This is a genomic window from Novosphingobium aeonii (genome assembly GCF_052279045.1).
Lineage (GTDB): Bacteria > Pseudomonadota > Alphaproteobacteria > Sphingomonadales > Sphingomonadaceae > Novosphingobium.
The window spans coordinates 7,501-65,171 of the sequence record NZ_CP176833.1; the positions used below are offsets into that span (position 1 = coordinate 7,501).

46 protein-coding genes (2 of these 46 only partly in view) are annotated in these 57,671 nt (G+C 64.7%); 10 read left to right on the forward strand and 36 right to left on the reverse strand.

The features are described 5' to 3' along the window. The 3 genes in view from ACLIMP_RS16005 to ACLIMP_RS16015 are tightly spaced (at most 2 nt apart) and all read left to right on the forward strand, a layout consistent with a single transcriptional unit that may run on beyond the window. Positions 1-1,559 carry the 3' portion of a TonB-dependent siderophore receptor gene (locus tag ACLIMP_RS16005; protein WP_054436428.1) on the forward strand. Its footprint begins 571 nt before the window's first position, so 1,559 of the gene's 2,130 nt are visible here — the last part of the coding sequence; its start codon lies beyond the left edge, outside the window; the stop codon is at positions 1,557-1,559. Between the two features lie 2 nt (positions 1,560-1,561). Further along, positions 1,562-2,122: a hypothetical protein gene (locus ACLIMP_RS16010; RefSeq protein ID WP_443478540.1), complete on the forward strand. Its 561-nt coding sequence runs from the start codon at positions 1,562-1,564 to the stop codon at positions 2,120-2,122. Next, positions 2,107-3,612, forward strand: coding sequence for a PepSY-associated TM helix domain-containing protein (locus tag ACLIMP_RS16015; RefSeq protein WP_221937258.1), 1,506 nt, complete (start codon positions 2,107-2,109; stop codon positions 3,610-3,612). The genes ACLIMP_RS16010 and ACLIMP_RS16015 overlap by 16 nt, the downstream gene beginning before the upstream one ends. Here the strand turns inward: ACLIMP_RS16015 and ACLIMP_RS16020 are convergent. Beyond that, a complete protein-coding gene (locus ACLIMP_RS16020; protein WP_054436426.1) occupies positions 3,584-4,045 on the reverse strand; it encodes an Lrp/AsnC family transcriptional regulator in 462 nt (153 codons plus the stop codon). The genes ACLIMP_RS16015 and ACLIMP_RS16020 overlap by 29 nt on opposite strands. Before the next feature lie 137 nt (positions 4,046-4,182). On the opposite strand from ACLIMP_RS16020, the gene ACLIMP_RS16025 reads away from it, so the two are divergent. Beyond that, positions 4,183-5,238: a Leu/Phe/Val dehydrogenase gene (locus ACLIMP_RS16025; protein ID WP_443478896.1), complete on the forward strand. Its 1,056-nt coding sequence runs from the start codon at positions 4,183-4,185 to the stop codon at positions 5,236-5,238. 8 nt (positions 5,239-5,246) lie between these two features. Here the strand turns inward: ACLIMP_RS16025 and ACLIMP_RS16030 are convergent, their stop codons facing one another. The 16 genes from ACLIMP_RS16030 to cpaB form a co-directional block, all read right to left on the reverse strand. Then, positions 5,247-6,167 carry a GGDEF domain-containing response regulator gene (locus ACLIMP_RS16030; protein WP_185999221.1) on the reverse strand — a complete coding sequence of 307 codons (921 nt, stop codon included), beginning with the start codon at positions 6,165-6,167 and terminating at the stop codon, positions 5,247-5,249. After that, on the reverse strand, positions 6,164-9,016 hold the full coding sequence (locus ACLIMP_RS16035) for a hybrid sensor histidine kinase/response regulator (protein ID WP_324699170.1): 2,853 nt from the start codon (positions 9,014-9,016) through the stop codon (positions 6,164-6,166). Before ACLIMP_RS16035 ends, ACLIMP_RS16030 begins: the two co-directional genes overlap by 4 nt. After that, positions 9,013-9,351 (reverse strand): hypothetical protein, encoded by a 339-nt coding sequence (locus ACLIMP_RS16040; protein ID WP_054436423.1) that lies wholly within the window; start codon positions 9,349-9,351, stop codon positions 9,013-9,015. Before ACLIMP_RS16040 ends, ACLIMP_RS16035 begins: the two co-directional genes overlap by 4 nt. 207 nt (positions 9,352-9,558) lie before the next feature. After that, positions 9,559-10,764: a GGDEF domain-containing protein gene (locus tag ACLIMP_RS16045; RefSeq protein ID WP_231635776.1), complete on the reverse strand. Its 1,206-nt coding sequence runs from the start codon at positions 10,762-10,764 to the stop codon at positions 9,559-9,561. 127 nt (positions 10,765-10,891) lie between these two features. Next, positions 10,892-11,902 carry a response regulator gene (locus tag ACLIMP_RS16050; protein WP_292636583.1) on the reverse strand — a complete coding sequence of 337 codons (1,011 nt, stop codon included), beginning with the start codon at positions 11,900-11,902 and terminating at the stop codon, positions 10,892-10,894. Positions 11,903-11,931: 29 nt separating this feature from the next. Then, positions 11,932-12,354 (reverse strand): hypothetical protein, encoded by a 423-nt coding sequence (locus ACLIMP_RS16055; RefSeq protein WP_231635774.1) that lies wholly within the window; start codon positions 12,352-12,354, stop codon positions 11,932-11,934. Between the two features lie 39 nt (positions 12,355-12,393). Continuing rightward, positions 12,394-12,831, reverse strand: a complete 438-nt coding sequence (locus ACLIMP_RS16060) for a TadE/TadG family type IV pilus assembly protein (protein WP_054436441.1) — start codon at positions 12,829-12,831, stop codon at positions 12,394-12,396. Positions 12,832-12,839: 8 nt separating this feature from the next. After that, positions 12,840-13,013 carry a Flp family type IVb pilin gene (locus ACLIMP_RS16065; RefSeq protein WP_054436420.1) on the reverse strand — a complete coding sequence of 58 codons (174 nt, stop codon included), beginning with the start codon at positions 13,011-13,013 and terminating at the stop codon, positions 12,840-12,842. Between the two features lie 74 nt (positions 13,014-13,087). Further along, on the reverse strand, positions 13,088-14,905 hold the full coding sequence (locus ACLIMP_RS16070; protein ID WP_054436419.1) for a TadG family pilus assembly protein: 1,818 nt from the start codon (positions 14,903-14,905) through the stop codon (positions 13,088-13,090). A gap of 2 nt (positions 14,906-14,907) precedes the next feature. After that, entirely contained in the window at positions 14,908-15,630 is a 723-nt protein-coding gene (locus tag ACLIMP_RS16075) for a tetratricopeptide repeat protein (protein WP_132469605.1), read from the reverse strand. After that, entirely contained in the window at positions 15,627-16,523 is an 897-nt protein-coding gene (locus tag ACLIMP_RS16080) for a type II secretion system F family protein (protein WP_185999219.1), read from the reverse strand. The genes ACLIMP_RS16075 and ACLIMP_RS16080 overlap by 4 nt, the downstream gene beginning before the upstream one ends. Next, a complete protein-coding gene (locus ACLIMP_RS16085; protein WP_443478541.1) occupies positions 16,523-17,425 on the reverse strand; it encodes a type II secretion system F family protein in 903 nt (300 codons plus the stop codon). Before ACLIMP_RS16085 ends, ACLIMP_RS16080 begins: the two co-directional genes overlap by 1 nt. Then, positions 17,419-18,786, reverse strand: a complete 1,368-nt coding sequence (locus ACLIMP_RS16090; protein ID WP_185999217.1) for a TadA family conjugal transfer-associated ATPase — start codon at positions 18,784-18,786, stop codon at positions 17,419-17,421. Before ACLIMP_RS16090 ends, ACLIMP_RS16085 begins: the two co-directional genes overlap by 7 nt. Further along, the gene (locus tag ACLIMP_RS16095; RefSeq protein ID WP_054436414.1) at positions 18,783-19,949 is read right to left on the reverse strand and encodes a CpaE/TadZ family protein; all 1,167 of its coding nucleotides are present in this window, start codon (positions 19,947-19,949) and stop codon (positions 18,783-18,785) included. The genes ACLIMP_RS16090 and ACLIMP_RS16095 overlap by 4 nt, the downstream gene beginning before the upstream one ends. Position 19,950: 1 nt before the next feature. After that, entirely contained in the window at positions 19,951-21,129 is a 1,179-nt protein-coding gene (locus ACLIMP_RS16100; protein WP_082370258.1) for a type II and III secretion system protein family protein, read from the reverse strand. Between the two features lie 5 nt (positions 21,130-21,134). Further along, positions 21,135-22,079, reverse strand: a complete 945-nt coding sequence (gene cpaB, locus ACLIMP_RS16105) for a Flp pilus assembly protein CpaB (protein WP_054436413.1) — start codon at positions 22,077-22,079, stop codon at positions 21,135-21,137. Between the two features lie 652 nt (positions 22,080-22,731). Between cpaB and ACLIMP_RS16110 the strand changes: the two genes are divergently transcribed. After that, entirely contained in the window at positions 22,732-24,036 is a 1,305-nt protein-coding gene (locus ACLIMP_RS16110; protein WP_292636586.1) for a sensor histidine kinase, read from the forward strand. On the opposite strand, the gene ACLIMP_RS16115 is transcribed toward ACLIMP_RS16110, so the two are convergent. The 15 genes from ACLIMP_RS16115 to ACLIMP_RS16185 form a co-directional block, all read right to left on the reverse strand. Next, on the reverse strand, positions 24,016-25,161 hold the full coding sequence (locus ACLIMP_RS16115) for a sensor histidine kinase (protein ID WP_185999216.1): 1,146 nt from the start codon (positions 25,159-25,161) through the stop codon (positions 24,016-24,018). The two genes, ACLIMP_RS16110 and ACLIMP_RS16115, sit on opposite strands and share 21 nt — an antisense overlap. After that, positions 25,158-25,550 (reverse strand): response regulator, encoded by a 393-nt coding sequence (locus tag ACLIMP_RS16120; protein WP_054436411.1) that lies wholly within the window; start codon positions 25,548-25,550, stop codon positions 25,158-25,160. The genes ACLIMP_RS16115 and ACLIMP_RS16120 overlap by 4 nt, the downstream gene beginning before the upstream one ends. Before the next feature lie 162 nt (positions 25,551-25,712). Further along, positions 25,713-26,408 carry a helix-turn-helix domain-containing protein gene (locus ACLIMP_RS16125; RefSeq protein ID WP_132469604.1) on the reverse strand — a complete coding sequence of 232 codons (696 nt, stop codon included), beginning with the start codon at positions 26,406-26,408 and terminating at the stop codon, positions 25,713-25,715. After that, entirely contained in the window at positions 26,405-26,617 is a 213-nt protein-coding gene (locus ACLIMP_RS16130; RefSeq protein WP_132469603.1) for a hypothetical protein, read from the reverse strand. The genes ACLIMP_RS16125 and ACLIMP_RS16130 overlap by 4 nt, the downstream gene beginning before the upstream one ends. A gap of 65 nt (positions 26,618-26,682) precedes the next feature. Then, positions 26,683-28,032: an EAL domain-containing protein gene (locus tag ACLIMP_RS16135; protein ID WP_132469602.1), complete on the reverse strand. Its 1,350-nt coding sequence runs from the start codon at positions 28,030-28,032 to the stop codon at positions 26,683-26,685. A gap of 68 nt (positions 28,033-28,100) precedes the next feature. Further along, on the reverse strand, positions 28,101-29,582 hold the full coding sequence (locus tag ACLIMP_RS16140) for a hypothetical protein (RefSeq protein WP_443478542.1): 1,482 nt from the start codon (positions 29,580-29,582) through the stop codon (positions 28,101-28,103). A 481-nt stretch (positions 29,583-30,063) separates the two neighbouring features. Then, positions 30,064-31,653 (reverse strand): hypothetical protein, encoded by a 1,590-nt coding sequence (locus tag ACLIMP_RS16145; RefSeq protein ID WP_443478543.1) that lies wholly within the window; start codon positions 31,651-31,653, stop codon positions 30,064-30,066. A gap of 1,433 nt (positions 31,654-33,086) precedes the next feature. Then, a complete protein-coding gene (locus tag ACLIMP_RS16150) occupies positions 33,087-34,115 on the reverse strand; it encodes a ParB/RepB/Spo0J family partition protein (RefSeq protein ID WP_054436438.1) in 1,029 nt (342 codons plus the stop codon). A gap of 138 nt (positions 34,116-34,253) precedes the next feature. Continuing rightward, on the reverse strand, positions 34,254-35,495 hold the full coding sequence (locus tag ACLIMP_RS16155; protein WP_443478544.1) for an autotransporter outer membrane beta-barrel domain-containing protein: 1,242 nt from the start codon (positions 35,493-35,495) through the stop codon (positions 34,254-34,256). Between the two features lie 307 nt (positions 35,496-35,802). After that, positions 35,803-36,330 (reverse strand): prepilin peptidase, encoded by a 528-nt coding sequence (locus tag ACLIMP_RS16160; RefSeq protein WP_132469599.1) that lies wholly within the window; start codon positions 36,328-36,330, stop codon positions 35,803-35,805. 24 nt (positions 36,331-36,354) lie between these two features. After that, on the reverse strand, positions 36,355-36,972 hold the full coding sequence (locus tag ACLIMP_RS16165) for a 2OG-Fe(II) oxygenase (protein WP_231635770.1): 618 nt from the start codon (positions 36,970-36,972) through the stop codon (positions 36,355-36,357). 37 nt (positions 36,973-37,009) lie between these two features. Further along, a complete protein-coding gene (locus tag ACLIMP_RS16170) occupies positions 37,010-38,743 on the reverse strand; it encodes a ShlB/FhaC/HecB family hemolysin secretion/activation protein (protein WP_443478545.1) in 1,734 nt (577 codons plus the stop codon). Positions 38,744-39,239: 496 nt separating this feature from the next. Continuing rightward, the gene (locus ACLIMP_RS16175; protein ID WP_443478546.1) at positions 39,240-40,241 is read right to left on the reverse strand and encodes a dipeptide epimerase; all 1,002 of its coding nucleotides are present in this window, start codon (positions 40,239-40,241) and stop codon (positions 39,240-39,242) included. Then, positions 40,241-41,251 (reverse strand): N-acetyltransferase DgcN family protein, encoded by a 1,011-nt coding sequence (locus tag ACLIMP_RS16180; protein WP_185999211.1) that lies wholly within the window; start codon positions 41,249-41,251, stop codon positions 40,241-40,243. Before ACLIMP_RS16180 ends, ACLIMP_RS16175 begins: the two co-directional genes overlap by 1 nt. 122 nt (positions 41,252-41,373) lie before the next feature. Then, entirely contained in the window at positions 41,374-42,261 is an 888-nt protein-coding gene (locus tag ACLIMP_RS16185; RefSeq protein ID WP_054436405.1) for a LysR family transcriptional regulator, read from the reverse strand. A 134-nt stretch (positions 42,262-42,395) separates the two neighbouring features. On the opposite strand from ACLIMP_RS16185, the gene ACLIMP_RS16190 reads away from it, so the two are divergent. The 5 genes from ACLIMP_RS16190 (at position 42,396) to ACLIMP_RS16210 (ending at position 48,894) form a co-directional block, all read left to right on the forward strand. Next, positions 42,396-43,541 (forward strand): GGDEF domain-containing protein, encoded by a 1,146-nt coding sequence (locus ACLIMP_RS16190; protein ID WP_082370256.1) that lies wholly within the window; start codon positions 42,396-42,398, stop codon positions 43,539-43,541. 62 nt (positions 43,542-43,603) lie between these two features. Next, positions 43,604-44,605: a GSU2403 family nucleotidyltransferase fold protein gene (locus ACLIMP_RS16195; RefSeq protein WP_054436404.1), complete on the forward strand. Its 1,002-nt coding sequence runs from the start codon at positions 43,604-43,606 to the stop codon at positions 44,603-44,605. 196 nt (positions 44,606-44,801) lie between these two features. Continuing rightward, entirely contained in the window at positions 44,802-45,995 is a 1,194-nt protein-coding gene (locus ACLIMP_RS16200; protein WP_054436403.1) for an AAA family ATPase, read from the forward strand. Positions 45,996-46,089: 94 nt separating this feature from the next. Continuing rightward, the gene (locus ACLIMP_RS16205; RefSeq protein WP_054436402.1) at positions 46,090-47,184 is read left to right on the forward strand and encodes a ParB/RepB/Spo0J family partition protein; all 1,095 of its coding nucleotides are present in this window, start codon (positions 46,090-46,092) and stop codon (positions 47,182-47,184) included. 474 nt (positions 47,185-47,658) lie between these two features. Next, a complete protein-coding gene (locus ACLIMP_RS16210; protein ID WP_443478547.1) occupies positions 47,659-48,894 on the forward strand; it encodes a replication initiator protein A in 1,236 nt (411 codons plus the stop codon). Between the two features lie 1,430 nt (positions 48,895-50,324). On the opposite strand, the gene ACLIMP_RS16215 is transcribed toward ACLIMP_RS16210, so the two are convergent. The 4 genes from ACLIMP_RS16215 to ACLIMP_RS16230 all read right to left on the reverse strand — a co-directional run. Then, positions 50,325-51,692, reverse strand: a complete 1,368-nt coding sequence (locus tag ACLIMP_RS16215; RefSeq protein ID WP_324699162.1) for a MarR family transcriptional regulator — start codon at positions 51,690-51,692, stop codon at positions 50,325-50,327. A 99-nt stretch (positions 51,693-51,791) separates the two neighbouring features. Next, entirely contained in the window at positions 51,792-54,266 is a 2,475-nt protein-coding gene (locus ACLIMP_RS16220; protein ID WP_054436400.1) for a glycoside hydrolase family 3 protein, read from the reverse strand. 41 nt (positions 54,267-54,307) lie between these two features. Then, positions 54,308-56,593 (reverse strand): beta-glucosidase family protein, encoded by a 2,286-nt coding sequence (locus ACLIMP_RS16225; RefSeq protein ID WP_054436399.1) that lies wholly within the window; start codon positions 56,591-56,593, stop codon positions 54,308-54,310. Next, a protein-coding gene (locus ACLIMP_RS16230; protein WP_132469598.1) for a tryptophan halogenase family protein crosses the window boundary here: on the reverse strand, positions 56,590-57,671 show its 3' portion. It continues 475 nt past the right edge of the window; the window shows 1,082 of its 1,557 coding nt (coding positions 476-1,557); its start codon lies beyond the right edge, outside the window; it ends in the stop codon at positions 56,590-56,592. Before ACLIMP_RS16230 ends, ACLIMP_RS16225 begins: the two co-directional genes overlap by 4 nt.

The following is a 57,671-nucleotide window of genomic DNA, read 5'->3' on the forward strand; positions in this document are numbered from 1 at the left end:
GCGGCGACGTGGACATCAACACGCCGCTGACCGAAGACGGCAGCATCCGCACGCGCTTCGTAGGTGCCTATGACACGGGCGATTCCTATCTCGACTACTACCATTCGTCGCTGCTGACGCTTTACGGTGTTGCCGCGGCCGACCTTGGACCGGACACGGTCGTTACCGCCGGATATTCCTGGCAGGAAAGCGACCCCCGAGGCGTAAGCTGGGGCGCCCTGCCGTTTCTTTATGCCGATGGCTCTCCAGTGACCTACGATCGTTCGGCGAATTCGGCCCAGCCGTGGTCGTCCTGGTACTCGCTGGACCGCAACTTCTTTGCCGATGTCACTCATCAGTTCAGCGAAGACTGGAACGCCAAAATCTCGGTTCTGCGCCGCGCCCGCGACCAGGATTCCAAGCTGTTCTATGTTTACGGCGCACAGGATCCCGAAACCGGCGATGGACTGTTTTCCTATCCCGGCGCCTATCTCGACAGGCTGCGCGAGACCACCATCGATGCCCATGTCACTGGCAAGGTCCACCTGGGCGGGCAGGAGCATGACGTTGTCCTTGGCGTGAACTATGGAGAATCCCGTCTGGTCGAGCAGGAATCGGTGGATGCAGATGCCATCGGCGTCGCTCTGCCGGGTAACAGCGCCTTTGACGGCGATTTCGCTTACCCGAACTTCGGCGACTATGCCGTGACGGCCGACTTCAAGACCAAGATCGCCAGTGTCTACGGCCTGGCACGCATCTCGCTGGCCGATCCGCTCAAGGTCATGATCGGCGGCAATGTCACCAATGCCAAGCGAACCGGCATCTCCTATGACACGCCCTATTCGTTCGACCGGACCAAGTTCCTGCCGTTCGCCGGCCTGACTTTCGATCTCACCGGCACTCTCACCGCCTATGCCAGCTATGCGACGATCTTCAGCCCGCAGGTGCAACTCGCAGCGGACGGATCGATCCTCGATCCCCTCGAAGGCGAAACCTACGAGGCCGGCATCAAAGGCGCGTGGAACGATGGCAGGCTCACCGCCGCCGTGGCCGTCTTCAAGACCAGGCAGGACAATGTGGCCGAATCCATCGGCTTCGATCCCGACCTTGGCCAGACGCTTTACAGAGGTGTCAACGCCAGGTCGCAAGGCGTCGAAGTCGATGTGGCGGGCGAGCCGCTGCCGGGCCTTCAGCTCTCGGGCGGCTATGCCTATGTCGATATCGAGGATGACCAGGGCGATAAAGCCCGGACCTTCATTCCGCGCCACACGGTACGGCTGAGCGCGGTCTATTCCCCGCCCTCGCTCGACGAACTGCGCATGGGTGTTTCGGCCCGGTACCAGAGCAGGATATCGCAGCTTTACGAAGCCTTCACCGCCGATGGCGAAGATGCGACCATGACGCAGAAAGGTTATGCTATCGTCGATCTCATGGCCCGCTATCAGGTGACGAAGAACGTGTCGCTCGCAGTGAACGTCGATAACGTGACGAATGTGAAGTACTGGACAAGCCTTCAGTGGGACCAGGCCTACTACGGTGCTCCGCGCACGGTGCGCGGAACGGTCGGCTTCAGTTTCTGACGATGGCCGGGGCAACCCTCACCGGCGCGCTGGCGCTTTGTGCGGCCGGTCCGCTGCTGCTGCGCTACGGATGGCAGCGCAGCAGGGCCGTGGTGGCCATCGCATGGACGGCGATGGCGGTTGCCACGGTCCTGCTGGCAGCCGGTGAAGGCGCCTGGGGACTGACGGCGGGCGCAACCGTCTCGATGACGATGGCACTGGCCGTGATCGCGCAGGCCGCTGCCGCTACCCCGGCGCCGCAGCGCACACCGCGTGAAAGGGCGCCCGCGCCGCTGCCGGTCGGCCCGGTGGACTGGCCCGATATCGCCCGTCGCTGCGGCGTGTTCCTTGTCGTCGTCGGGCTGGATCTTGCTGCCGGGCTATGGCTCGCCTGGGTGGTGCAACGCGCGATGTTCCGCGCCGGCAGCCACGAAGCCGATGCCGCGGCAACGGCGCTTTTCCTGCTTCCCCTGTTGTGGATTGCGATGGCAAGCTGGCAGATGACCTGCAGGACTCTCTCGGCGATGATCCCCGCGCCGGTCGCGGTCGCACTGGTTGGAGGGATTGCATGGCTGGCAATGTGAAGCCTTCCGAAGGACTAGTGCAGCGCGCCCTTGCCGGCCATGCCGCAATCGGGCTGCTGATAGGGGCTGCGCTCTATCTCGTCTGCCTGTCCGGCGCATTGGTCGTCCTCCAGGAACACCTGCAGCGCTGGGAGGAACCCTCCGCCGCCGAAATGGCCGAAATCTCGCCGCAAGCCGCCCAGCGCGCTCTGGAAGGCCTGCTCGCGCGGCAAGGAAAGCCAACCACTCACGCCTTCATCCACCTGCCGACCGAGGGCCTTCCGCGCGTGGTCGTGACGACCGATAACGGTGCGGCCTACGTCGACGCCGCGGGGCGCTACGATGCCCCGGAAGCGCACGTCTGGACCGAGTTCGTCCTCTTCCTCCACTACTACCTGCACCTGCCGATGTTCTGGGGGCTGCTGCTTACCGGAACCTTGGGCATCATGCTCTGCGCAGCAACGGTCACCGGCGTGATCGCCCATCCGCGCATCTTCCGCGATGCCTTCCGCATGCGCCTGCGGGGCAGGCCGCAACTCAGCCGGTCCGACCTGCACAACCGCTTCGGCGTCTGGCTGCTCCCGTTCGTGGCCGCGCTGGGCTTCACCGGCGCCATACTGGGCCTGGGACAACTGGTATTCCAGACCATCGCCGCGGAACGCCATGCCGGTGACTTCGAGGCTGCTTACGGCCCCCTGTTCGGGGCCGAACCCAAGGCCGATACCAGCCCTGCACCCGTAGCCCGCGCGGACCGGGCCCTGGCATGGATGGCCGCTCACCGTCCCGGTCACCGCGTGACCTATGTGACGATCGAGGAACCCGGCACCGCTGGCCAGCAGATTGCCGTGCTTGCCGACCACGACCGGCGCCTGATCTACGGCGAGACTTATCTGTTCGGAGGCACCGGCAACTATCGCGGAAATGTCGGCCTCTCGGACGGACGGACCGGCCAGCAGGCCATCGCCTCGATCTACAAGATGCATTTCGGCACTTTTGGCGGTGTGCCCGTGGAAATCGCCTATTTCCTCTTCGGCCTCGCGCTCTGCGCCATCATCTCGACGGGCACGACGCTCTGGCTGATGAAGCGCCGTGCGCGCGGGCGGCCCTCCACCCGCCTTGAAGCGCAATGGGCGGTGACGATCTGGGGCAGTCCGCTCGCGCTGGCCTTGGTCTACTGGCTGCGGGCGATTGCGGGTGCCGAAGCCCCGCTGGTTCCGGTGTTCTGGGGCCTGCTGGTACTGGGCCTCGCGGCCGCAACGCTTCGCCCGGCCGAAATCACTTCGGCGCGCCTGCGCACAGCGCTGGGGCTCGCACTGCTGGCGACGGGGATAGGCCATTTCGCGCTGGCGCCGACCCATCCCGCAAGTTCGGTGGCGATCGACCTGGCGCTTGCCCTGTCCGGTGCAGGCCTCGGCCTGCTTCCACTGGCCCGCCGCAAGGCGAACGCCGCGTTTCCGAGCGCCGGCGTCCCGGAAAACGCGGTCAGATCGGCAACTCGGTCGTCGCCTTGATTTCCGACAAGGCCACGATCGAGTTGATTTCCTGAACGCCGGGAAGCTGAGACAGCTTCTCGAAGAAGAATTTTTCGTAAGCCTCGATATCGGCGGCGACGACGCGGATCAGGAAATCGATCGAGCCCATCAGCACGTAGCAGTCCAGAACCTCTGGAAATTCCCGGATCTTGGCGGAGAATTCGTCGAGATTGGCGCGGCCATGGGCGTTGAGCTTCACTTGCGCAAAGACATGGGCATCGAGGCCGACCTTCTTTCGATCTACCAGCGCCACCCGCCGCTTGATGTAGCCCTCGCGCTCAAGCCGATCGATCCGGCGCCAGCATGGCGAAGAGGACAAGCCCACCCGTTCTGCGATCTGCGCCGTAGTCTGGCCTGCATCGCGCTGCAGCTCGCGGAGAATCTTGCGCTCATAGGGATCAAGTTCGGTCATTTCATTCTCATATCATGTATTCTCGGGTCAGTCTTGCCACAAAACTAGCTTCCCGCACCCAAATGAGGAGAGAAATCTCCCGCCCGGCCTGCGACAATGCTTGCGGCAATTACGCCAATCCCGACTGGAGTTCGAAAATGGTCGCCCGCGCCAGCCGCATGACGCCGCCGATGGAATATGTCCGTCTCTACGACGAAGCTGCCGGCCTTGACGGTGTAATCGCCATTCACTCCACCGCGCGCGGACCGGCTGCCGGCGGCTGCCGGTTCTGGACTTACGCCGACGAAAGCGCCGCCATGGCAGACGCTGTGCGTCTGGCCGAAGGCATGAGCTACAAGAACGCCATGGCCGAACTGCCCTTCGGCGGCGGCAAGGCCGTGCTTCGCCGTCTGGCCGGTGCGTTCGACCGCACAGCCCTGTTCGAGGCTTTCGGCGAGGCTGTCGAACGGCTCGAAGGCCGCTATGTCACGGCAGAGGATGTCGGCACCAGCGTATCGGACATGGAGGCGGTTGCACGCCACACGAACCATGTGGCCGGCCGCACGGCACTGCCCGGCCGCGCCGGGGGCGATCCTTCGCCCTGGACCGCGCTCGGAGTGTTCGAGGCCATGCGCTTCGCTGCGGGGTTCCGTTTCGGCGGCGGCCTTTCCGGCATGACGGTATCGGTGCTTGGCGTCGGTAACGTCGGTGCACACCTGTGCGATCTGCTGGCTGAAGCCGGCGCCCGGCTCGTCGTGGCCGATATCGATCCGGCCCGCTGCGCGCGGATCGCCGAGAAGCATGGCGCCAGCATCGTGCCGGTCAGCGAGATCTCAGGAGTTGCCGCCGATGTCTTCGCGCCTTGCGCCCTTGGCGGCGTGCTGGATGCGGCAACCGTCTCGGCACTGCAGGCCCAGATCGTTTGCGGAGCAGCCAACAACCAGCTCTCCAGCGAAGATGTCGCCGGCCTCCTGCTGGAACGCGGGCTGGTCTACGTGCCCGACTACGTCGCCAATGCAGGCGGCATCATCAACGTCTCGGCCGAGTACCTTCACGAAAGCACCGATGAAGTCCGCCAGCGCGTCCTTCAGATCGGCCCCCGCGTGTCTGCGCTTCTCGATGAAGCGGCGCAGGACGCACTCCCGCCCTCGACCGTCGCGGACCGCATCGCCGAGCGGCTGATGCAGCCGGAACGGGTTGCCGAGCCGGCCTGACGCAGCCGTCAACCCAGGCAGGTCACCTGGAACTGGGTTCCGACGATCCGGTCCCGGCCTCCGACCTTGCTAAGGTAGAGCTGCTTGTCCGCTTCCGCGATCCACCGTTCAGGCGTCATGTCGCCAGTGCAGCGCGCACTGGCGACACCGATGCTGACGGTAACGTAGGAACTGACCTGCGATGTCTCGTGAGGGATCTGCAACGCGTTGACCTGCCTGCGGATTTCCTCCGCGACCTGCCGCGCGGAAGCCGGGTCCGCGCCGGGCAGGATACACACGAACTCCTCCCCGCCATAACGGGCCGTCACCGCCGTAACGCGGCGCAAGGCTCGGTTGAGCGTGGCCGCGATCATGACGATGCAGCGATCTCCGGCAACATGTCCGTAGGTGTCGTTGAACTGCTTGAAGAAATCGATGTCGAGCATGATGACCGACAGCCAGTCACCACTGCGGCACATTCGGGACCACTCTGCCTCCAGCGTCCGTTCAAGCTGCCGCCGGTTGCTGAGCCCGGTCAGCGCATCGGTTACCGCCAGTTCGGCCAGCTTGTCGCGAAGGCGCTTCAGCTCGACATGGTTGCTCACCCGAGCCCGCAGGATGGCGGGCTGGATCGGCTTGGCCACATAGTCGATCGCGCCTAGCGAAAGGCCCCTCATCTCGTCCTCGGAATCGTCGAGGCCGGTCATGAAGATTATCGGCACGTCCGCCAGCACGGGATCGACCTTGAGCTCCCGGCAAACCTCGAAACCGTCCAGCCCCGGCAACACGATATCGAGCAGGATCAGGTCCGGGTCCACCGTCCGCGCCGTTTCGATCGCTTCCTCGCCCGACATGGCGAAGCAGACGTCGTAATCGTCTTCGAGCACGGCGTTCATGATCTCGATGTTCGCGACATCGTCATCGACGATGAGGATGGTCGCCTTGGTCACGAAGGCATGCCTTCCGATGCGGCCGCCCGGCTGCTTCCCGCAGGTTCCATGGGCACGTCATCCAGCAGGGCGAGAGCCGAGACGTAATCGAGCTTCTGGAGTGCGCAATGCAGGGGGTGATTCAGTCGCTCGGCATCGGACAGGCCCATCGCCCGCGCCATCCTTTCGAAGGCATGCCGCGCGCCCAGACTGCGACGATGCAGCAAGCCGCGCAGTTCCTCGCGGATGGTGCCGAGATCGGAGCCGGTGTCCACCGGCAGAACCAGTCCCAAGGATGATGGCGGCGGCGGCTCCGTGGAAAGTGTGCGGGCAGCGGCCACGGCTCTGTTCAGCTCTGGAACGAGCCCGACAAGTGCAGACTGCGCCTCGGCAACAGCATCCTGTGCGAGCAGACGTTCAACCTCTGCCGCGCAGGCTTGCAGCGCGCGCAGTTCCAGCGAGCCCGCCACGCCCTTGAGGCTGTGCACCAGCCGCCGGGCATCGCCGATCTGCCCCGCCGCAATCCGCTCACGCAGTTCCTGTTCGGCATGGGCATAGGAATTGGCGAAGCTGATGACCAGCTTGCGCAGCAGGGCCTCCTTGCCATTCACCCGTTTGAGCGCGGTTTCGAGATCGAACGGGCCGAGCTGCCGGGGCAGCGCATCCGGAGAGTGGGGGGGCACATCGGGCCCCGCGGGCTCCGCCGCGAGCAATCCGACGGCAGGCTTCAGCCAGCGATTGAGAGTACGGAGCAATTGCGAAGGATCGACCGGCTTGGCGACGTGATCGTTCATGCCGACAGACAGGCAGCGCTCCCGTTCGGTTTCGAAGGCGTGAGCGGTGATCGCGATGATAGGCAGCTGGTCCGCCGTCCAGGTTTCGCGGATGATCGTCGTTGCCTCGATGCCATCCATTTCCGGCATCTGCACGTCCATCAGAATCGCGGCATATTCAGCGCCGTGTTCCATGACCTTTTCGCAGGCGATCCGGCCGTTTTCCGCGCTGTCCACGATCAGGCCGGCGTGCGTGAGCAACTCTATCGCGATCTCTCGGTTGATCTCGTTATCTTCCACCAGCAGGACGCGCAGGCCCCGTAAATGCGGCTCGACCTTGCCTTCCGCCACCGATTCCGTCTGCCTGGGAGCGGGCGCCCGTTGCGCCTCGGCGAACAACGAGGTGATCGTATCCAGCAGAGCCGCCGGGTCGATCGGCTTAGTGAGGAAAGCCGAGACCCCCGCCTCTCCGGCTTCGGCCGCCATCTCGTCAATCGCATAGGCAGTGACGATCAGCGTCACCGGCGATGGCGCGCCGTGCTGCATGCGCCGCAAAGTCCGCACCGCCTCCATGCCGTCCATGCCCGGCATCTTCCAGTCGAGCAGGACGAGATCATAGGCCGCCCCCTGCTGCGCCGCACTGGCGAAGGCGGCCACCGCCTCGTCCCCGGAGGAAACGAGATCGACGTCCATCTGCCAGTCGTTGAAGATCTCCTCCACGACCTGACGCGCGGCTGCGTTGTCGTCCGCCGCCAGAACGCGAAGCCGGCGCAGATACGGTGCGGGCATCGCATCTGCGCGCCTGTTCGCGTGCTCTGCGAAGACCATCCGGCAGGTGAAGGTGCTGCCAAGGTTCGGCGCGCTCTCCACGCCGATGTCACCGCCCATCTGCTCCACGATCTGGCGGCAGATCGCCAGCCCCAGACCCGTTCCGCCGAACCGCCGGGTGGTGGAATTGTCCCCCTGGGAAAACGAGCTGAACAGGCCCGCCTGCTGCTCCGCAGACATACCGATGCCGTGATCCCGAACCGAAAGCTCGATCGTGAGCCGCGAGGAATCCCGCGAACGCAAATCGACCGCGATCGTCACCGCGCCCCGGTTGGAAAACTTCACGGCGTTGCTGAGGAGATTGAGCACGACCTGCGAGAACCGCAACTCGTCTCCGATTACAGCGCTCGGAACCTTGTGATCGATCTGCGAGACGATCTGCACGCCCTTGGCACTTGCCTCCACCGTGAGAAGCTGGACTTGCCCGGCAATCGCCGCGCGCAAATCGAAAGGCCTCGCTTCCAGCGTCAGCTTGCCCGCCTCGTTCTTGGAATAGTCCAGGATGTCGTTGATGAGCCTCAGCAACGAGGCGCCAGCGCCGCTGATCCGCTCGACATATCCGCGCTGCCGGTCGTCAAGGTTCGTGCGGCCAACCAGATGGCAGAAGCCCATGATCGCATTCATGGGTGTGCGTATCTCGTGGCTCATGTTCGCCAGGAACATGCTCTTGGCGCGGGTCGCATCCTCGGCCTCGCGCGTGCGCGCTTCCAGCGCGGCGTTCTTGGCGACGATTTCCTCGCTCATGCGGCCGATCCGGTCGAAGCTGGCGAGCAGCATCTTGTTCAGCCAGATCAGCACGGCAGTCTGGAAAGCGACGATCGACGCATGAAGCAGGACCCGCTCCAGATTGCCTGCAGCCGGGAACACCGCATAGGGAAGCAGGTAGAGCAATAGCAGATGATGCGCTGCAATCGCCCCCGCCGCCACGAGGATGGTCTCGCGGTCCAGCCAGGCGATGGTCAGGGCCAGCATGGCGAAGAAGTACATATGCATGTCCATCTGCCACGGGTGTCCGCGAAGCAGGAACAGCAGCATCGCCGGTTCCGCCATCAGGGCGACCGCCGAAAGATAGCGGGTGGCGGGCGCCGTACCGCAGCGTCGCCATGTAAGATGGTAGGCCAGAGCGACGATGGCGGCGGCAAGCCCCGCCCGGATCGGCGATAGCCCCATCGCGTGTGCAACCACGGCCTGGAGCGGTACATGCCCCCAGAACAGGGGTATCAGGAAGCGGCCGAACTGGTTGCGCAACTTGTCGAGAACACCGATCACGGCACGGAACCTTCTTCGGAAATGGAACACCCCGGCGGCAGGGGCGCCGGCTCCACGAGCCAGGCGCCGGCAGCGCGCAGGTGAGACGCGAAGTCCGGCGAGGCGGACGAAGCGAAGATGACGTTGGGAATCCTGGCTCGCTGGAGAAGCCGGCCGTCAGCCGACCGGACAAGACCGATCGTTCGCGACAACGACCAGTCGGTCGGGGCCACGACGATGTATTTGCCATCGGCGGCATCGCTCCAGACCGAAGCCACCAGCAGGGCGGTCAGCCCGGAAGCGAGGAGAACCGCCGCCGGCACGAGATCACGCAGCCGGAACGCCTGTTTGTCCAAGGCTCCCGGCGCAGCCGCGCCATGCAGTTCCTGTCTTCCGCTGAATACCCTGGTCGATCGCAAATTTGTCCCCCCCGGTCCAAACTGTATCACTTACCTTGATTAGGTATTGTTTTGGTAAAGGTTTCTCAAGCGGGATGCCTCGATTTACGGCGGGGATTCGCGCCTGCGGTTTCGCGCCGGTGGATAACCGGCCCTAACGCTTCCTCAGGCGCGGGTCGGCGACGCGGCCGCGATCGAAAGCACGTCGGCCGAAGTCGCGGGAACGTGCGCCTCATGCAGCGCTGGAATGCTGGACAAGGCCGTATCCGCAGGCGTCGCATCGCGATGACTTGAACGGTTCCTGCCCTGTCGCTTGGCGTCGTAAAGCGCCCTGTCGGCAATCGCCTGCAGTTCTTCCAGCGCAAGCGAGCCTTCCGAATATGTCGCGCAGCCGATGCTTAGCGTGCCGCCGTTCCCCCGCGCTCCGATCCTGGCGAAGCCCTGACAAAGAGTCTTGCCCAGCGTCAGCGCCGACAAGGCGCTGGTACCGGGTAGCAAAACGGCGAACTCGTCTCCACCAAGCCGGGCATAGACCGCATTTTCGGGCAGGGCCGAGTTGAGGAACACACCCAAGGCGATCAGCAGACGATCCCCTTCAGGATGTCCGTAGCCATCGTTGATCGACTTGAAATGGTCGATATCGAGCAGCAGCAAGGCCCCTTGGCCGGCTTCCGCACGCAGCAGGGCATTCGCGCGCGCTTCGAAGCCACGGCGGTTGAGCAGCCCCGTCAGCGGGTCGTGCTCGGCCAGTTTCACGATGCTCTGTTCGCGGCGCCGACGCAGCGTGCCGACAATGGACAGCGCAAGGGCCACTTCCATCATGATCCCTTCGAACAGCGAAACCGAAATCATCAGGCCGCTGTAATGCGTCAAGTTGATGAAGGCCCCAGGCAGAAACACCGCGAAAGCCTTGAAGAGATAGAATGCCCCATGCCCGAGAAAGGCGAAGGCCAGCACCGTGGTATCGGGGTCTCGCCGTTTGCGCAGCCCGCCCAACAGATCCGCACATTTGAGCGAGAGCAACGCAACGATCAGCGAATTGGTCAGCGCCAGGACCTGCGTTCGCGCGGGCCCCTCAGGCACGGCCAGCATCGCCAACCAGGCGATCAGCACACATGTCCATGCCTTGGGCGGACGCTTTCCGGCGAAGGCGGAAGTACCGAAGAGAAACGCGATATGCGCCACCACCAGGAGGCCATTGGCCACCCAGATGCCCGCAATGAAGAACCCCTGCTCCCGCAGCGGCGTGATCGTGCAGCCCGCCACGATCGCGCCGAAACCGGCGCTCCAATATGCCAGCGACCGCTCCCGCAAGAGATGCCATTCCAGCATAAGGAATGCGGACGCCACGAAGGCGATCGCATTTGACATGAACAACATTGTCCGCGGGTCGGTAGTCATCAGGCCATTCACGTAGGTCGGAACGGCGGCTTTGCTAACGATTGTTGGTAAACAAAGCGTTCCTGATCGCCGAATTTTCGAGTCAGCCCGCGCCCTGCTACCGGGTGGAAGCAGCCGACCGCTGGCGAAGCTGTTCGGTAAGATAATCCAGCAGGGGCAGTTCGAACTTGGGATTGATGATCAGGAAGTGACGACGACGATCCTGCTCATCTGGCAATCGACAGAGCACACCTTCCCCAACCAGTCGCCGCACCAGCCGCAGCGCCGTGCTCATCGGTGCGCCGGAGGCGATGCAGGCGCTCGATACCGAAACGCGCCGGCCTTCGATCTTGGCCAGCAGAAGATCGAGCAACATTTCCCAGGCTGGATCCCCGAACAGTTCGCCGCCGCCGATCTCCCTGCGTTTCATTTCCTTGCGCAGCAGTTCCCGGATGTAATCCGTCAACTGCCCGGTTTCGGAAGCGGGCGCATTAACCCCGGCGACCGGCGCCTTGATCTCATCTGAAGGAGCTACATCGGCCCGCCGCGCGGAAGCGTCCGGGTCATCCATCAGGATCGCAAGGCGCTGAAGTTCGGTGCTCAGGCTGGAAATCTTTCCCAGCAGCGAGCCTCTCGCCTCCGGCGTCTGGCGCAATCCCTTGATACGCTGCAACGCCTTGCGGAGATCCGACTGGTTGACCGGCTTTTCCAGGAAGTCGACAGCGGAAGCCCGCATCGCGTCGATGGCGACATCCTTGCTGGCATAGCCTGTGGCCATGATGAACTGGAGCCGCCGCCCCCGCATCTCGGCGCTTTGCGAAAGCGCGTGGATCAGCGCGATGCCATCCTGTCCGGGCATATTGTAATCGACGATCGCGATCGAGATCTCGTGCTCCTCGAACAGCTCCATCGCCTCTTCTGCACTTGTTGCGACAACCGGCTCATACCCCATGAGCTGGAGGCTGAACGCACACTCGCTGCCGAAGTCCTCGTCGTCATCCACGATAAGGACCGGCTCGGGCGGCGTATCGTCGTGCACCGGATATTCGCTCTCATTTTCCGCGCTGGCCGGTCCCGGATTGAGAATGGCCCCAAGTCGCGTTCGCCAGGTCGGTGTCATCACGTTCATGTGCAAAATAACCTCGTCTGAGCGGGCCGCTAGGTGCCGGGCAGGACTTGCTGAAGTCCGACGCAGAAGATGGCGATGGCCATGATGGCCGCCGAATCAGGCCGTCGAGCGACGGTCCGGAACTGTTGGACTGCTGCCAGAGCCAGCAGGGTCAGCGCCGTGATCGCAATCACGAAAAGCGCCCCCTCGACGCCCAGCCAGGTTGCCCCCGCCGCCAGCAGCTTGATCTGGCCGCCGGTCAGGATCTGGAGCTGCATTCCGGTGCGCAGCGCAGCCACGCCCGCGGTTACCAGCAGCAGGCACCCCAATCCGGCGGCAACCGACCAGCCGACCGCCGGCAGGCCGCCCCGAGCGCCCGCGAAGGCCAGGCCGCCCAGCGCAATCGCCACATAAAGCAGATCGGAAGGCTTTCGCCCTTCCCACGGCAGGACTACCGCCGGCAGAAGCAGCAATATCAATACTGCTATATTGAAGTATCCCATCCCGCCCATTCAGTATCCCCCGTTCGTCACGATCACGCTTGCCTCCAGATTGGATGATGGCAATGGGATGAAATTCCCATACTTCATGATGGGACTGGCAGCCATGTCATAGCTGACCTTTACCTTGAACACGCCGGTACCATCCGATGCCGCCGTGATCACCGGCGACGAACCTCCGCCAAGAATTTTCCCGTAGCCGTCGATCACTTCTTTGGCCCGTGTCTCTGCAATCGATACACGTTCCTGAGTCGACAATCCCGCAACCGCGGCGCGGGCGCCTTCGGCTGCGGCATGACGCACCCCGATGAGAGCACTGAAGTAGATCGAATAGACGAATATCCCGAAAACCAGGGCGAGCAGCGCCGGAGCGAGGAAAACGAACTCCAGCGCTGCCATGCCCCTGTCGCATTTCAGCAGTCGACGGATCGGATCAGCTGACATGCGCATCATCCTTGTCAGGAGAAATTGTCGATCATCGTCTGGAAGGCGCCGGTAAGGCCGCTTCCGAATGCAGTTCCGATAGAACTGATGGCCCCCACCACAATTGCTCCCAACACTGCATATTCAACAGCCGTAAGGCCGCGTTCATCAGCGATCAGACGCGCAAAAAGCTTACGAATGGTTTTCATGGCTCAATACTCCCCATTTCCTCCGATTAAAATTCCGTAACCGGTGGAGGTATCCGGCTCCGGTCTTAAGAAATCTAGATCAATACGGGCACGCCGCAGCGCGCACCTGTTACCCATACTGTTGCGTGACCGAGCTGGATCCCCAGCGCCGCCAACAGATTGTCGAGCAGCGGATCGACCGTCCCGCCGACCAGTGCGCTGACCGGGGTCACGATGGCGCTGAGAAGCGCGGACCGCACCGCCGCGGTGTTCGCCTCGCAAACAAGCGGAATGCAAAGGCCCAGAAGGTTGACCTGCAGGCCGTCCGGTGCCGAAATGCTGCTGACGAGCGAAGTCAGGAGCGGGCCGACCTGCGATCCGTTGCCGATCGACGCGGAGCGCCCCGGTGCTGCCGGCGTGCCGATAGTGCCTTGCCCGCCGGGTCCGAACACCAGCGCGGCGCTGTTGCCGAGCACCGGCTGCGCGATCGCGCGCGCCTTTACATCGATGATCGGGATGCCCAGCAACGATGAGCTGATGATACTGGCCTGCTTGATGTCGGCCGCGGTCAGCGACGGGATAGGCTTCGTCATCGCATTGGTCGGCGCAGTGCCGATATAGGCATTGACCAGACCGCTCGTCGCATTGACCGTCACCCGGGTGTCGACCTTCTGCTCCGTACTGCCCGCGCAGTTGATCGACGCGACTTCGGCCCGCGCCGCCGCCACATCCAGAATGACGGGAATCTCCGCCGAGAGCAGGTCCTTGACCACGGGCAGCTTCAGGTTGACCAGTTCGATCAGCACCTGCAGCCGCAGCATCGAGGTTCCGGCAACGGTCTCTCCGGCAGGTCCGAAGGAAAAACGGGGGCGGTCCATCGGTCCGGACGCCACCGCCCCGACCCTGACCGTGCTGCCCGGCACCAGCAGGCTCACGGTATCGGAAAGATCGATGGCCCCGGGGCCTGCCTGCGCGGCGAACGAGATGAGCTGGTAGGCATTCATCCCGGCACGCAGCGCCGGCTTCACGTCGGCCTCGCCCACCGGCATGTTCTTCCACACGCCGAGACCGAACAACCCTGCCATCGGAACCTGGTAGCCATTGGTCACTTGCGAGGCGAAGGCTGTCAGCCCGGCCTTGGTCGCGGGATTGGTCGTAGCGCTGGCGGCGGCATTGGCCACGTCCTTCAGTCCGTAGCTGCCTTGCACGAGCTGACCGTAAGTGCCGGTGAAATTGGCGTTCCGGGCGAGGGCATCGAAGAACAGCCCGGCATCGACATCGCCGTTCATCATGCCTTCGATATCGGCGGTCGAAAGGCGAAGCTTGATGCCGAGCAACGCGCCGAGCAGGTCGTTGACGAGATTGACCAGGGAATTGGTGACGGTGAGAAGACCTGAGGTGATCCCGACGCCCGCCTCGTCCACCCGTGCCGCCGAAGCGGTAGCTCCCAGGTCGGGTATGGGGCTGGCATCGCCCAGAACCCCGGTGAGATAGCGGCGGGCGGATTTTCCGGTGGTCACACGAACGGCATTGGCAAGACCGTTTCCGGGGCAGCGGGCCATCGTGGCATCGAAACGCTGCTCGCTCGACAGGCCGGAATCCGCGCAATAACGGCCCAGTTGCACGGACTTGAGAACCGACGCATCGTAACCGTTGCGAACGAGATAGTCCCGCGCACGGCTTTCGGCCTGAAGCGGGTTCATCGCAGCCGCCAGCGCTGCCGCCTCGGTAGCGGCGCGTAGGTCCCGGTTGCCGAGATAATAGAGCCCCACATCCAGCGCGAGCCCCGCCGCGCCAACCAGCGACACGCCCAGAACCGCCACCATAGGCCCGATCACGCCGCCTTGATCGCCGCGCAGTTCCCGCAAAGGGCGCAGGCGGCGCGATCGCAGCGATGCAGCAAGGCGGCCCATCGTCACGGCTCCCGCGAAGCGGTGGCAGGAGGCGCCAGCATCAGCGCCGCCTGTTCGGCAATCTGCTGACGCAGCCTGGCCTTTTCCGTGGCATCGCGAACCTTCGACAACAGCGCGTCGGCTTCGCCCCGCCGACCGGCGACCGTCAGCGCGAGAGCAAGGTTGTTACGGACCACCTCGTTCCGGGGCGCCAGGTCATAAGCGCCCTTGAGGGCCTCAATCGCTTCGCCGGGCTGCCCCTGCCGCAACAGCGCATAGCCCAGCGCATTGCTGGTGAGCGGATTAGCGGGGCTCGCCCTCAACGCCGCGCGATACTCGGCGATGGCTTCCGGCCAGCGTTCCTGCGCAGCCAGGACATGCCCCCGGATCTCGATCGCCTCGGCGCTGCGATCCGTCGCAGGGATCAGCGCGAGGGCAGTTTGCGCTTGCCCCATCTGGCCAAGGTCAAGGAGGCAGTTGACCCGCAGGATGCGCGCTTCGCGGTCTCCGGGATACTGGCGATCGAAATCGTCGAGGAATGCGAGGGCGGCGCGCTGCCGGCCATCCTTGCGGGCCTGCTGGATAAGCACGAGGTAAAGCGACCGGGTTGATCCGCCCTGATCGAGATCGAGCGCCTCCGCCGCCTTCGCAGGCGCGATCGGCGAATGCGCGGGCAAGCCTCCCACGGCGAGCACCGTCAGGCCGCCTGTCGCGGCGAGATACCTGTAAATGTGTCGGATCGTCATGAGGAAGCCCCCCCAAGAGTATCGAGAATGGCGGCAACCGGCGGTCCCGCCAGCACGATGAACAGCGCCGGCATGAAGAACACGAGCATCAGGATTACCATGCGCACCGTGATCGAGCCGATGGCTTCGCGGGCGCGAGCGACCCGGCGCTGCGAGAATTCGCGGATGAATTCGCGCAGCGAAGGCACCAGCTCCATGCCGTGGAACAGCGATTGGCGGAACACCGTGGCCAGTTCGCGTGCGCCGTTTACCGCCACGCGCGAGGCCCAGCGATCGAACGCCAGCTGGTAATCCTGACCGCGATCGAGATCCTCGACCAGCATGGCCACCAGCCGGGCGTGATTGGGAACCGCAACCCGTTCCTCGCGGGCTATGCCGCGGAAGCACTGGTCCAGCGAGACGCCGCTTTCCAGCATCATCAACATCAGGTCGAGCAGGAAGGGGAATTCAGCCGTCAGTATCCGCTCACGCGTCGCTGCGCGCATCTGCAGCACATACTTGGCGCCGATGTAGGTCAGTCCCGCGAGGGCCAGCGTCGGAAACAGCGGACGGAGCGGGTTGCCGTTGATGACGAAGCAAGTCGCCATGGAGGCAAGGGCAACGCCGCCCGCCGCGGCGAGCCGCAGCCAGGCAAAGGTCTCCAGCGCATTGGCTTCGAAGTAGCCGGCCTTGCGCAGCTTCTGTTCGATTTCGCTGCGGTCGCGCCCGCGCACGGTGAACATGCGCGGCAAGGGAAACGGCAACTTGCCCGTCAATCCCGTGGCAGCGCCCGAGGCACCGTCGATGCGGGCGCGCAGGCGGTTGTCTGCGTTCAGCAGGCGCACTCCGGCCAGCACCATCAGCAGACTGCCAAGGGCCAGGCCGAAAAGCAGGAAGGAGGCCAGCGACTGCATCAGAATTCGAGCCTCAGCATGCGGCGGATAATCAGCACGCCCACCGCTTCCAGCCCCAGCGCGACGAGCGAAAGCGATTGCCCGCGCGGGTCCTTGATGAAGAACTCGAGATAGGAGGGGTTCATCAGCACCAACCCCACCATTGCCAGAAGCGGCATGGCGATCAGCACGCGCGAGCTGACTTTCGCCTCCGAGGTTGCCGCGACGAGCTCGCGCCGGATGCGCAGCCGTTCGCGCAGGATATGCGAAAGGTTGCCGAACACCGCGCCGATCGAACCGCCGTAGCGCAGGTTCGTGCGGATGGCGGCCGCAATCATCGAGACTTCCGGCACCTGGATGCGGTCGGCAAGCTGCTGCATCGTCTCGGCTACCGGCGCGCCCATTTCCAGCCGCCGCGCAGCCGTGTCGAAATAGGAGCGGACGACCGGCGATGCATCCGCCAAGGTGCGTGCCAGTGCCTGTGACAGCGAATTGCCCACCGCCTGAAGCTGACGCACACCGTCGAGATAGAGCGGTAGGGCTTCGGTAAGCGCCTCCACGCGCTTGCGGGCGCGCTCGCGAAGCCATGACAGGCCCGCCATCGGCAGTCCTAGCAGCAGGGCCAGTGCAGCGACCGGTCCGGCCAGCACCAGCACGAGGAAGACCAGCGCGAGGCCGATGCCGGCGAGCAGTCGTACCGTCGGCACCGTGATTTCGAGCTGGGCCTGCGCCATGAGCGGAGCGATCCGCTCCGGCACCGATATGGCGGTGACAGAACGCACCGGCGCGGCTTCGGGACCGGCCATCGCGGCAAGACGGCGATCGATGGCGGAAAGGCCCTTGGCGCGTTCGCCGGTAAGGTAGAACGCGATCAGGCCCACGATCAGGAAGGCAAGGATAAGATAGGCCCCGCCGCTCACCATGCCGCGGCCACTCCATTGGCGACGCGGGTCTTGGTCAGGCTCGGCATCGGATAGTCCTTGAGCCGCGCGGCATGATAGGGCCGGGGCGACAGCGTCTGGAACGTCCCTTCCCCGGACATCGGCGGCTGCTCATCGAAGCGGAAGAGTTCGTTGAGCGTGAAGGCATCGCCTTCCACGCCGGTCACCTCGGTCACCGAAGTCACGCGGCGGACGCCGCTGCTCAGGCGCTGGATATTGACGATCACATGGACGCTGTTGGCCACGAAACGGCGCACTGCCCGGATGTCGCTTTGCTGCCCCGCGAAGCCCAGCAGCATTTCAAGTCGCGAAAGCGCGTCGCGCGGCGAATTGCCGTGCAGGGTTGCCATCGAACCGTCATGCCCGGTCGACATGGCCTGAAGCATCTCCACGGCTTCCACGCCGCGCACCTCGCCAAGGATGATCCGGTCGGGCCTCATGCGCAGCGCGTTGCGGACGAGATCGCGGGAGCTGACCTCGCGGCTGCCATCGACATTGGGAGGACGGGTTTCCAGCCGGACGACGTGGTCCTGGCAGAGCTGCAGCTCGGCCGCGTCCTCGATCGTCACGAGCCGCTCATGATTGCCGATGCAACTGGAGAGCACGTTGAGCAGCGTCGACTTGCCGGCACCGGTGCCCCCGCAGATCAGGACATTGAGGCGCGAGCGCACCGCGCTGGTGAGGTAAGTCGCCATCGGCGCGCTCATCACTCCGCTGGCGACGCAATCGTCGAGGGTCAGCGCCTGAAGGCGGAACTTGCGGATCGATACCAGCGGCCCGTCGAGCGCGATGGGCGGAATGACGATGTTGACGCGAGAACCGTCAGCCAGGCGCGCGTCGCAGAACGGTGTCGCCTCGTCCACGCGCCGCCCGATCGGACCGACGATGCGCTGGATGATATTCATCAGATGCGCGTCGTCGCGAAAACGCGTTTCCACCCGCGACAAGAGACCGCCGCGCTCGGCGTAGATGGTATTGGCGCCGTTGACGATGATGTCGTCGATCGTGTTGTCCCGCAGCAGCGGTGCAAGCGGACCCAGGCCGACGACTTCGTCTTCCACGTCCTCGATCAGCAGCAGCCGCTCGGCGCTGTTGAGCGCAAGCTGCCCGCGCCGGCTGCGGCTGTTGATGACCTGTTCGATCTCGTGCCTAAGGGTGCGCTGGTCGAGCGATTCCGCGGTGACGCCCTGGGTTTCCAGCTGTTCGATCACCTGCTGGCAAGTGAGCGCCTTGACCGCCTGGTAACTGTCGCTCATCCGCTGCGCGGACGGCTGTGTCACCGCAGACTTGCGGCGGCCGGCCGAAAGCCCTTCGTGCAGTTCCTCGTTGGTGAGAAGGCTCATGCGGTGCGCTCCACCGAGCGCAGGATCGCGCGGCGCATCCGGTCGATGCTGCCCTTGCCGCTTTTCACGGGCGCGGCGATGTTGCAGGCCCGGCGAACCGCCTGGATGTACGGTCCGCTTTCCCGGTCGAACATCAGGGGACGCCCGGCATTGAGCGCGTTCGCAGTCCGGATCCGGTCGGTCGGCACGCCCATGAGCGCCTCGATACCCAGCGCGTCGGCCATCCGGCGACCATCGAGCAGGATGCGCGGTTCATAGTCCCATACCATAAGCCGCGTGCGCGATCCGCTGGCAGTGTCGAGCGACACCTTGTCCATGAGGCGACGGCACGCTTCCAGTTCACGGATCGACTGGCTGCAGACGATCTCGATCGCCTGAGCCTGCGACGCCAGTTCGCGCAGCAATCCGCCATGGCGCAGGCTTCCGGCACAGACCACCACCTGAACGAAATTCGCGCGAAGCAGCTGGATCAGGCCGACGACATCATTGGGACCGATGCCCACCGGCTCGCTGCCGGTGCCACCATCGAAGGTGATGAGCGAAAGCCCGCTCGCCTCATGGCGCGCCAGTGCGTCGGCCAGCAGGCTGGTGTCCATCCGGTCGAGATCGGCGACGGCGGAGGCAAGGCCATAATCGACCTTGAGATCGAGATAGGCTTCGGCCGTACTGGAAGGCAGGGTAAAATCGACAAGCAGGGTCGGGGTTTGGTTGAGGCTGAACGCCAGGGCCATGTCGGTGGCCAGCATCGCGGTTGCCTCGCGATCGTTACCCAGAACCATGGTCAGGCGGCCCAGCCGGCCCTGCGTGGCCAGCGCACTGTTGAGCACGCGCGTCAGGATTTCGGAGATTTCGGTGCCGCTCGCGCTGCGCGGAAGCACGTCTGCCGCGCCGGCCCGGATCGCCTGCAGCACTTGCCCGGCGTACATATCCTCCGTGGCCACAACCACGGCGCGTCCGGGCGCGGCCTGTGCCACTTCCCCGATCGACGAGGCCAGCGAACGCTCCGCCGGCACCGAGGCGTGATCGATCACGACGATGCCCGGCCCATCGACATCGCCCTGGTCGAGCGACTGCACGATCTCGACCGAGACATGCTCGCCCATCGCTTCGGCAATGCGCTGCGCCAGAGTGCGGTCTACCGAGAGAAGGTGGATTTTCGGCATGTCAGGGCCTCACAACGCCAAAGGCGGCAACGGCTTTCTCCACCCCGTCATTACCGACGATCATGTCGCCGATGCCGGGATCGAGTTTACGGGTGGCATTCGTCAGCAGCGGTGGAACCGCATCGGGCTCGACCAGGCGCGGCGTGGCCACGATGATCAGCTCCTGCCGTTCCTTCTGGTTCTGCTGGCGCTTGAAGAAGGCGCCGAGCACCGGAATATCGCCGAGGAAAGGCACCTTGTCCTTGGTCACCGCGCTATTGCTATAGTTGAGGCCAGCAATCACGAAGCTCTGGCCGCTGCCCAGTTCCACGGTCGTCTCTGCCGAGCGGCGACGAATTCCGGGAACCACGTAGCCCTGAAGCTGGACACCGTTGTTGTAGTCCAGTTCGCTGACTTCGGGAGAAAGCTTGAGCACGATATGCTCGGGCGAGAGAACATAAGGCGTCACGGACAGGCGAACGCCGAATTCCTTGTACTGGATCGAGATCGTATTGCCGGTGCCGCCGGTGTTCTGCGGCACCGGGACGGGAAACTCGCCGCCGGCCAGGAAGCTGGCCTGCTCGCCCGAACGCACCAGCAGCGTCGGCTGCGCGAGCAACTGCGACAGCCCGTTGGAAGACAGCGCGCTGAGGATCGCCCCGATCCCGTGATTGCGGGCAGAGAGGAACAGGTTGAAGGCGCTCTGGATCGGCGCCGAACTGTCGATAGACAGGCCATCGTTACCGAAGCTGGCACTGTTGAGGCTGCTAGGCGAAATGACCGCGCCCTGCAGATCTCCGGCCAGCTTCGAGAAACTGAACCCCAGCGCCTTGAGCGTGGAACTGGACACGGCTGCGAACTGGACGTCCACCGCAACGACCTTCTCGCCCGGACGATAGTTCGCGTTCTGCGCCGACATTCCCGGCGCGCCGACCCGCACGTTTCGCTCGCCCAGCACGGTGCCGTCCTGCGCGAAGACGGTCAGGAGCGCATCCCCGGTCGCCAACGCCTTGATCCGCAGCGACTGCGCCGTAGGCGCCGAAATGCCGATCACGTTTTCGCGGCTGACTTCCACCCGGCCGATTGCCTTGGGGAAGGACAGGGTGCGTTGATCGTCGACTTGCAGGCTCTCCTGTTCCTGCGCATGCGCGAAGGCCGGGGCCAGCGTCGACGCGCAGGCCAGCAGGCAGGAGGCAATCATGGCTTTCAACGCGATCCACTCCCCGAATAGATGACTTGGCTATTTCCTCCGACCACCAGTTCGATGGGTTGCGACCCGGAGGGCTGGCTTGTTTTAGGGCGGGATGCGGGCCGGGCTGCCGGGCGCGGCCTTGGCGCCTGGACCTGCATCGGACGCGGCGCGGCATAGGCGGGCGCGGTCCTGGGAATGGACATCGAGGCAGCCTGCGCCACCGCGACTTCCACATTGTCCTCAGGGTTGCGCAGTGACAGGTAGAGCGCGCCCGTGCTCTTCGCGAGCGAAAGCTCGGAAACCTGCTCGGGCGAAAGTGCCAGGGTTACCGTGCGTGCCGGAGGCGGCTCGGCGCTCACCGCGCCTTCGACAGCGCCGGCCGGCTGGGCGCCGACGACAGCCTCGCCCACGGCCAGCACGGGAACCCGCTGCAGGAGCGTGCGCGCGCGGCTGACGCCATTTGCCCGCGCGCCGCTCAGGGCATCCTCGCCCGGATAGACCACCTGCACGTCCACCCGGTCACCTGGCCGGACCAGTCCGGCCACGGCGATTTCCGCCGTCGTGTCGATACTGATGGCGCGCATGCCGATCGGCACCCGGATCGCGAGCTTGGTTTCCTGCGCGATGGCCGTGCGCGGGATCAGCGAATTGCCCTGGATGTCCCGTGTCGCCACTTTTCCGATGATCTCGGCAGGTGTTACAGCGGTGGGGAACTTCGCCGGATCGGACTTCGCATTGCGGATCATGTCGGCGGTGATCGTCTCACCCGTCCTGATGTCACGCGTGGTGGCGGCAAGCACTGCAAGCGCCGGTTCCGGCTTGCCCGAAGGGACCCGTGCGGCGGCATCCGCCACCGGCTTCGCAGCCCGGCCGAGCTCACGCACGCCAAGAAAAGCGAAGCTGCAAGCAGCAATCAGGCCGACGCCGATTGTGAGCTTCGCTTTCGAACCAAGGCGCATGCCAAATTCCCCCTATCCCTTGCGCTTACGCAAACCGGATCGACTGCCCCGACGATCCGATGTGGAGATTTCTACGTCGATGAACGGACGCAATCGCCGTCTTGCGTATGGATGATAGCGGTTCTCGGAATTCATCCGATATGGAGAAATAGCCGATGCGAGGGGAATCGTCGCAAGTCGATTGTCCGGCTCAACTTGAGGACAACGCGCTTCCTTGTCTTGCTCGAGCAAATTGCGCGGCAATCCAGCAGTTCAACTCGTCGCAGATGGAACTGCAACCCAAGCGAACATGTTCGGATCGGTTCTTTCCCGTGTTCCGAATTGCAGCATTGAGGGCGAAAATGGATGCAGACGCAATGGCAATTTAGGCATTCAACCAGCCTGTTGCGAATTGGCACACTTATGCACACCTGGCGATTTGAGGCGTGAAGTGCGATTTTTCAGGGGATTAACATTTTGTAATCGCCTTTTCGGCGACATGATGAAAATGACCGTTAGCTGATTTACTTACGACCTAACGTGAATTTATTTTCTCTTTCCTTCGCAGTTGCGAGATGCAAGGACATTCCGCAATCTTCAGGTCGACCGGGGGCAGCCCACATCGACCATCCTTGTTCCGGAGACCCAGCGTCCGCCGGGGGGCAGATCGAACATGGACCTTTCTAGTAACAACGTCGTCGAATTCGTGCCCGCCGCGTCTCCCGCGGAGGCGCCTCGGCCCGACCTCGCTTCAGAACAGGCCCCGGACGACGGCCGCCGCAATGCACGCGCTTCCAGCCTGGGAACGCGGCTTCGCGCCTGGGAGGATGGAACCCGCTTCTATCCCGCCGCAATCGCAGTCTGCGCCTTGTGCCTGGGTTTCACCTCGGCCTTCGCTCCGGCTGCCGGCCTGATCGGCGCGGCGGCCGCCGGCGCCCTGTTCGTTCTGCACAAGACCCTGAAGGCGCTGATAATTTCGGGCATTCTCGCAGTCACCTTGCTGTTCATGCCCGAAGCCCGGACCTCCCCCGCTTACTGGACCCTGCTGATCCTCATCGCTTCGGCTGCGTTCGTTTCGCGCGGTCTGGTTCCGGTCCTTCTGCGCGCCCCGCGCTGGAGCTGGGTGGTCGCGCTGCTTCTGGCAACCGCTAGCTTCTGCGGCCTTCTCCTGATGAGCGGCCCGATGGCGACAGCGGCGATCCTCATCGGTTCGCTGTGCGCGGCGTTCCTCGGCGCCGGGCTGGCGCGGCATCTCGCAATGGTGGACGCGCGCCTGCTGGCCTGGGGAGAAGACGGTCTGGTCCCCGTCACGCGCGACCTGCTCCTGGGCCGCATCACCAGTGGAATGCTGCATGACCTTGCCCAGCCGCTCAACGTCATATCGATGGCGAACGGCAACATGCGCTACATCGTCGAGCAGCTCGACATCGATGCGGAAAGCCGCAAGCAGCTGCTGGACCGCGTAAGCCGGGTTTCCTCTCACACGGAAGTGGCGGCCTTCATCCTGGGTCTTTTCCGCTGGTTCGGCCGCAACGGTGACAAGGACGTGACCGGGCTCAACGTGCGCAGCGCGCTCGACAGGGCGATCGCGGCCACCAAGTCGAACGTGCGCCACCACGGCGTTACCGTCGAACTGCATGGAAACGCGCTGGACCATCTCGTTCCGGAACATCACGGCGCTCTGGAAATGATGGCGGTGGCGGCACTGCTCAGCGCTTTCGGCGGCTTCATCGGCCCGAACAACGAGAAGCAGAAGGGCAAGGTCCTGCTGCGCGCAACGATCACGCCCGCCCATGTCGTGATTACCGTCCAGTGCATCGACGGGGACGACAAGCCGGCTCCGGGCCGCAAGATAGACCACGCCACGCTCTGGCTGGTAGAGCAGGTCGCGATCGAGGCAGGAGGCGATTTCCGCTCGCTCCTGCGCCGGAATCAGCCAACCCGCTTCGTCATCAGGCTAGGCCGCGACGACATCTGACGATGCCATTCCCTTCGACAGCGGCAGGCTGATATCCACTCGCGCACCCTCTGCCCCCGCGCTTTCGGCACTTGTGCCTTCACCATTGCCCGAAACCAGCCGGATCGCGCCATGCGCGCGTTCGAGAATCTGCCTGCAGATATGAAGACCCAGTCCGGTGCCTTCGTGCGCCTTGGTGGTGAAGAACGGTTCGAACGCCACTTGCGCAAGATCGGGCGGAAGGCCCGCTCCATTATCCGCGATCATGCAGCGGATCTGTCCGGCCTCGACTTCCAGAGCGATCGTGATGGTGCCCTGCCCATCCCAACCCTGCTCCCGGCGCGACTGTATGCTGTCCGCCGCATTGCGCAGGACATTGACAAAGACCTGTTCCAGCTCCACCCGGTCGAGATCGACGCAGGCGACAAGGCCGCGGCTGTCCAGCTCGACCCGGATGCCGATGCGATCGAACAGCGCCTCGAGAAACTCGACGGAATGGCGCGCGGCATCCATGACATCCGCGCTGCCGGGCAGGACATCCTCGTCCCGCGTGTCGGAAAGGGTGCGCTTGATGATGGTCTGGGCACGCTGCACCTGCGCCGCGATACGCGCCGCCGCCATGTGCAGGCGCGAGCGCGTGGTATCAGCGCGGTCCAGCATAAGGCGCAGGCTTTCGTTCGCCATGGAGATGGTGAACAGCGGCTGCCGCAATTCATGCGCTAGCGTGAGAGCCCGCTCGCCCAGGTCTGCAAGCCGCGCCTTTTCGGCAATCGCATGATGCAGGTGGCGCGGTTCGCGCATGTTCAGCAGTACCGCGCTGGACCAATGGGTTCCGCCCAGATTCTCGCGCAGGAGGAGCGTGAGGCTGCCGCTTCCGCCCGGGCCGACGCGCAAGTCGGTGACAACGTCGGAATGCCCGGCGAGCGCAGCAAGACGGCGGATATCCTCGGGATGCACGAGAAGACCTTCCGGCTGCTCTCCCGCGCGCGCGCGTTCGCTTCGGAAGAAAATCGTGGTCGCGGCGGAATCGAGACGCAGATCGCTGACCACGGTCAGCCCGACATGCGTCTTCAGTTCATGGACAATCCCCCGCAAGGCGTCGCGCTCGGCGCGCAGCGCCGCCAGATCCGGGTCGTGAAGGTTCACGCCGGCGCCTCGCTTGCCAGCAGCTTGCGGATCATCCGGATCAGTTCCTGCGGCTGGACCGGCTTCGTCAAGATCATGTAGCACGAGGTGCCGGACACCATCTCGGGCCGCATCTGGTCCCCGGTAATGAAAAGATATTCGAAATGCCGGGTGCGAAGCTCGGGGTGTTCGCGAACCCGCGAAACGATGTCGAGGCCGGATTCCCGGTCGAGCCGCAAATCGCAAGCGATCACGCTGATTTCAGGGCTCCGCTCCAGAACCGTAACCGCTTCGCCGAGATTGGACGCACCCATGCCGGGAATGCCGTGAAGCGACATCAGCGTAAGCAATTCCTCGACGATCGCCGAGAAATCATCGAGGACAAGTACCCTGGCCTGCGCGTCGTGCATCCGATCTCGATCCTCCCCGTGACGACGTGGCGTGTAGCACCAGCCGCCACTGGTCCCCTACCCATCCTATAACTACGCTCCATTATCAATAAATGAACGAGCCAAAGACCAGCTTTTCATGAGGATAACCTGTGGAGCATTGCTCCGCGCTCACCAATGGTCTTAAAACTCGATCACGATGCGTACCTTTGACGGTGCGACGTTGAAATGCGCCGCAATCTGGTCGCGATACTGCGTCATGACGAACGCCAGGTCGTCTTTGCGGGGCAGGCCTTCGAGTTCGTCGATGGACGTGCCCAGCGCACTGGCAATCACTTTCATGCGGCCATCCTGCGGCCTCGCCCGACCATGCTCCCATGCCCAGACCGTCGGCTTGCTGACGCCGATCCGCTCGGCCAGAGCGCCCTGGCTGAAGCCGTTCTGCTTGCGCAGACGCCGCAGGCGGCGTGCCAACGATTCCTGGCCGCCAGCACCATCGGCGTCGCCTTCCTCCTCCTGGGCTGGCGCAGGAGCCGGCTCACTTGCCGACACGACCGGCGCGGCGCGAAGCCGGGCCGCACCGAGGACAGCCGCGGATATCGGCGTTTCGAACCGGCAGCCGAAGAAATTGTCGCTGCGCCATACGACCCTTGCCGGGACCCCCGGGGCCATCGGCAAGTCGATCTCGATCGGATCGTCCACCTCCAGTTCGACATCCCCCTCCACGAGAAGGCCGCCTTGCGAGAGATTGTGCACATATACTTCGGCCGAATGCCCATCAGCGATCACCTGCGTGTCCAGCAGGAGGCTGAACCGGGGCGGGCTGGAGCAATCCGCCCGATCGAGCCGGGCCGGCAGCGTGTGATGACCCAGGTTCATGCGCAGCTTCGCATCGTCGGCGCGACAAGACGGGGACGGCGCTCCAAACTGGGGCGTTCCACCACGGGCCCGGAAGGACCGCGCTCTCCATCGAGGGAATCGATTGCGCCGGACACCAGTGCTCCGGTCACGAATGTTTCGCACTCGTCGAGCATCTCGAGTGCGATGCACAGGAGATCGCGTGCACGCTGGACCTTGTCGTTCGTCATCGCAGCTTCCTTTCGTTTGTCATGGTCCGTCCGGAGCACCGGCACGGAAAGTCGTGTGGGCAGGTTCAGAACACCGGGCTCTGTCTCGCCCGGCCGGTCGAAAAGGGCGCCGGGGAAAACGGGGTCGGCGTGGGAAGCACAGGCGCGAAGACGGCGGCCCGGGAACCCGGCCCTGCCGCGAGCCCTTCGCGCCGCTGGGAAGGCCGGTTGCGCGGGATTCCGGCCCGCCCCTGACGGGCGCCGGCAAGCCATTCGGCGCCCTCCTCCACCGCGAGCCTGATCTGGGCTGGCGTTTCCGCGCCACTGAGGATGACAGTGCTGCAGAGCGTTTTCGCCTCGCCGATCAGGTGCCCGATCCGCGCGCGATTCCGGTCCGAGAGCGTGGCGGTGCGCAGGAAGGCGCTATCCAGCTTGACCGCATCCGGCCGCAGGACGGCCAGTTGCCGGGTCGCAGCATGACCACCGCCGAAGCCTGAGATCGCAAAGCGCACGCCCAGCTCTCGAAGTGTATTCAGGAACGTGAGCGTATCGGGCCAGAACCGGCAACCGGCCGATTCATGGAACTCGAGCGTGAGCCGGGCGGCGTCGGCAGGCCTGTGCTCAATCCGATCGAGAAACTCGGTCCACGCGGCATCGGGGCCGCCAAGCGCGAAGGACAGGCTCTGCGGAGAGATGGCTATCGACAGCGCAGCACGCGGATCGGATTCCAGTTCCTCGAGAACCCTGAGAGCCAGAGCGCGATCGAGAAGATGGACGAACCCCAGCCGCTCGAGAGCGGCATAGGCGGCGGAACAATCCACCTGCTCGCCCTGCGGGCCGGAGACGCGCAGCAAAGCTTCGTGCTGCAGGACCAGATCGGGATCGCGGGAGTGGAAAACCGGCCGCCATGCGAAGAACGTTTCCCCGCCGGAAAACTGGTCTATGAACCGTACCGCGCGCGTCATGTCGTCTCGGTAGCGCGCCTGTCCCTGCACCGTGGAAGGCATCGGCCCGGCACCGGGCGAACAGGCGGCCTCGAGGCGTTTCCGGGCAGCCAGGCAGGCTTCCGAACGATCTTCCGGAAGCATTCCCGGCACCGGATCGCTGTATCCGACAGATACCGACAGCAATATCCGGTTGCCGCCATGCTGCACAGGCGACAGGCACAATGCCCTGCATAATGCATCGACCTGCGTGCTGACGAAATCCGCATCCAGCAAGGCCGCATGGGCGAGCACGGTGATCTCGTCGCCATCGATCCCGCATATCCGCGCGGGGTTGAGGCTCGCCGCGATCCCCTCCTCAAGATGCGCGACAGCGGCCGTCACGGCATCCCCGCCATAGACAGAGGCGATGGCCCGCGCGTTGTCGAGGCGGACGATCAGAAGGTAATTGCTGCAACGATTGGGCGGGCTGATCTTGTCGAGGTCGATCATCTTGGCGCGATCCGAAGGGGTTGTGGCGGGGAGGCCCGCGCAGGCCGCAGCCTGCACGGGCCGGCCAATCAGTTGCCGGAACCGCCGAGCAGTCCGCCCAGCAGCGAACCGGAGCCGGACGTGCTTCCGGTAAGACCGCCCACCAGCGAGGTGACGACACCCGTAACCGGCGCGAGGACAGCCCCTGAACCACTTCCGCCTCCCGTGAGCCCTCCTGTGAGACCGCCGGTCAGGCCATCGACCAGCCCTGTCACCGGCGCCAGCACCGCGCCGGTCCCGGTCGAACCATTCCCGAGGCCTCCGACTAGCCCGCCGACGAGCCCTGTCACCGGCTCAAGTAGCGATCCCGCACCTGCTCCGGTCCCCAGGTTGCCGGTGATAGACCCAAGCGATCCATTGACAGTGGCGAGCAACGGCGACGTCACGGCATCGACAGTGGCCGTTACCGGCGCGATCACGGGTGCCACACCTGTCGTCACCTGATCCACGATCCCGCCGGCCTGCTCGCCGAGCAGGGCGCCAGCCAGATTGCCGACCGGCGCCAGCCCGGCGGCCACGCCTTCGCTGGTGGTCGGCAGCGTGACTGCGAGGACGTTGCCGTCAGCAAGCACATCGGCCGTGACCAGTTGCCCCGAAGTAAGGCCTGGATTGTCGGAAAGGACATTGAGGCCGACAAGCGTATCGTTCGTGCTCGGCCCGGACACCACGTTGTTGCCGAGGTCCAGCCCCAGCAGCGGCCCATCGTAAGTGCGCGCGGGATCGTTGCTGCCCCCGCCCAGGCCGCCCGTCAGCCCATCGACGAGGCCGCCGAGCTGGCCGGTGACCGGAGCCAGTATCCCGGTCTCGCCGGTGAGCGGCGACAGGGCGCCATTGACGGTATCCAGCAGGGGCGAGGTGATGCCGTTCACGGTGGACGTCACCGTCGCAACGGTGGGCGCCAGGCCATTCGTCACCTGCGTCACCGTACCGCCAACCTGATCGCCCAGAAGAGCGCCCGTCAACGAACCCAGCGGCGCGAGAGCCTGCTGCGTCTGCGCGGTCGTGGTGGGCAGAGTGACCTGCACAACCTTTCCGTCTCCCGTCAGCACGTCGACCACGAGGCCGCTGCCATTCGAGGTAGCCGTGCCCGGCGCCACGTTCACATCGATCAGCGTTCCCGCACCGCTTGGCCCGAGCAGATCGGTGCCACCGACGCCGACCCCGGCAAGCGGACCGGTGAAGGTTGTGGGACCGGTTGGTTCGGTAGGGCCGGTAGGGCCGGTAGGACCGGTAGGGCCGGTAGGGCCGGTAGGGCCGGTAGGGCCGGTGGGGCCGGTGGGACCGGTGGGGCCGGTGGGGCCGGTGGGGCCGGTGGGGCCGGTGGGGCCGGTGGGGCCGGTGGGGCCGGTGGGACCGGTAGGGCCCGTCGGGCCGCTGGGATTGTTCGGACCGGTGGGATTACCGCTCTCGAAGCCCACTCCTCCGGCACATGCCGCGACCAGCAGCAAAGGAAGCGTGGTCGACGCTAGCAGGACGTGCCTTTTGAACTTGGGGTAACAACGTGTCGCCATGGGTCTTCTCCAATGTGCTGTCGGCCTTCGCCGGCTTCATTGGAATTCACGATAGAACCACGCCGCGTGCTGGATCGCGTCCAGAAGGAGCCGCCCCGGCCATGTCCCGAAGTGCGGTTCCGATCAGGTCACTGCGTTGGTAACCAAGCGCGATGTGCAGACCGGGAGACAGCCGCCATGGACACGCAAAATCCCGGAAAGGCTTACCCGATAACGGAAATCCTGCGGGCCAAGCCCCGGCAAGGCCCGAAAATCCCTGCCATGACGGCCGAAATGGTTAAATGCTCATTCCGGCTCATTTTGCGTCGGCGCAGAAACTGATTTCCTCCATCCCGGCCATTCCACAATATCTCTGACGACAGAATCGAAGAGGCAGCCCCGTCGCCGGGACTGCCTCCTCTTCCCCGCCCCCCGTTTCAGAAGGGGAGGGTCGTTTGTGTGCCCAGCCATGGGGTTGTGGGGCGCCGGGCACACATAGCGATTATTTCCCGAGACCGCCGAGCAGCGATCCGACGAGGCCCGTTACCGGAGCCAGTACCGAACCGGTCGTCGTCCCCGTTCCCGAGCCGGAGGTCGATCCGGTCAGGCCACCGACAAGACCGGTAACGGGAGCAAGCACGCCGCCGTCCGTCGTGCCGCCGGTGAGACCACCGACAAGGCCCGTGACCGGCGCCAGCAGGCCGCCATCACTGGTGCCGCCCGTAAGGCCGCCAAGCACACCGTCGACAAGCCCGGTCACCGGAGCAAGCACGCCGCCGTCCGTCGTGCCGCCGGTGAGACCGCCGACAAGGCCCGTGACCGGCGCCAGCAGGCCGCCGTCACTGGTACCACCCGTAAGGCCGCCCAGCACACCGTCGACAAGCCCGGTCACCGGGGCAAGCACGCCGCCGTCACTGGTGCCGCCGGTGAGACCACCGACAAGACCCGTGACCGGCGCCAGCAGGCCGCCGTCACTGGTACCACCCGTAAGGCCGCCCAGCACACCGTCGACAAGCCCGGTCACCGGAGCAAGCACGCCGCCGTCCGTCGTGCCGCCGGTGAGGCCACCGACAAGACCCGTGACCGGCGCCAGCAGGCCGCCGTCACTGGTGCCGCCCGTAAGGCCGCCCAGCACACCGTCGACAAGCCCGGTCACCGGAGCAAGCACGCCGCCGTCCGTCGTGCCGCCGGTGAGACCACCGACAAGACCCGTGACCGGCGCCAGCAGGCCGCCGTCGCTGGTGCCGCCCGTAAGGCCGCCCAGCACACCATCGACGAGGCCCGTTACCGGGGCGAGGACCGAAGATCCGCCGACAGGACCGAGCCCACCAACGATGCCGCCCAGCGAGCCGTTGACGGTATCGAGCAACGGAGACGTCACGCTATCCACGATCGCGGTTACCGGAGCGATCACGGGAGCAAGCGTATTGGTCAGTTGATCGACTGTCCCGCCAACCTGCTCGCCGAGAAGCGCGCCGGTGAGATTGCCCAGGGGTGCCAGTCCGGCTGCCACGCCTTCGGCCGTAGTCGGCAGCGTCAGGTCGACTACGTTGCCGTTCGAAAGCACGTCGGCCGTTACCAGTTGTCCCGAAGTCAGGCCGGGGTTTTCGGACAGGACGTTGAGGCCCAGCAGCGTATCCCCGCTGCTCGGTCCGGTCAGGACATTGTTGCCCAGGTCGAGACCCAGCAATGGCCCATCGTAAGTCCTTGCGGGATCGGTATTGCCTCCTCCAAGGCTTCCGGTCAGTCCATCAATGAGCCCTCCGAGCTGGCCGGTGACGGGCGACAGCAGCCCGCCATTGCCCAGCACGGGCGACAGCACGCCGTTGACCGTATCGAGCAGGGGCGAAGTGATGCTGTCTACTGTCGAAGTGACCGTGGCCACGGTGGGTGCAAGGCCATTGGTCAACTGCGTCACCGTTCCGCCGACCTGATCGCCCAGCAAGGCGCCAGTCAACGAACCCAGCGGCGCGAGAGCTTGTTGCGTTTGCTCGGTCGTGGTGGGAAGCGCCACGTTGACGACTTGTCCATCACCCGTGAGCAGGTCGACCGCGATACCGCTTCCGTTCGTGGTCGCTGTGCCGGGGGCCACATTGACATCGATCAGTGTACCTGAGCCGCTGGGGCCAAGCAGCCCGCCACCACCCACAGTCACACCGGCAAGCGGCCCGGTGAAGCCTGCTGGGCCGGTCGGATTGGTTGGACCTGTGGGACCAGTCGGGCCGGTGGGACCAGTCGGGCCGGTAGGGCCAGTCGGACCGGTTGGGCCAGTCGGGCTGGTGGGGCCGGTCGGGCCGGTGGGACCGGTGGGGCCGGTGGGACCGGTTGGGCCGGTCGGGCCGGTGGGACCGGTTGGACCGGTTGGGCCAGTCGGGCTGGTGGGACCAGTTGGGCCGGTGGGACCGGTTGGGCCGGTGGGACCGGTTGGGCCGGTGGGACCGGTTGGGCCGGTGGGACCGGTTGGGCCGGTGGGGCCGGTGGGGCCGGTGGGGCCGGTCGGGCCGGTCGGATTAGTCGGGCCAGTCGGGCCAGTAGGATCTGTGGGACCAGTAGGACCAGTCGGGCCAGTCGGGCCAGTCGGGCCAGTCGGGCCGCTCGGATCACTCGGGCCGGTAGGGCCGGTAGGGCCGGTCGGACCTGTGGGGCCGGTGGGGCCGGTGGGGCCAGTCGGGCTGGTAGGTCCAGTCGGACCGGACGGTGATCCTCCACCGCCGGCGCCAACCCTGAAGCCGACTCCATCGGCACAGGCACCCAACAGCAGAAGCGGAATTGCAGTCGCACAAAGCAGGACATGCCTTGTGGAACGGCGCGGTTGTTGACGCGGCATCTCGATTAACCTCCATGGAAATTGCCCACTGCGCCGAAGCCTAAGCGCATCATGGAGGGCTCCTCTCGCCGAGAAGGAACCGCGCAGAACCTGCTGTCCCTGGCCCGGAACCAGTCCCGCTTCGGGAATGCGCGATATGCCTTTCGCCCCACGCAAATTACTGACTTTGGGATATAATCCCGCGAAAATGCCAGCCTTTCGCTGGATTGAAGCTCGCAAATGGCCGCGCAGCGCACGCAATCCGCGCTTATGCCTGGATTTGGCAATCAAGCCGGAGTGAGTGTTGTTAGGGCGGCACAGCCGGTGCTTTACGCCTGAACCGGGGCATCAGACCGCAGCACACGAGGCCCCGGCTTCAGAGTCGGAATACCACCTCTGCTGCCGGGAGATATGCGACCGTCATCACCCGCCCGTAGCCGCCTCGCTCCGCCAAACCCCGCTCCCGAAACCGGGCGAAAAATCGGTTGGTCCGGTAATCCTGGGGATGGCGACGACAACAAGCCCGCCGCTCGCACGCAGCGCATGGCGGCAAAACCGGCGGAGAACCGGTCGCTCTCCGAAAATACGGTAGAACAGTGCATCACGCGCAAGGCGAGCGCGCGATAGCTGACAGACGCGCAATTCCCGCGTCTTCAGGCGCCAAGCCCGAAAAGCGCCGCGAAAGCGGCAGACACTTCTCAGCTAGGTCGTAAACTAGATCATGAGAATCCGTCGTCGCCGATATCGGCATCGGCCGGCAACTGTCTGCGACTATCGATCAGCGCGACCCGCAGGGCCCGTAGCAAGGCATCGATATCGGTATCCTCGCTGACAATCAGATCGACGGAAACACCCTCGCGTGCGGGTTTGATCCTGCCTACCCGTGCGTCTCCCACGATCAGGGGGGTGTCGTTCCCCTTTCGCGCATCGCCTTCCTTGCCTGCCTCCTTGAGGCGGCTCAACACCGTCGCGGCCGGAATCATACGCTCCCCGGAGGCCGCGAGACGCTGTTGTTCCTCACCGATCTGCCGCGCGGTTACGAGAACGCGCTGGCATTGCTCCGGGCGGCGCAGAAGCGGCGTCAGAACTTCGGAATGGCGAACGCGCAATTCATCGCGTGTGGCGAAAGCATTTACGACATCGTCCGGCATCTGCGCCAACGCAAGCAACCTGCTGAGCTGGCTGTTCGACAGGTTGAGCGCTTCGGCCATCCGCGACTGCACACCGCCATAAAAGCGATCGACCGCATTCTGGTAGCTGCGAGCGCGATCCAGTTCGGTGATATCCTCGCGTTCGCGATTTTCGATATCCGCGAGGCGGAACGCCTCCTCGTCGGTGAGATCCACGATGAGCGCGGTCAACCGGATTTCCGGTCGCCCATTGTGATTGAGCCAGTCAACCGAGAAGCGCCTCCGGCTACCCACCAGCAACTGATAGGGATGATCAGAACCGGGAGGATTGTGCCTTACCAGCACGGGAATCCGGTTCCCATCCTCCTGCGCGATGGATTCGATAAGCGAACGGCAGCTTTCAGCCGACAGTCCTGGCACGTCGCGCGGATTTCCATCCCAGACGCTGCAATCGGCAGGGCGGATCGAGATCGCCGTCCGCGCCCGTCCGCCGCCCTGCACGAACCCGGCCAGTCTCTGGTCGAGCCGCGATAACGCTTCGCCGTCAACGCCAGGCCCTTCGGAAGGATGGGGTTCGTAAGAGAGCGTCGTAAGAATGTCTCGTACAAAACCGGCCATCAAGCCCTCCATCATTTCCCGACCCGAACCGCCTTCATATCGGGCTCCTGCGCCCGAGCCGCGTTAAACTATGTTCGTATCGGCGGCTTTCCCGCAGCGTTACAGTCAGTTCGAACGATGTTTTGCGGCACGTTTCGCCTAGAAGCGGCGACTGGCGGTAATCGCAAAGGCATGGACGCGGCGGTCCTTCGCAAGTTCTCCGTTGTAGGAAAGACGAAGCGCGGTCCGGTCGCCGTGAACTGCGGTCAGCCCTGCGCCGACAATGGCGGCATTGCGCGCATAGCGACCGGCGGGCAGCGTGAAGATCGGGGTGCCTCCGTCAAGGAAGATCGCCTCGATCCGGCTGTCGGGATGCGAACGCAGTTCACGCTGCCATTGCGCCTCGACCATCGGCCGGATCGCCCATGAACCTTTCTTGACCGTCGCCGTCGTGCGCAAGCCGAGAGATCCGCGCAGCGATTCCGTCTTGTATCTTGCGACACCCAGCGCGGCGGTGCCGCCGTGCTCCGCAAACCCGCTGACGTCGGCGTATCGATACTGCAATCCGGCGAACGGTTGCGCCCGAAAGGCGCCGACTTGCAGAATTCCGCCTGCTTCGACCGTACCTGCGGCGTTATCGCCATCTGCACGGGCCTGAAGCTGATCCGTGAACCCGGTCCAGGACACCTGCCGCCGCAGCTTGTAGTAGCTCCGGTTGTATCCGGCAGTGGCATCGACGTAGAACTTGCCGTTCGTATAGCTGGCATAGGGCCCGATGTTCACGTTGAACTGGGTGATACGCGGTTGCTGGCTGCGGTCGAGATTGGCATCGAGACCGTCGATACCCAGCGTCGCGCCCAGGATCATGCCCTCGACCGGCGCGATATCGACGCCGGCGCGGATCGACCGGCTGTCCGAATTTGCAGAAGGACGATCGGTGCGGGCCTCATACTTGCCCTGCTTGAGGCCGTAGCTGAGCATGAAGGTGATCGTCTTGTCGCCGCTGCTCGGCACATCGGGCCCGGCATCAAGCGCCATTTCACGGCGCTGGACCAGATAGCCCCGGATCTCCCGGTCCGTCGCGTCCATCGACTGGATGGCGAGACGCGGCAGCAGCCGATAATTACGCGGGCTCAGCTGGTTCAGCGCGGCCGCGCGCTGCGAGGCATCCGGCAGATCGTCGATCGAATCCAGCATCGGCCCATAAGTGCTGGTCGCGGGATTGGCGATCGCATCCAGTGCCCCCGCCACCGCCGCTTCGCCCGGCGTCGTCGCGTCGGGACCATAAGGAGCGGCAAGGGCTGGAGACGCGAGGCCGATCGCTGCCACCGACACCGCGCAAGCCGCTGCGGCGAAACGCGCCGATAGCTGAATTCCCATGACGGACGATGTGCGCTGCAAGTTGAACTCCCTGGTATCTTGTGAATTGTGTTCGGCCCTTAGGGGACCACGCCGGCGGCCCGTTCGCCAGCCGAATTGAGTTCGGATCGAGGGCTTTGGGCAGCGGCGCCCCGCGATGACGGCGAAGCTGAATTTGCGGATGAAACCCGGATTTTCGAGGCGTTTATCCGCCAGCCCGTGATGCGCGATGCCTGCTGAGCATGGACTTGCGTAATTTACAGCCCCTTTGCCGACAGCCCCGCGCAGCTTCCGGCAGCGGCGGGGTTTCGAGGGCGTTTCGGCTGCAATTCCCCCGCCCGAGGCCCCCCTATGCCGCCGCGAGGCACGCATTTGCCAGCAGCCGGCCGAGGTCGCCGGCCATGGCAACGAAAGTACCCGCGACGATCGCCAAGCCATAAGGCAGGTTGTCGGTTCGGATGCGCCAGAACACCAGGTTCAGGAGCTTCAGGGAAATGCCCAACATCCCCCCGATCACGGCGACGGCGAGCGCCATCGTCCCGACTTTCGCCATTCCAACCCAAAGCACCATGGCCAGGATAAGCTTCACGTCACCGCCGCCGATCAGTCGCAATGCAAATGCGAGCGCCAAGGGCAACGTCAGGGCCAGTGAAATCGCCAGTTGCCCGCCAAGGCTCAACATTCCAGACCAGCCCGAAATGCCGAACCAGTACGGAACCGCGCATAGAGCAACGGCGACGCAAACGAGATTGGGAATTCGGCGATATGCCAGATCCATGCAGATCGCAGCGCCGCTCAGCAGGAGCAGTGCGGCCACTGCCGCCAGGCAGACAAGAGGATGCGCCGGAGCCGAAGCGGCGAGAGCGGGAATGTTCATCGCAAAGCGCCAGCCAAAGCCCGTTCAGCGCCAGTTCGGCCCTTCGATCCATGTCACAAGGCTGCGCCGCTTTCCTTCGACCACCGGCAGGACCCGGTGCTGGAGAAACGAAGGAAAGATCAGCAGGCTGCCCCGCGGGGCGAACTGGCCCCCCGGATTGGGGATGCCGAAGAATTCGAATTGCCCGCCTTTGTACTCCTCCGGCGACGACATTTGGACAACTACGGAAAGCTTCCTGGCGTAAGGGCGGGGCGATTCAAGCCATACGTCCTGATGCCAATCGTAATGCCCTTTGTTTGTCGCCCGGTATTCAGTGAACTGAAGTTCGTACGGCGCTTCGATCTCGACGCCGAAGTTGGTGCGGTTCGAAGGGCGAACGAAATCCATGATGCGCGAAACGATGTCCTTCTCGCGCGAAACATCGAGCCAGCGGACACTCGACGTCCGATATCCAAGATCGCTGCGAAGCGAGTTCGTGAACCCTATGGTAGCGTCCTGCTCTCCGTAATTTTCGGCGCGCTTGGCGATCGCGTCGCATTCCGCTGTAGTGAGTGCGCTTGGCCAGACTTCCCAGACGTTTTTCATCGTCTTCTCTATCCCTTTGATTGAATCGATACCGCGGATAGAAAAGCCGGCGCCCATGGGACGCCGGCTTTTTGCGTACACGCAAAAGCGCAATTCAGACTGTTCGACTGACGCTGAAGAAGAAGCGCGCTTTTTTGCTGTAATACTCATATGGAGACTTGACAGGAACCGCAACTTGTGCGCTCGCCGTCCACCCCTTGATCGGCGTGATTCTCACCCCTCCGCCCGCCGTCGCGAGCGTGACGTTCTCGGAGGCGAGGGCGTAAGCCGGCCTCGCATAGCTGTGCGCCAAGGCGGCATCCGTATAGGCGAAGACGGTGAGCCCCCGTGCGCTGGCAGCCGGCTTCCCAGCCACCCGCCAGTTCACTTCAAGCCCGCCTGCTGCGGCCTTGTCCGCTGTGATGATGCCGACACGGTAGGCCATACCCGCCTCGTCACCGCCGAGAGAGAAACGTTCCGTGGTCGGCAATTTGTCTCGCGTATACTGCCCGCGCACGGTCGCCCTGACGGAGATCGTCTTGCTCAGTTCCTTCACCGCGGTGATCTGAACGTTCGCCTTGCGGAATCCGGCTTCGGAATAGCCTTCGATCGGCCGCGCGCCGAGCCCGTCGAGCCCCTGGCTGAGGCTCGTCGAAATTGCATAGCCGCCGGTCTTGTCGATCGACGACCATACCGTACCGAGACGAACCGCGCGCGTCTTGAAACCGCCGAACGTCGTGTCGAGGAAATAGTTGTTGCTGTTGGTGCCGTCCAACGAAAGGCTCAACGAGAGATTGCGGCGATAGGAGCGGATCAGGGGGTGCGAAATCGCGATCCCCGCCTGCTTCGCTTCGCCCACAATATCGAGGTCCTTGGTCTTGGTGCGGACATAGGCACCGCTCACCCCCAGCGTCGTTCCGTTCGAGCCGATCGGCGTGGCATGGCTGACCGAGTAGAACTGATAGCGCTCCGGGTTGAAGGGTACGTTGCCGGAAAGCCGGGTGGTGTCCCCTTCGCGAAGCACCCCGTTGACGCTGACGCCGACCTGCGACTGGACGCCGGTGGTGACGTTGACGACACCCGCATTGTTGACGTTCAGCGTCACGTCGATCTGCTTGCGTTCAACCTTGAGGTCGAGCGCGAGCTCGCCGGGTCGGGCCGTGGGCTTGAGGCTCGCCTGGACCGTCTGCCCGGGAATGTCGCGCAGCAGCGAGATGGTGCGTTCGATGCTCGACTTGTGGGTCGGCGTTTCACGCATCAGGCGCTTTACTTGTGCGTCGATCAGCCGGGTCGGCGTGCTCTTGGTCTTGCCGTCCAGCGCGTACTCGGTGATCCGTCCTTCAAGCACGCGAATGGTGATGACGCCGCCCGTGGGCACCTGGGGCGGAACGGTCACGGCGTAGAAGGCAATGTCGCTCTGCGCGTAAGTCGCGCTGATGACATTGGCGATCTTCTGAAGATTGTCCTGATTGAGCGGCGCGCCGATGAAGGCGGCAACGGCCTTGTCGAGCGTGGCCCTCGGCAGTGTCGAACCTTCATAGCGCAGTGCGTTGAGCATCACGCCGGGGCCTCTGGAAGGGGTGTTCGACGTGCCGGCCACGACGGGTGGCTGTGCCTGCGGAACCTGGGTCGGCGCCGGCACGCGGGGCACGTTCGGATCCTGCCGGTCGATGCGGTCGCGGTCGATCGTGGGTGACTGGGGAACGGGAACCAGGATTTGCGCCTGGGCCGACTGGCAGGGTGCCGACTGCAAAAGCAGCCCTGCCAGCAGGAGGCCCAGGCGCCGGGACAAACGCTTGTCCTGCGGCACGATGCGCGAGCGGTGGGGTAGGAATGCCAGAACCGTCATTTTCGCGTCATTGCCTAAGGTTCGTGTTTCCAGATGCGGAAAGTGGTGCGTGGGGGGGCTTTTGCTGAAAGATGAAGGACATGGACTCGCCCGGCATCCCGAACTGGAGCCGGAGCGGCTCCATCGGGCGGCAATTGCCTGCACCAGCCTGCTTGCAGGGCGAGGCAGCCGCATGAAGGAATGCGCAAGAGAGGTGTCAGGCGCCGGGAAAGCCTTTCGGGGATAAGAAACCGGTAACCATGGCGGGATGCGGCCTACAGGCGGCGGACGCGATGAGCCGTCGCGGTCACTACCGACTAATAATATGATTTATAATGATTTTTATCCGGAACATCGGTCTGGTCTGGCGCGTGCGCAAGGGGCGGAACGCGAGAGCTTCCGGCACGCAAAAGGCATGACACGTCCCGAATGGGGATCACCGCGAGCCAAGACGCGCGCAAGGCTCCCAAAGCGAAATACAGGTCGGAACGACTTCAATCGAAGCGACGACAGGCGCTTACCAACCCCATCCCAGACCGCTTGGGGCACGGAGCAGCCCCTCCTCCAGTACGCTCCCGCCCGGATGGTCGGCTGCCAGCCAGAGCGGTCCATCGAGATCGACGAAACGGCTGCGCGCGGCGAGATGCCATGCCGGGGCGACCGACAGAGAGGAGCACAGCATGCACCCCGTCATCAGCCCCATTCCCGCTGCCTGCGCCGCCTCGGCCAGAGCCAGCGCACCGGTCAGTCCACCCGATTTGTCGAGCTTGATGGTCACATAATCGTAGCGGGAGGCAAGCAACTCCACCTCGGCCGCGACATGCGCGGATTCGTCTGCGGAAAGGGGAACGGGAGAGGCGAAGCCTTCCAGCGGTTCATCCGCGCCAGCCGGCAAGGGCTGTTCCAGCAGTTCGACACGTGCGGCGGCCAGCGCCGGCAGAACGCCTTCGAGCAAGGCCATGTCCCAGCTTTCATTGGCATCGGCAATGAGCTGGGCCAGCGGTGCGGCCTCACGCACAGCCTGAACGCGGTCGATGATATCATCGGCGTCCAGCTTGATCTTCAGCAGCGGCGCAGGACCATCCGCCTCTTTCGCGCCGGCAAGGAAGCGGGCCCGCGCCGCCATGCCTTCGGGCCTGTCGATACCCACGGTGATGGCCGTCACGATCCCGCCGGGCAGAGGGCCAAGACGGTCGGCAACGGCGACCCCAGACAGTTTCGCCTCAAGATCCCAGAGCGCACAGTCCACGGCGTTTAGCGCGGCGCCGGGCGCCATGACGGAGAGCAGTCCCTGCCGGTCCAGCCCCGCTTCGATGGCGGGCCTGATGGCCTGCACTTGCGCCAGCACGGATTGCGCCTCCTCGCCGTAGCGGGCGGAGGGGGCGCCCTCCCCTCGCCCGATCTTTCCGTCCTGCCCGATCGACACGGTCACAAGGTCGATGGCCTCCCGCGTGCCCCGTGCGATGGCGAAAGGCTGCGCAAGACGGTGCCGATCGGCGCGGGCGGAAAGGCGGCGCATCACGCCCAGCTACCGGCCGCGATCCGATCGACCAGCGCGTCCATCCCGGTCACCAGCGGATCGACGCAGGGCAAGCCGAGATCGTCCTCGATCCGGGCGCGAAAATCGGCGGCATCCTCCGGCGCAAGACCGGACCCGTTGATCGATACGCCAACCGCCTCCACCGAGGGACTGGTAAGGCGGGCACAGCGCAGGTTCTCTTCGAGGCAGGCCTTGAGATCAGGTACCGGCATATGCGGCAACCCGCGAATGTGCGGACGCGCGGCTTCGTGGCACAGGACCAGCGCCTGCGGCTGCGCGCCGTGAAGCAGCCCGAGCGACACGCCCGCGAAGGAGGGATTGAACAGAGACCCCTGCCCTTCGATCACATCCCACACGGTATCCTCGCGGGCAGGCGAAAGCGCCTCGGCCGCACCGGAAATGAAGTCGGCGATAACGCAGTCGATCGCCACGCCTTCGCCCGCGATCAGGATTCCGGTCTGGCCGGTCGCACGGAAGCGGGCGGGAAGGCCGCGCGCGTTCATCGCCGCCACGAGGTGGAGCGAGGTGTACATCTTGCCCACCGCACAATCGGTTCCCACGGTAAGCAGGCGCCGTCCGGACCGCCGTGCACCGTTGCCGACCTTGAGCCCGGCCGGGGCGGCGCGGACATCGATAAGCCTGCGGCCGAGCGCTGCCGCGCGCTCGCGCACCCGGGCGTCTTCTCCAAGGTGCTGATGCAGGCCCGATACCACGTCGAGCCCGGCATCGAGCGCAGCGAGAATATGCGGGATCATCGCCTCCTCAAGCCGGCCGCCGCTCGTGGCGATCCCCAGAACCAGCGCCCGCGCACCTGCCGCCGCCGCTTGCTCCACCGTCATGCACGGCAGCCCCAGCGAAAGCGGGCCATCCGGCTCACGCAGTTCCCCGATGCAGTCCTGCGGACGGAACGCGGCCAACCCGCGCGAGGTCTTCACATCGAGAGGGTTACGCTTGTCGCCTATATAGAGAAGAAAGGGGCCGGAGATCATGTTAACGCCATCCATCGTTGCTGCTGTGGGACTGGCGCATGATTAGCAGCCCCGTCCGCCCGGCGCGCATACCGACATCCGGCCAACCCATAGCCTGCGATTATAGGCCAAGCCCTGCCGGATCAGCCGGCCGCCGCCATGACGGCGACAAGATGATCGAGGAAATCCAGCGCCAGTCGCGAAGGCGGGCGAGCCTCCAGGTAAACCGCGTGAATTTCATAGGACTGCGGCGGATCGAGCGGCCGCATCGCCATCTCCGGCCCCTTCATGGCCAGGGCAGTATGAAGGTCCACGATGGTCACGCCGAGCCCCGCACGGGCCATCGCCGCGGCAACGAAATAGGTCCGCGATGCCCCTGCCACGTCCAGTTCCACGCCCTGCCGTTCCAGTTCTGCGGCAATGGCCAATGCCTGCGGCCCGCTGTCGAACGTCGAGATGAAGGGCCGGCCGGCCAGTTCCCCGAGCGGCAGCCGTGCCGGAGCATTCGGCATGTCCTGTTCGCGGTAGCAGGCGACCATTTCGCCCATGCCGAGCCGCACGCTGGCCACCGGAGATTCGCGCGGCGGCGTGTAGCAGATCACCACATCGGTCTCCCGCTCATAGAGCCGGGCCGGCATGTCGCCGTGGTGCAGGGTGTGGAGTTCGATGGAAACGCCGGAATGGCCGGCCAGATATCCGGCCAGCGCAGCGGGCAGCAGTTCCATGCCCAGCGAAGGGAGCACCGAAAGCCGCAGCGTGCGCCCCCTGCCCCGCCGCATGTTCCGCGCCGTTTCGCGAAGCCGGTATACCTGTCCCTGGATCTCGTCCGCCTGCTCGTAAAGGTCGTGCGCGTCGGCGGTCGGCACCAGTCTCCCGCGGGATCGTTCGAACAGGGCAAACCCCAGGAGGCTCTCGGCATGGCGCAGGAGATTGGTGACCGCAGGCTGCGAGACGTTGAGCAGCCGCGCGGCGCCGCTCACCGACCCGGTCGAGTAGACCGCATGGAACACCTCGATGTGACGCAGGTTCATGTGGCAGGGATACCCAGCCGAACCGGGAAGTTAAAGCACCTCGGCAAAACTGGCAGACGGTGCCGCGATGCCGTAGATCGTGGACAACAATAAAGTCGGCGTCGCGCCAGCGTGAGCGCAGGCCACTGGGAGAGATGATCGTGATTTCGTCAACCGCGGGAAATCCGGCCGAGCCCCTTTCGGACAGGGTCTACGTCGAACTCGTGCGCAGCCTCTACGAGACAATCGCACAGGCCATGTACATGCTCGTGGTCTTCGCGATGTTCTTCGTGCTGATCTACCGCGCGGAGGGCGATGGGACGATCCTCGTCATCGGAACGGCCGCGCTCCTGACATGGGCCGCGCGCATAGAAGTGGCCCGGCGCTTGCGCGCGCGCGTGCTGACCGCCGTCATTCACAGCCGAGAGGCCCGGCGGCTCGAAGTCGCCTTCGCAATCCCTTATGTGGGCTTCGCGATTCTTCTCGGCGCGCTTGCCGCCTATGTCTTTTCGCTCGAAAATCCCGAAGCACACATGCTGGCCATATGCGTCGTCATGGGATTCTGCGCAGGGGTCGTCACAGGTGTCGGGCGGCGTCCGCAGATTGCCGGGCTCTCCCTGCTTGCGGCCGCCGGTCCCTGCATCGCGGTGGCCTTTGCGCGTGCAACGCCGATCTACGTAGGACTGGCGCTCGTTACCACCGCCTACCTCGTGGGTGGAATACAGGCGCTGACGATGCGTTTCGAGATCGTGCAGACGGAAACCGTGAAGCGATTGCTCTCCGTCACGCTCGCCCGCAGCGACAGCCTTACGGCGCTGCCGAACCGGCTGGCCCTGCGCGAATACTTCGACGAGAACGCGCGGCTGATCTCGGCCTCCGGGCTGGTTGCGGTTCACTATCTCGACCTTAACGGGTTCAAGCCGGTAAACGACGAACACGGCCATGCCGTAGGGGATACCCTGCTCGCGTTCGTGGCCGACCGGCTGCGCGGCGCGATCCGCAGCGGCGACATCGTCGCCCGCCTCGGCGGAGACGAATTCGCGGTTTTACAATATGGCCTGCACCGGGGCGAGGAAGCCGAACTTCTCGCCCAGCGCCTGGTCTCGGCCATCGCGCAGCCCTTCACCATCGGCACCCTGACCATCGCCATCTCCGCCGCGATCGGAACGGTTGTGACCAATGACCGGAACGACGATCTCACCATCCTCCTCGACGAAGCAGATGCACGGCTCTACCTGGCCAAGCGCGACAGGGACGAAGCCCGCGCAGCCCGAAATGCCGCTAATGGAGGCCTTCATTAGCTTGGAATTTGGCCGTTTATCCCACAACTTTACCGTATCCGATATTTGTGGGATAAACGTTCATGCCCCGCATCCGCCCCTTCAGTGACGAACAATCGCGCCTGCTGGTAAACTTGCGCCAGCGCTACGAGGTATGGATCGACGCCGAGCGCGACCTGGCCGCCCTTCCCTACGATCTGCGGCGCAAGACGGTCAGCGGCCGCGAATATCTCTACCGCATCTTCGATCGCGGCGGCAACGGCAAGAGCCTCGGCCCGCTGACGCCGGAACGCGAAGCCGAATTCCATGACTATCATTCGCGCAAGGATGCCCTGAAGGAGCGCATCCGCGGCCTCCGCCCCGCCCTTGCCGAAAGCGCCGCACTCTACCGCGCGCTTCGTCTGCCGCTGCTGTCATCTGACGCCGGACCGATCCTGCGCGAGTGCGACCGGCGTGCCCTGCTCGGTTCGCACCTGCTGGTCGTGGGCACCAATGCGATCGCCGCCTACATGGTCGAGGCCAACGGCAGGATCGATCTGCCCGACGAGACGGAAGATTTCGACCTCGCCTGGGTTTCCCGCTCGGCGCAGGAGAACGAGCGGCGGGTATGGGACATGCTCAAGGCGGTGGATTCGACTTTCACGATCAATGCCGAGCGCGATTTCCAGGCGCGCAACGCCCGCGCCTATGAAGTGGAACTGCTGGTGGCGCCCTCGCGTGCCGCCACCCTCGGCGGAAGGGACCAGCCCCGGCCGGTTCCCCTGCCCGAACAGGAATGGCTGCTGCTTGGCCGTCCGGTGGATCAGGTGGTGGGTTGCCGCGATGGTTCCCCGGCACGGATCGTTGCGCCGGACCCGCGCTGGTTCGCGCTTCACAAGCTGTGGATGGCCGCGCAGGCGAAGCGCAACCCGCTCAAGCGCCCTAAGGACCGCGTTCAGGGCCTCGCATTGCTGGACGCGGTGGCCGAAGCCATGCCTCACTATCCGATGGACGCAGCCTTTCGGGCCGAGATTCCCGAGGAGATCCTGCCGCATTTCACGCAGTGGCAGGAAGAGTCAGGCCCCGCGGAGGATTCGCAATGGTGAGGCGCTGGCGCGCGATTTGAACACCTGCGCAGCCCGTCAGACGAGGCGGTGAACTTTCAGCACCGCGAATGCCGTTGCAGACTCAATATCCACAGACCGTTCAAATCGGCATTCTGTTTCCTGTATTTGTGCTCGACTGAACATCGGTTCATGCATATACCTGCAAAATCGTTCAAAAGTATATTGCGGGCAGAACATGCATTCACAAGTCGAGCGTATTGCCGAGATGGCTCAGGCCGGCGAAAAGATGATCGAGCGGCTGCGGCGCAAGGCTTTCCTGCCTGAAAGCCGCAAGGGTCTCAATGTCCGTTTCGGAATCGCCGAAGCGGCGACCCTGCTGGGCTGCTCCACGAATCGCATTCGCATGGCCGAAGACGACGGACGCCTGCCGCCACCTCCGGCTGCCGGAAACGGACGCCGGCTCGGCTATACGGTCGAGGAAATGCTGCACATGCGCGAAGTGCTGGGCGCCTCGCCCGCCCGTGCCCCGCTCGACGTTCCCGCCATGATCGCGGTCCAGAACTTCAAGGGCGGCGTCGGCAAGTCCACGGTCACGACGCACCTCGCGCACTATTTCGCGGTGCAAGGCTACCGCGTGCTGGTGGTGGATTGCGATAGCCAGGCGACCACGACGACGCTGTTCGGCTTCAACCCGCATTTCAACATCACCCGCGAAGAGACGCTCTACCCCTATCTCTCGATCGACCCGACGCAGGCCGACCTGCTCTATGCCGTCAAGCGCACGCCGTGGCCGAACGTGGACCTGATCCCGTCGAACCTCGAACTGTTCGATGTGGAATACGAACTGGCGGCTGCGGGTTCGGACGGACAGTCCGTTCTGGCCGCCCGCTTCCGCAAGCTCAAGGCGGGCCTCATGGATCTCGCGCGGGATTACGACGTGGTGATCCTCGATCCGCCGCCGGCACTGGGCACGATCTCGCTTGCGGTGATGCAGGCAGCCAATGCCCTGCTCGTTCCGCTCGCAGCCACGACGCCGGACTTCTGCTCGACCGTACAGTTCCTGTCGATGATGGATCAGGTGCTCGAACAGCTCGTGGGCGCGGGCATCTCGGTGGACTATTCCTTCGTGCGCCTGATCTGCTCGAAGTTCGACGGCAACGATCCCAGCCACGACATGGTCCGCACCATCATGGAGCAGACTTTCGGACCGGCTCTGCTTCCCGTGCCCATCCTGGAGAGCGCCGAGATCAGCCATGCGGCCTTGCGCATGATGACCGTCTACGAACTGGAAAAGCCGATCGGCACGCCCCGTACGCATAAGCGCTGCAAGGCCAATCTCGATGAAGCCATGGGCCAGATCGAGCAGCTCGTCCGCACCAGCTGGGGCCGCTCGCAGCGGGTTGACGAGGAACTTCTCGTCAATGGCTAAGCCACTGCCCTGCATCGGAAAAAACCTCTCAGACGGCGACTTTGTTCGCCTTATGTTCAAACCTCTCCATCTCGCGCGTCCTTCGAGGTAAGCCATGGCCCGCAAGCAATCCGACTATCTGGCAGCGCTGCTTTCCGACGACGATCTGGGGGGCGAAGACCAGGTCGCGTCCACCGCCGAAACGCCGCTGGATGATGCCACTACCGCCGCCGACCCGGCTCCCGAACCGCGCCTGCGCACCGAACGGACCCGCGGCACGACCCTGCTCGGCCGCGAAAGCGCACTGGCCCGCGTCGCTTCCGGCGAAGTGCGGCAAGTGACCCAGCTTCTCCTCGATCCGGCCCGTGTCCGCATCTGGCCGGGCAACGCCCGCAGCTATGCGCACCTTTCGGAGGAGTCCTGCCAGGAACTGATCGACTCCATCGTCGCCGAAGGGGGCCAGAAGGTTCCCGCCGTGGTGCGCCGGGTCGAGGGAGATGCCGATCACGATTATGAAGTGATCGCCGGCACGCGCCGCCACTGGTCGATCTCCTGGCTGCGCGCGCATTCCTACCCCGACATGCAGTTCGTGGCGCAAGTCGCCCAGCTTGATGACGAAGCCGCCTTCCGGCTTGCCGATCTCGAGAACCGTGCCCGCAAGGACGTGTCGGATCTCGAACGCGCCCGCAACTATGCCCAGGCCCTGCGCGATCACTACGGTAACCACATGACCCGCATGGCCGAACGCCTCAAGCTCTCCAAGGGCTGGCTTTCCAAGATGCTCAAGGTCGCGGGCATCCCGGACGCCGTCCTGTCCGCTTTCGCCTCCCCTGCCGATGTGCAGCTGAAGCCGGCCTACCCCCTCGCCCAGTTGCTGGACGATCGGGACAAGGCGGCCGCCGTGCGCAAGGAAGCAACCCGACTGGCGCGGGAACAGGCCGGCCGCCGCGCAGACGGTCGCCCTGCCCTGCCCGCTGCCGATGTACTCAAGGCCCTGCTCGCCGCTCCCGAAATGGACAGGGCAAAGCCCGAGCCGGTGGTGATCCCCTCAAGGCACGGCCGCCCCATGGCATCGGTCCAGTCAAGCAACCGCCAGGGCGTGACCTTGCGTCTTCATTCGGGCTCCGGTGCGAGCCGCGAAGAAGTGCTCACCGCCGTCCGGGCCCTGCTCGTCCAGCTCGACGAGGAAGGCCGGGGCCTGCAAACGTGACATGGGGGCAGGAACGGGGCGACGGCGCCCCGTCCTGTTTCTGCCGCCGGAAATCCCGGCGGCCCTCGCGGGCATTTCCTTTTGCCCGGTCTGGCTTTTTCGAAAGCCGACTTCAGATCCGAAACATGAGAATGCAGGGGCCGGTGTCCCTGCATTTTCTTTATCGGCCTCCTGTTTCCCCCCGGTTGTTTCCCCGGGGAAACATCATCTCGCCAGACTTGCGGCGATCGGCGCCGTTCCAGGCAGCTTCCGCACCGGCTTCTACAGTCTGGCGCGGTGAAACCGCGCCAAAAACCACGCACAAGTTCTGCACAACCAAGCTTCGCGGCGATTTGCCCCGCCCTGCCCTCCTCGCCATTATGGCAAGAATCACCCGAATCCGCCTCGTCCTGTTTCCCCGGGGAAACATCGCCGGGTCGTGTCCGGAATACCCTGTCACCTGCCCTCGCATGGGCCCTCGGTCGGAATGAAATGATGAGTCGCCCGAACAAAGAGACGACATCCGAACAGTTCGACCTGTTCCTCCCCTACATCGCCAACCTGCCGATGCGCGACCAGCGCGAGATAATGGAGCGTCCGTTCTTCAGCCTCGCCAAGTCCAAGCGCGTGAAGCCGATCGACTATACGAGCCCGGACGGCAAGCTGTGGGTCCACGTCTCCGCCAATCCGGACTATGGCATGGCCACGATCTGGGATGCGGATATCCTGATCTACTGTGCCAGCATGCTGGCCGACATGGCCCGGCGCGGCGTGAACGACGTGCCCCGCAAGCTGCACCTCATGCCATACGACCTGCTCCGCGCGATCGGCCGCCCGACTACGGGCCGTGCCTATGAACTGCTCGGCCAGGCGCTGGACCGCCTCGTGGCCACCACCATCAAGACCAATATCCGTGCCGAGAACCGCCGGGAAGCCACGTTCTCCTGGCTTGATGGCTGGACCCAGCTGGTCGACGAACGAACGGAGCGTTCGCGCGGCATGACCATCGAACTGTCGAACTGGTTCTGGGAAGGCGTGATGATGAAGGGCGGCGTGCTCTCCATCGATCGCGCCTATTTCAACATCACAGGCGGGCGGGAACGCTGGCTTTACAAGGTCGCCCGCAAGCATGCCGGCGGCGCAGGCGAGGGCGGTTTTGCCATCACCATGCCGGTTCTTTTCGAAAAGTCGGGTGCCGAAGGGCAGTATCGCCGCTTCAAGTTCGAAATGCTGAAGCTCGTCGAGAAGGACGAACTTCCGGGATATACCCTGTCCGTCGAAACGGCGAAGGACGGCGAACCCATGATCCGCATGCGGCGGGTGGACGGGAAGGGCGGGGCCGAGCCCGCGCTGCCGGGCGGAACGGCCGAAGCCGACGAACCTGCGGCGCAAGTCGAGATTTCGGTAAAGACCAGGGCCTCCAAGGCAACTACACCGGATGCCGGCAACGCACCTGTTTCCCCGGGGAAACCGGCCGCCGTCGATGCGCGGCAGCTCATCCGCCGCACGGTCTCCGGTCTTTCCGATGCCGCCACGCGCGGCTTCATGACGGACGAGACCATCGCCTATCTTCGCCAGAACTGCCCGGGCTGGGACCTCCATGCCCTTCACGCCGAGTTCGAACGTTGGGTCGCCGCCTCGCCGGAACGAACCCCCGCCGACTGGCAGCGTGCGTTCGTGGGCTGGGTCAAGCGCCATCACGAAAAGAATGGCCAGATGCTTCGCGGCTAGCCGCCCGTTCGGCCAGACGGCGGAACCTCCATCCATGACAGCCCCGGTGATCGGCGACGGTCTCCGGGGTTTTTCTTTGCCCGCGTGACACCCAAGACCGGCTCCCGGCCGGGTCTGCCCCGCCGATGCCACTCCCCGCCCGGGTCTGAAGCCCTGCGGCGCTCCCTTGCGAAATCCCCATCCAATTTCCCATCGGCAGGCAAAACCCATCTGCAAATCCCGATTCCGAGAGGGCAGGGTGGGAGGCCGAGTCAGGCGGTCTCTCTACCGAACCCGCCCTCAAGGGAATGCCCGGGCCCGCTGACCCTTCCCGCACCGCGGCGACATTCCTGCTTCACGTGCGCACTTGCTTGCCGCGCCCCTATCCAGCGGCCCCAACCAAACGCTGAGGGGCGAACAGTGCAGGCCTGATCATCTCGCTCGCAGGAACGCCTCCCGTTCCGGGAAACAGGGGTTCGCAGGGGAGGCGTTCCCGAAGTGTCGCGTTCTGCGATGAACCGCTCGGCGTGAACCTGCCGAATGCAGCGCACGAGCAGTGCTTTGAACCTTTATCAGGTGACCCCCGGAAAAACTGATTCAATTGAGCCACGGTTTTCCGGGGTTTCGACACACCGGGAACGCCCTGTCGCCATGCTTCGACCTATCGGGAACACCAGCTCGACCTTTCGGGAACAGGTACCCGATCCTTCGGGAACGCGTCAAACGTCACTTCAGGAACGGAGAGACGACATATCGGGAATGCCCCAATTCGCCGAATCGCAACGCTTGCGCGAGTCACGCGCAGTTCGGCCGCGCGTAACCTTCTAAATGATTCCTTCTAAAAAGGATTCTAACGCAGAACGAAGTTCAATTTCGGACTGAATGAGGGAAGGGCGCAGCGCGAGGACTGCCGGCCGCGCAGGCCAGCAACACTGGCGGCCGCGGCAATCGCAAAAAAAAAAGCGCGATCCTTACCGCGTGGCGACGATGAGGCCCTCACCGCACTCGCCGCACAGAGTGGAAGCCCGCGTCCTCATTTTAGGTTGTCGCTCAATTGGCTCAGGGATCAGATCCGCCCCGGCCGCCCGAATTGCAGCAAAATCGACGCCGAACCGCCAGACGAGGTTCAAATTCGAATCAACCGCGCCCAGCCCGCAAACAGATACCCCGAAATTTGCCCTCAGAAGCCCGTACAGCGCGATGATAGCCTCGCCGCACCCCAACCCTCTCCAGGTGTCGTTTCTGCGTTCTCACGGCGAGCCCTGCAAATCCGCAGATTTCTGCGGCTTTCCGGTCCATCGGGCCCGAAATCACCGGTTAACTGGGCATCGAGGCAGGATTTGTGCGTCAGACCGCCTTTGCGGCACACCGTCCGTTATCAAAGCCGTTTCGGACAACCACCTCTGTAGGATCGAACTGCCAGGGCATCGTGCGGTCTTTGCCCGGTCGGACTATTCGCCGAAGGAGGAGCGGCTCAGCAGTTCGTCGATTCGGCGCATCGATGCCTCGTATTCCTCGATGTCTGGCGAGGAGGAATCGAGCCCCGAAACTTCGGCGGGATCGGAAACCCTATCTCCCGGCGCATAGCTATGAAGGCGCGCCGCGTTGCGTGAAGCATGGGTGGCGATCAGCCCCGCAGCTTCGAGGCTGTTCACGATCACGCCGACACCCGGCCGCGAAGCGCCGAGCAGTTCCTCGATCTGGCGACCTCTCAATGCTCCGAACCCTGACAGCTTTCGGGCCAGCTGAAGCGCACGGCCGCTGCTGCGCCGATCCTGAAGGCGAGCGCGCAGCAGGGCGGCATCCCTTTCCGCGTCCCCCAGCCAGCGGTCGAGCCGGAAGAGCGCATCGTGCAGCGCCGAAATTGCCGCCTCATCCGCATTTGCAGCGCCGGGCATGTCCGGATCGGGAAGGGCGAGAGGCAAGACGACGAGCCCGGGGATCGGCATCGCGACGGGGAGCCCGTGGCGAGGGGCCAGATAGCCCCCGGCCAGAATATCCAGCGCCCACCGCGAATTTGCCAAATCCTCGCGTTCCACCGCGATACCGCCGATCAGATCGAGGGTTCTTTCCTGACGGGCGAAGCGCGCGGTCCGCGCAGCCGCCGCGAAAAGCATGCGCACCGGATCGAAGGGCAGGGCATCGTCAGCGGCGTCAAGCCCGCCAATAAGGCTGCGAGCTTCCGAAATGACGGAATGCGTATCTTCGTGTTCCCCGCCGCGCAGAAAGTCGGTGGGGGCCAGAAATGCCTTCAGGAGGCTCTCCGAGGCATCGGCCAGTTCCTGCCAAGGGCTATGCCGGAATTCGGTGAGTATGGCTTGGCAGAGGGCCTTGGGCGGGCGTAAACTAGGCCGTGAACCATCCGAAAGCGTTTCAAGGCCTGCGTACCAGGTGAAAAAGCGTTCGTCAGTGAATTCGTGCCCTTCCTGTCGGAGCGCGGCCATGAGGCTTTCGCGGATCAGACGTGCCGCCAGGATCTGCAAGGTGCCGTCGCCGGCTCGTGAAATGCCGACCTGGATGCGGCCGAGAAGCAGGGCGCAAAGGACCGCCGGTGTCGTCTCGAAGGCTTTCGGCGCGTTCTTGGGCATGAAATACCCTTGAAAATCATCAGGATAGCGGGCTTGAAACCTAAGTAAGGTTAAGTATACACCCTCTGATGTCAAGGTTTTAGTCGCTATCGATAGTCGACAGCCCGATAGCGCCTGCGGTGTCGAGGCAGAACCGGCCGAAAACGACAAGGGCATCAGCCCATCAAAGCGAACCGCAAGCGTCGGTTCCCGGCAGGCGGGCCGGTTACGCCAACCGGGCGTGTCCCGCAACAACGGCAAGTTCCCGCTGACGGCAGGGAGATGCCGTGGCAATGCCCGCGTCCGGCGGCGGTGCCGGACGCGGGGGAAGGGCGGGCAGGGGGCCTTTGTTCAGTCCCCGCAGGCGTTCATCGGCATGGAAATGTAGTCCAGTTTCACGTCGGAGACGGCGATGGACAGCGGCCCGGTGGCCGAGAGCACCAGCGGCGCGGTCAGGGCGTGCATGTCGGCACCGCGACTGGCGAAGCATTGCAGCGGAATGGCGAAAGAGCCCCATTCGCCCGGCGCCGTTTTGGCCAGGGTTGCGCCGACCGGCACGCTGATGGTCTTGCCGCCGCTCTCTACGCCGATGCTTACCGGCGTGGCCGGACGGTCACCGAGGCGGTACTGGACGACGAGGCTGATTTCACCGTTGCTCTCTCGCGAGAGGTCCAGAGGGCGCGGTGCGACGATGGCGACCCGGCCGGGCGAGCCGGCGGCCCAGGTGAACAGGCGGGCATCCTCCTGCGCGCGGCGATCCATTCCGGATTGCTTTACCAGTTCGGTATCGATGGACCAGCCCGGCGGCACCTTTCCGGCCCCGTAGAACACGCCCGGCGTGGCCTGCGCCATGTCGGCAGGGCGGGTTTCGTCGAGCCGTGCAACCTTGCCGGGAGCAGCATAGGACAGGCCGTATCCGAAGGGGAAAAGCGGATCATAGCCGGGATCGCGGCGGTTGAGCACGTATTGGTCGGGGCGTTTGGGCCAGGAGAAGCTGAGCTTGCCCTTGAAGTCGTGATTGATGGCACCGTCCGCCCTGGTGAACAGGACATCGGACACACCGCCGCCCTCGCTGCCCGGCAGGAAAGCTGCGACGAAGGCATCCGATGCGTTGAGCTCGGCATTCACCCAGAGCGGACGCCCCGAAAGGAACACGGCGACGACCGGGATGCCTGCCGCCTTGAGCCGCTTGAGCATGGCAAGGTCGGGCTTGTCTCCGGGGCTGTATTCGAGGTTGGGAATGTCGCCCTTGAATTCTGCATAGGGCGTTTCGCCGAAGACGACGATGGCGGCGTCCGGCTTCTTCGTGAAAGTGCCATCGGGCGCGTAAGTCGCAGTGCCGCCTGCCGCGCTCACGGTTTCCTCGATGCCCTTCCAGATGGAAGTGGCGTTGGGGAAGGCGCTGTTGGGCAGATCCGCGCCCTGCCAGGTGATGGACCAGCCACCCGCCTGCTGGCTGACGCTGTCCGCCGCCGTGCCCACCACGAGGATGCTGGCGTTCGGCTTGAGCGGCAAGACGCCTTCGTTCTTGAGCAGAACCAGCGATTCCCGCACCGCCTGCCGGGCGATGGCCTTGTGGGCGGGGCTGGAGATCACATCGAACTTGCCCGCGACGGCGCGGCTCGACGGGCGACCACGGTCGAAGGTTCCAGCGCGAACTTTCACGCGCAGGATACGGCGCACCGCATCGTCCAGACGGGCGGCAGGAATGGTGCCGTCCTTCGCTTCGCGCAGGGTATTCTCATAGAGCTGCTTCCAGCCCGGGCCGGAATACATGAACATGTCCAGCCCGGCATTGATCGCCTGCGGGCAGTCCTCGTTGGTGCAGCCCTTCACCTGCCCATGGCTGTTCCAGTCACCCACCACGAAGCCGTCGAAGCCCATGCGTTCCTTGAGCACGCCGGTCAGGAGCGATGCATTGCCGCTCATCTTCTCGCCGTTCCAGCTTGAGAAACTGGCCATGACCGACTGGGTGCCTGCCTCGATCGCGGCGGGATAGCCGCCGAGATGGACGTCGCGCAGCACCTCTTCCGAAACCCGCGTGTCGCCCTGGTCGCGCCCGCCGGTGCCGCCGTCTCCGAGGAAGTGCTTGGTCGTGGCGATCAGGTGGTTCGGGGCGAGGAAGTCCTTTGTGCCGACTTTGCCCTGAACGCCTTCGATCATCGCGCCGGCATAGTCGGCCGCGATTTCCGGTTCCTCGCCATAGCTTTCGTATGTGCGGCCCCAGCGATCGTCCTGCACCACGGCCAGCGTGGGCGCAAAGGTCCAGTCGAGCCCGGCGGCGGCGGTTTCCAGCGCGGTCACTTCGCCGATCTTGCGGATCAGGTCCCGGTCCCGCGCGGCGCCGAGGCCGATGTTGTGCGGGAAGAGCGTGGCGCCGACGATGTTGTTGTTGCCGTGGACGGAATCGGTGCCCCAGATGATCGGGATCTTCGGGCGACCGTCGCTGCGGGTCATCGAGGCATCGTAGAACTCGTCCGCCAGTTGCAGCCACTTGGCGGGAGAGGCGTATTCGTCGTCATAGGGGCCGCTGTTGCCGCCGTTCAGCACGGAACCGATCTTGTAGGTCACCACGTCGGCGGGCTTGATCGAGCCGATGTCGACCTGGATGAGCTGGCCCACCTTGTCTTCCACGGACATGGCGCGGATCAGCGTATCGACGCGCTTCTCCACTTTCGGATCGCGCTTGGGCTGGGCGTTTACCCTGGGCCAGATCGCGGGATTGGCCACGGAAGATGCGGACAGGGAGGGCGATTGCGCGCCCGCCGCACCGGCCAGCGCCAGGGCAAGGATCGACAGGGAAGCGGCGGGGGAAAGGCGGGTCATGAAGTCTCCTGCAAAGGGTGGCTATCAGGCAGCGTCGGCGATCACGGCCTTGCCGTCATCCGGTCGAGGCGGGCAGAACCTGCCAGGGCGGCGTCGCCTGCGAAATGGCCGATGCGCAGCGAATATGTGCCTGCATCGAGAACCCAGCCCGGCGCCGCATTGTCGAAGCGGGCGATAACGCGCGGATCGACGGTCAGCGAGACGTGGCGGGTCTCGCCGGGCTTGAGCCAGACCTTCTCGAACCCGGCGAGGCGATAGGCCCGGGTGCCCGCAGCGCTCTTCGCCTCGACATAGAGCTGCGGCACGTCGGCGCCTTCGCGCTTGCCGCTGTTGGTCACGTCGAACTCGACGGTCAGCCTCGCGCCATCGGTGACCTTGAGGCCGGCGTAGCGGAAGCTGGTGTAGGTGAGGCCATGGCCGAAGGGGAACAGCGGCTTCTCGTTCCTTGCCGCATACCAGCGATAGCCGACATCGGCGCCTTCGGGGTAGTCCACCGGGAAGGGAGCGACGCCGCCGCTCATGCCGTAGACGGTCTTGTCCCCGGCACTGCGGCGGGCATCGGCGGCGTGGAGTTCGGCAAGGCCGAGCGGCTGCGGGCGCGGCGCCTGCGCGATGCTGGCCGGGAAGGTGATGGGCAGGCGGCCCGAGGGATCGACATCGCCGAACAGGATATTGGCGATGGCCTCGCCGCCGCGCTGGCCGGGATACCAGGCGTGCAGGATCGCGGGCACGCGGTTGACCCAGGGCATCAGCACCGGCCCGCCCGCTTCGACGACCACCAGCGTCTTCCTGTTGGCGCCTGCGACCGCGTCGATCAGGGCGTCCTGGTTGTCCGGCAGGGCCATGCTTTCGGGGTCCTGCGCTTCGGTGCGCCAGGCCCAGGCGAAGACCACCGCCATGTCGGCGCCCTTGGCAGCGGCAGCGGCGGCCTTGGGATCGCTGCCATCCACGTAAGTGACGCTGGCCCCCGGCGCCAGCGCCTGGATCGCCTTCAGCGGCGAGGAGGCATGCCAGGTGATCCGCGCGAAGGAGGCGGCCGCGCCTTCGGTCAAAGGAATCTCGACCGGCGCGCCGCCCACCGAGCGGACCTGCGAGGAACCGCCGCCGGAAAGCACGCCCACATCGGCATGGGCGCCGATCAGCACGATCTTCTTCGCCGTCTTGGCCAGCGGCAGCAGGTTGCCCTGGTTCTTGAGCAGGACGATCCCTTCCTCCGCTGCGCGCTGGGCGACGAGGGCATGGGCGGCATAGTCGATGGGCTGGGCGCTCTCGGGAACGGGATTGTCCATCAGCCCGCTGTCGATCACGCCGAACAGGATGCGGCGGACCATGTCGTCGAGGCGGGCCATCGGGATGCGCCCGGCCTTCACCGCTTCGGCAAACCTGGTGTCGAAGAACATCTGGTCGTCCAGTTCCTGCCCGGAATCCTGGTCGAGACCGTTGATGGCGGCCTTTTCGGTGGAGTGGACGGCCCCCCAGTCGGACATGACCCAGCCCTTGTAGGCCCAGTCCTGCTTGAGGACCTTGTTCAGCAGCCAGTCGTTCTCGCAGGCATAGTCGCCGTTGACCTTGTTGTAGGCGCACATGACAGAGGCGGGGCGGCCGCTTTCGATGCCGAGCTGGAAGGCCAGCAGGTCACTTTCGCGCAGTTCGGCGGTGCCGATCCGCGCGTCGAGCACGGTGCGGCCGGTCTCCTGCGAATTGAGCGCGAAGTGCTTGATGGTGGAGACGATGTGATTGCTCTGCACGCCCTTGATGTGCTCGCCCACCATGACGCCGGCGAGCAGGGGGTCTTCGCCGAGATATTCGAAATTGCGGCCGTTCCAGGGATCGCGGGTAAGGTTGACGCCGCCCGCCAGCAGCACGTTGAAGGTCTTGGCGCGCGCTTCGGCGCCGATCATCGCGCCGCCTTCGTAGGCGAGCCGGGGGTTGAACGTGGCGGCGGTGGCGATGCTGGCGGGAAGCGCGGTGGCCACGTCGCCCTTGCGCTGCTCGATCTGGTTGGCAACGCCGAGGCTGGCGTCGCTTTCACGCAGGGTCGGGATGCCGAGGCGCGGGATGCCGGGTATGTGCCCTGCCGAGGGGATCATCGCGATCGGCACAGCGGGCTTGGCCAGCGGCGGGAAGTAGCCGTGGACGAGCTGCAGCTTCTCTTCCAGCGTCATCGCCTTGACCAGCGCATCGGCGCGCGCCTCTGCCGACTGGCCGGTGCCGGCGGTTGGGGCGGTTGCGGCGGCGGGCGCTATGGTCTGCTGCGCCAGGGCGGGCGAAGTCAGGCTGCTGCCGATGGTCAGCGCGGCAAGCAGGGCGGCAATCTTCATCGTCATCGGGAAACCTTGGAAAAGCGGGGGACGGAACGGGCGTGATAGCGCTCGAGCAGGGTGCGGTGATCGGGCAGGGCGGCCCGCGCTCCGGCATGGGCGGCGCGGACGCGGGCAAAGACGTCCCGCGCTTCCTGCGCGCCGGGGTAGCGGCGGATACCGGCGGAAAGCCGTGTTTCGAAGCCCATGCCGTAAAGGATGTAGTGGTAGCTCGGCGGCAGGAACGTCTCCAGATCGACCACGAAGTCGAACCGCGAGGGCGGGCGGTGGCGCCACTGGGCCAGCATGTCCTGCAAGGCTTCGGGGATCGAGGCCGGATCGGCGTTGTCCCGCCAGTAGGCGGTGTCGGTACGGCGGGTGATGCAATAGTGGAGCTTCAGGAAATGGACGATGCGCTCGAAGCGCGCGGCCATCAGCCGGTTGAAGCTGCGCGCGGCGGCCGCGCGGGCACCACGGTCGCCGGGAACCAGGAATTCGCCGATCATCTTCAGCGCGGCTTCGATCAGCATGATGCCGGTCGATTCCAGCGGCTCGAAGAACCCGGCGGAAAGGCCCACCGCCACGCAGTTGCCGATCCACTGGGTCTCCCGGTAGCCGGTCTCGAAGCGAAGCTGGCGCGGGGTGAGGGCGGCGCCCTCGCTGCCGAGATAGCGGCGCAGGGTCGTTTCCGCCTCGTCGTCCGAACAGTGGTTGCTGGAATAGACATAGCCCACGCCCCGGCGTTCGCTGAGGCCGATATCCCAGGTCCAGCCTGCCTCGTGCGCGGTGGCCAGCGTGTAGGGCCGCACCGGCGCGCCGGGCTCGGCGTAGGGAACCTGCATCGCCAGCGCCCGGTCGTTGAACAGGCTGCCGGCGCAGGACGTGAAGGGGGAGCCCAGCGTCCGCCCGATCAGGAGCGCGCTGAAGCCCGAGCAGTCGAGGAAGAAATCGCCTTCGATCCGGCGGCCATCGGCCAGCATCAGGGCGGTGATGTCGCCGCTGCCGTCCTTGCGCTCGACCGCGGCTACCGTGCCTTCGATGCGGGTAACGCCGGCGGCCACCGAAATGTCGCGCAGATAGGCGGCGAAACGGGCGGCGTCGAAGT

Excerpts from the sequence above, each read along its gene's own strand:
- ACLIMP_RS16210 (WP_443478547.1), top strand. The coding sequence starts at position 47,659 with ATGAGTCGCCCGAACAAAGAGACGACATCCGAACAGTTCGACCTGTTC.
- ACLIMP_RS16170 (WP_443478545.1), bottom strand. The coding sequence starts at position 38,743 with ATGACGGTTCTGGCATTCCTACCCCACCGCTCGCGCATCGTGCCGCAG.
- ACLIMP_RS16130 (WP_132469603.1), bottom strand. The coding sequence starts at position 26,617 with ATGACGAACGACAAGGTCCAGCGTGCACGCGATCTCCTGTGCATCGCA.
- ACLIMP_RS16135 (WP_132469602.1), bottom strand. The coding sequence starts at position 28,032 with ATGATCGACCTCGACAAGATCAGCCCGCCCAATCGTTGCAGCAATTAC.
- ACLIMP_RS16010 (WP_443478540.1), top strand. The coding sequence starts at position 1,562 with ATGGCCGGGGCAACCCTCACCGGCGCGCTGGCGCTTTGTGCGGCCGGT.
- ACLIMP_RS16045 (WP_231635776.1), bottom strand. The coding sequence starts at position 10,764 with ATGTCAAATGCGATCGCCTTCGTGGCGTCCGCATTCCTTATGCTGGAA.
- ACLIMP_RS16190 (WP_082370256.1), top strand. The coding sequence starts at position 42,396 with ATGATCGTGATTTCGTCAACCGCGGGAAATCCGGCCGAGCCCCTTTCG.
- ACLIMP_RS16205 (WP_054436402.1), top strand. The coding sequence starts at position 46,090 with ATGGCCCGCAAGCAATCCGACTATCTGGCAGCGCTGCTTTCCGACGAC.
- ACLIMP_RS16100 (WP_082370258.1), bottom strand. The coding sequence starts at position 21,129 with ATGATTGCCTCCTGCCTGCTGGCCTGCGCGTCGACGCTGGCCCCGGCC.
- ACLIMP_RS16090 (WP_185999217.1), bottom strand. The coding sequence starts at position 18,786 with ATGAGCCTTCTCACCAACGAGGAACTGCACGAAGGGCTTTCGGCCGGC.
- ACLIMP_RS16225 (WP_054436399.1), bottom strand. The coding sequence starts at position 56,593 with ATGACGATGAAGATTGCCGCCCTGCTTGCCGCGCTGACCATCGGCAGC.
- ACLIMP_RS16165 (WP_231635770.1), bottom strand. The coding sequence starts at position 36,972 with ATGGGCGCCGGCTTTTCTATCCGCGGTATCGATTCAATCAAAGGGATA.
- ACLIMP_RS16095 (WP_054436414.1), bottom strand. The coding sequence starts at position 19,949 with ATGCCGAAAATCCACCTTCTCTCGGTAGACCGCACTCTGGCGCAGCGC.
- cpaB (WP_054436413.1), bottom strand. The coding sequence starts at position 22,079 with ATGCGCCTTGGTTCGAAAGCGAAGCTCACAATCGGCGTCGGCCTGATT.
- ACLIMP_RS16015 (WP_221937258.1), top strand. The coding sequence starts at position 2,107 with ATGGCTGGCAATGTGAAGCCTTCCGAAGGACTAGTGCAGCGCGCCCTT.
- ACLIMP_RS16140 (WP_443478542.1), bottom strand. The coding sequence starts at position 29,582 with ATGGCGACACGTTGTTACCCCAAGTTCAAAAGGCACGTCCTGCTAGCG.
- ACLIMP_RS16120 (WP_054436411.1), bottom strand. The coding sequence starts at position 25,550 with ATGCACGACGCGCAGGCCAGGGTACTTGTCCTCGATGATTTCTCGGCG.
- ACLIMP_RS16065 (WP_054436420.1), bottom strand. The coding sequence starts at position 13,013 with ATGAAAACCATTCGTAAGCTTTTTGCGCGTCTGATCGCTGATGAACGC.
- ACLIMP_RS16050 (WP_292636583.1), bottom strand. The coding sequence starts at position 11,902 with ATGAACGTGATGACACCGACCTGGCGAACGCGACTTGGGGCCATTCTC.
- ACLIMP_RS16195 (WP_054436404.1), top strand. The coding sequence starts at position 43,604 with ATGCCCCGCATCCGCCCCTTCAGTGACGAACAATCGCGCCTGCTGGTA.
- ACLIMP_RS16080 (WP_185999219.1), bottom strand. The coding sequence starts at position 16,523 with ATGCAGTCGCTGGCCTCCTTCCTGCTTTTCGGCCTGGCCCTTGGCAGT.
- ACLIMP_RS16175 (WP_443478546.1), bottom strand. The coding sequence starts at position 40,241 with ATGCGCCGCCTTTCCGCCCGCGCCGATCGGCACCGTCTTGCGCAGCCT.
- ACLIMP_RS16160 (WP_132469599.1), bottom strand. The coding sequence starts at position 36,330 with ATGAACATTCCCGCTCTCGCCGCTTCGGCTCCGGCGCATCCTCTTGTC.
- ACLIMP_RS16180 (WP_185999211.1), bottom strand. The coding sequence starts at position 41,251 with ATGATCTCCGGCCCCTTTCTTCTCTATATAGGCGACAAGCGTAACCCT.
- ACLIMP_RS16185 (WP_054436405.1), bottom strand. The coding sequence starts at position 42,261 with ATGAACCTGCGTCACATCGAGGTGTTCCATGCGGTCTACTCGACCGGG.
- ACLIMP_RS16110 (WP_292636586.1), top strand. The coding sequence starts at position 22,732 with ATGGACCTTTCTAGTAACAACGTCGTCGAATTCGTGCCCGCCGCGTCT.
- ACLIMP_RS16220 (WP_054436400.1), bottom strand. The coding sequence starts at position 54,266 with ATGACCCGCCTTTCCCCCGCCGCTTCCCTGTCGATCCTTGCCCTGGCG.
- ACLIMP_RS16025 (WP_443478896.1), top strand. The coding sequence starts at position 4,183 with ATGGTCGCCCGCGCCAGCCGCATGACGCCGCCGATGGAATATGTCCGT.
- ACLIMP_RS16020 (WP_054436426.1), bottom strand. The coding sequence starts at position 4,045 with ATGACCGAACTTGATCCCTATGAGCGCAAGATTCTCCGCGAGCTGCAG.
- ACLIMP_RS16085 (WP_443478541.1), bottom strand. The coding sequence starts at position 17,425 with ATGGTGAGCGGCGGGGCCTATCTTATCCTTGCCTTCCTGATCGTGGGC.
- ACLIMP_RS16075 (WP_132469605.1), bottom strand. The coding sequence starts at position 15,630 with ATGACGATCCGACACATTTACAGGTATCTCGCCGCGACAGGCGGCCTG.
- ACLIMP_RS16060 (WP_054436441.1), bottom strand. The coding sequence starts at position 12,831 with ATGCGCATGTCAGCTGATCCGATCCGTCGACTGCTGAAATGCGACAGG.
- ACLIMP_RS16125 (WP_132469604.1), bottom strand. The coding sequence starts at position 26,408 with ATGAACCTGGGTCATCACACGCTGCCGGCCCGGCTCGATCGGGCGGAT.
- ACLIMP_RS16150 (WP_054436438.1), bottom strand. The coding sequence starts at position 34,115 with ATGGCCGGTTTTGTACGAGACATTCTTACGACGCTCTCTTACGAACCC.
- ACLIMP_RS16200 (WP_054436403.1), top strand. The coding sequence starts at position 44,802 with ATGCATTCACAAGTCGAGCGTATTGCCGAGATGGCTCAGGCCGGCGAA.
- ACLIMP_RS16070 (WP_054436419.1), bottom strand. The coding sequence starts at position 14,905 with ATGGGCCGCCTTGCTGCATCGCTGCGATCGCGCCGCCTGCGCCCTTTG.